General features: G+C 71.4%; 44 protein-coding genes (2 of these 44 cut by a window edge). 17 read left to right on the top strand and 27 right to left on the bottom strand.

Going from position 1 to position 57,671, the window contains the following annotated elements; all coding sequences use genetic code 11:
• Positions 1 to 1,093, top strand: the final stretch of a protein-coding gene (locus ACFZDL_RS16615) for a BTAD domain-containing putative transcriptional regulator (RefSeq protein WP_353593384.1). Its footprint begins 2,057 nt before the window's first position; only the last 1,093 of its 3,150 coding nucleotides appear in the window; the start codon falls outside the window, past its left edge; it ends in the stop codon at positions 1,091 to 1,093.
• Positions 1,094 to 1,318: 225 nt separating this feature from the next.
• Here the strand turns inward: ACFZDL_RS16615 and ACFZDL_RS16610 are convergent, their stop codons facing one another.
• From ACFZDL_RS16610 to ACFZDL_RS16570, 9 genes are all read right to left on the bottom strand, one after another.
• Entirely contained in the window at positions 1,319 to 2,788 is a 1,470-nt protein-coding gene (locus tag ACFZDL_RS16610; RefSeq protein ID WP_353593385.1) for a glycoside hydrolase family 16 protein, read from the bottom strand.
• A 122-nt stretch (positions 2,789 to 2,910) separates the two neighbouring features.
• Entirely contained in the window at positions 2,911 to 5,478 is a 2,568-nt protein-coding gene (gene glgB / locus ACFZDL_RS16605) for a 1,4-alpha-glucan branching enzyme (RefSeq protein WP_391191332.1), read from the bottom strand.
• A 33-nt stretch (positions 5,479 to 5,511) separates the two neighbouring features.
• Positions 5,512 to 7,071, bottom strand: a complete 1,560-nt coding sequence (locus ACFZDL_RS16600) for a maltokinase (RefSeq protein ID WP_353593386.1) — start codon at positions 7,069 to 7,071, stop codon at positions 5,512 to 5,514.
• 299 nt (positions 7,072 to 7,370) lie between these two features.
• Positions 7,371 to 9,107 carry a maltose alpha-D-glucosyltransferase gene (treS, locus tag ACFZDL_RS16595; RefSeq protein ID WP_353593387.1) on the bottom strand — a complete coding sequence of 579 codons (1,737 nt, stop codon included), beginning with the start codon at positions 9,105 to 9,107 and terminating at the stop codon, positions 7,371 to 7,373.
• On the bottom strand, positions 9,104 to 11,098 hold the full coding sequence (locus ACFZDL_RS16590) for an alpha-1,4-glucan--maltose-1-phosphate maltosyltransferase (protein ID WP_353593388.1): 1,995 nt from the start codon (positions 11,096 to 11,098) through the stop codon (positions 9,104 to 9,106). Before ACFZDL_RS16590 ends, treS begins: the two co-directional genes overlap by 4 nt.
• Positions 11,099 to 11,425: 327 nt before the next feature.
• The gene (locus ACFZDL_RS16585) at positions 11,426 to 12,370 is read right to left on the bottom strand and encodes a helix-turn-helix transcriptional regulator (RefSeq protein ID WP_353593389.1); all 945 of its coding nucleotides are present in this window, start codon (positions 12,368 to 12,370) and stop codon (positions 11,426 to 11,428) included.
• A 128-nt stretch (positions 12,371 to 12,498) separates the two neighbouring features.
• Positions 12,499 to 13,311, bottom strand: a complete 813-nt coding sequence (locus tag ACFZDL_RS16580) for a pectate lyase (RefSeq protein ID WP_353593390.1) — start codon at positions 13,309 to 13,311, stop codon at positions 12,499 to 12,501.
• A 93-nt stretch (positions 13,312 to 13,404) separates the two neighbouring features.
• Positions 13,405 to 15,321 (bottom strand): rhamnogalacturonan lyase, encoded by a 1,917-nt coding sequence (locus tag ACFZDL_RS16575; RefSeq protein WP_353593391.1) that lies wholly within the window; start codon positions 15,319 to 15,321, stop codon positions 13,405 to 13,407.
• A 192-nt stretch (positions 15,322 to 15,513) separates the two neighbouring features.
• Positions 15,514 to 17,160, bottom strand: a complete 1,647-nt coding sequence (locus ACFZDL_RS16570) for a histidine kinase (RefSeq protein WP_353593392.1) — start codon at positions 17,158 to 17,160, stop codon at positions 15,514 to 15,516.
• A gap of 129 nt (positions 17,161 to 17,289) precedes the next feature.
• Between ACFZDL_RS16570 and ACFZDL_RS16565 the strand changes: the two genes are divergently transcribed.
• Both ACFZDL_RS16565 and ACFZDL_RS16560 read left to right on the top strand, forming a co-directional pair.
• The gene (locus ACFZDL_RS16565) at positions 17,290 to 17,931 is read left to right on the top strand and encodes a LysE family translocator (protein ID WP_353593393.1); all 642 of its coding nucleotides are present in this window, start codon (positions 17,290 to 17,292) and stop codon (positions 17,929 to 17,931) included.
• Positions 17,932 to 17,974: 43 nt separating this feature from the next.
• The gene (locus ACFZDL_RS16560; protein WP_353593394.1) at positions 17,975 to 18,946 is read left to right on the top strand and encodes an aldo/keto reductase; all 972 of its coding nucleotides are present in this window, start codon (positions 17,975 to 17,977) and stop codon (positions 18,944 to 18,946) included.
• A gap of 95 nt (positions 18,947 to 19,041) precedes the next feature.
• Here the strand turns inward: ACFZDL_RS16560 and ACFZDL_RS16555 are convergent, their stop codons facing one another.
• Entirely contained in the window at positions 19,042 to 20,484 is a 1,443-nt protein-coding gene (locus tag ACFZDL_RS16555) for an FG-GAP-like repeat-containing protein (protein WP_353593395.1), read from the bottom strand.
• Positions 20,485 to 20,561: 77 nt separating this feature from the next.
• Positions 20,562 to 22,586, bottom strand: a complete 2,025-nt coding sequence (locus ACFZDL_RS16550; protein WP_353593396.1) for a transposase — start codon at positions 22,584 to 22,586, stop codon at positions 20,562 to 20,564.
• 276 nt (positions 22,587 to 22,862) lie between these two features.
• Here ACFZDL_RS16550 and ACFZDL_RS16545 point away from each other — a divergent pair, with 276 nt between their 5' ends.
• Entirely contained in the window at positions 22,863 to 23,540 is a 678-nt protein-coding gene (locus ACFZDL_RS16545; protein ID WP_353593397.1) for a transposase, read from the top strand.
• 58 nt (positions 23,541 to 23,598) lie between these two features.
• On the opposite strand, the gene ACFZDL_RS16540 is transcribed toward ACFZDL_RS16545, so the two are convergent.
• The 3 genes from ACFZDL_RS16540 to ACFZDL_RS16530 form a co-directional block, all read right to left on the bottom strand.
• A complete protein-coding gene (locus tag ACFZDL_RS16540) occupies positions 23,599 to 24,192 on the bottom strand; it encodes an SMI1/KNR4 family protein (protein WP_353593398.1) in 594 nt (197 codons plus the stop codon).
• A gap of 182 nt (positions 24,193 to 24,374) precedes the next feature.
• The gene (gene cyaB, locus ACFZDL_RS16535) at positions 24,375 to 24,935 is read right to left on the bottom strand and encodes a class IV adenylate cyclase (protein WP_353593399.1); all 561 of its coding nucleotides are present in this window, start codon (positions 24,933 to 24,935) and stop codon (positions 24,375 to 24,377) included.
• 15 nt (positions 24,936 to 24,950) lie between these two features.
• Complete coding sequence (locus tag ACFZDL_RS16530; protein ID WP_353593400.1) at positions 24,951 to 25,946, bottom strand: helix-turn-helix transcriptional regulator; 996 nt, start codon at positions 25,944 to 25,946, stop codon at positions 24,951 to 24,953.
• A gap of 349 nt (positions 25,947 to 26,295) precedes the next feature.
• On the opposite strand from ACFZDL_RS16530, the gene ACFZDL_RS16525 reads away from it, so the two are divergent.
• From ACFZDL_RS16525 to ACFZDL_RS16515, 3 genes are all read left to right on the top strand, one after another.
• Positions 26,296 to 26,664: a hypothetical protein gene (locus ACFZDL_RS16525; RefSeq protein ID WP_353593401.1), complete on the top strand. Its 369-nt coding sequence runs from the start codon at positions 26,296 to 26,298 to the stop codon at positions 26,662 to 26,664.
• Between the two features lie 336 nt (positions 26,665 to 27,000).
• On the top strand, positions 27,001 to 27,408 hold the full coding sequence (locus tag ACFZDL_RS16520) for a hypothetical protein (RefSeq protein ID WP_353593402.1): 408 nt from the start codon (positions 27,001 to 27,003) through the stop codon (positions 27,406 to 27,408).
• Between the two features lie 41 nt (positions 27,409 to 27,449).
• Positions 27,450 to 28,388 (top strand): MerR family transcriptional regulator, encoded by a 939-nt coding sequence (locus ACFZDL_RS16515; RefSeq protein ID WP_353593403.1) that lies wholly within the window; start codon positions 27,450 to 27,452, stop codon positions 28,386 to 28,388.
• Positions 28,389 to 28,466: 78 nt separating this feature from the next.
• Here the strand turns inward: ACFZDL_RS16515 and ACFZDL_RS16510 are convergent, their stop codons facing one another.
• The 3 genes from ACFZDL_RS16510 to ACFZDL_RS16500 form a co-directional block, all read right to left on the bottom strand.
• A complete protein-coding gene (locus ACFZDL_RS16510) occupies positions 28,467 to 30,158 on the bottom strand; it encodes a M4 family metallopeptidase (protein ID WP_353593404.1) in 1,692 nt (563 codons plus the stop codon).
• 132 nt (positions 30,159 to 30,290) lie between these two features.
• Positions 30,291 to 31,958 (bottom strand): M4 family metallopeptidase, encoded by a 1,668-nt coding sequence (locus tag ACFZDL_RS16505; protein ID WP_353593405.1) that lies wholly within the window; start codon positions 31,956 to 31,958, stop codon positions 30,291 to 30,293.
• 320 nt (positions 31,959 to 32,278) lie between these two features.
• Positions 32,279 to 34,513: a M4 family metallopeptidase gene (locus ACFZDL_RS16500; RefSeq protein ID WP_353593466.1), complete on the bottom strand. Its 2,235-nt coding sequence runs from the start codon at positions 34,511 to 34,513 to the stop codon at positions 32,279 to 32,281.
• Positions 34,514 to 34,905: 392 nt separating this feature from the next.
• Here ACFZDL_RS16500 and ACFZDL_RS16495 point away from each other — a divergent pair, with 392 nt between their 5' ends.
• On the top strand, positions 34,906 to 35,430 hold the full coding sequence (locus ACFZDL_RS16495) for a DinB family protein (protein ID WP_353593406.1): 525 nt from the start codon (positions 34,906 to 34,908) through the stop codon (positions 35,428 to 35,430).
• 21 nt (positions 35,431 to 35,451) lie between these two features.
• Here ACFZDL_RS16495 and ACFZDL_RS16490 read toward each other — a convergent pair whose 3' ends face one another.
• Positions 35,452 to 36,393 (bottom strand): LysR family transcriptional regulator, encoded by a 942-nt coding sequence (locus ACFZDL_RS16490; protein WP_353593407.1) that lies wholly within the window; start codon positions 36,391 to 36,393, stop codon positions 35,452 to 35,454.
• A gap of 94 nt (positions 36,394 to 36,487) precedes the next feature.
• Between ACFZDL_RS16490 and ACFZDL_RS16485 the strand changes: the two genes are divergently transcribed.
• Positions 36,488 to 37,867, top strand: coding sequence for an MFS transporter (locus ACFZDL_RS16485; RefSeq protein ID WP_353593408.1), 1,380 nt, complete (start codon positions 36,488 to 36,490; stop codon positions 37,865 to 37,867).
• Positions 37,868 to 38,005: 138 nt separating this feature from the next.
• Here ACFZDL_RS16485 and ACFZDL_RS16480 read toward each other — a convergent pair whose 3' ends face one another.
• The 3 genes from ACFZDL_RS16480 to glgX are packed head-to-tail and all read right to left on the bottom strand — an operon-like array spanning position 38,006 to position 44,186.
• Positions 38,006 to 39,925 carry an ABC transporter ATP-binding protein gene (locus tag ACFZDL_RS16480; RefSeq protein WP_353593409.1) on the bottom strand — a complete coding sequence of 640 codons (1,920 nt, stop codon included), beginning with the start codon at positions 39,923 to 39,925 and terminating at the stop codon, positions 38,006 to 38,008.
• Positions 39,922 to 41,799 carry an ABC transporter ATP-binding protein gene (locus tag ACFZDL_RS16475; RefSeq protein ID WP_353593410.1) on the bottom strand — a complete coding sequence of 626 codons (1,878 nt, stop codon included), beginning with the start codon at positions 41,797 to 41,799 and terminating at the stop codon, positions 39,922 to 39,924. Before ACFZDL_RS16475 ends, ACFZDL_RS16480 begins: the two co-directional genes overlap by 4 nt.
• A gap of 35 nt (positions 41,800 to 41,834) precedes the next feature.
• The gene (gene glgX / locus ACFZDL_RS16470) at positions 41,835 to 44,186 is read right to left on the bottom strand and encodes a glycogen debranching protein GlgX (protein WP_353593411.1); all 2,352 of its coding nucleotides are present in this window, start codon (positions 44,184 to 44,186) and stop codon (positions 41,835 to 41,837) included.
• 343 nt (positions 44,187 to 44,529) lie between these two features.
• Here glgX and ACFZDL_RS16465 point away from each other — a divergent pair, with 343 nt between their 5' ends.
• From ACFZDL_RS16465 to ACFZDL_RS16445, 5 genes are all read left to right on the top strand, one after another.
• Positions 44,530 to 45,774: an Ig-like domain-containing protein gene (locus tag ACFZDL_RS16465; protein ID WP_391191319.1), complete on the top strand. Its 1,245-nt coding sequence runs from the start codon at positions 44,530 to 44,532 to the stop codon at positions 45,772 to 45,774.
• A 105-nt stretch (positions 45,775 to 45,879) separates the two neighbouring features.
• On the top strand, positions 45,880 to 46,647 hold the full coding sequence (locus ACFZDL_RS16460; RefSeq protein ID WP_353593412.1) for an enoyl-CoA hydratase-related protein: 768 nt from the start codon (positions 45,880 to 45,882) through the stop codon (positions 46,645 to 46,647).
• Positions 46,648 to 47,012: 365 nt separating this feature from the next.
• Positions 47,013 to 47,516: an ATP-binding protein gene (locus ACFZDL_RS16455; RefSeq protein WP_353593413.1), complete on the top strand. Its 504-nt coding sequence runs from the start codon at positions 47,013 to 47,015 to the stop codon at positions 47,514 to 47,516.
• Positions 47,517 to 47,916: 400 nt separating this feature from the next.
• Complete coding sequence (locus ACFZDL_RS16450) at positions 47,917 to 48,537, top strand: peptidoglycan recognition family protein (RefSeq protein WP_353593414.1); 621 nt, start codon at positions 47,917 to 47,919, stop codon at positions 48,535 to 48,537.
• Positions 48,538 to 48,622: 85 nt separating this feature from the next.
• Positions 48,623 to 48,838 carry an EF-hand domain-containing protein gene (locus ACFZDL_RS16445; RefSeq protein WP_353593415.1) on the top strand — a complete coding sequence of 72 codons (216 nt, stop codon included), beginning with the start codon at positions 48,623 to 48,625 and terminating at the stop codon, positions 48,836 to 48,838.
• Between the two features lie 112 nt (positions 48,839 to 48,950).
• Here ACFZDL_RS16445 and ACFZDL_RS16440 read toward each other — a convergent pair whose 3' ends face one another.
• The 4 genes from ACFZDL_RS16440 to ACFZDL_RS16425 form a co-directional block, all read right to left on the bottom strand.
• Positions 48,951 to 49,259 (bottom strand): hypothetical protein, encoded by a 309-nt coding sequence (locus tag ACFZDL_RS16440; RefSeq protein ID WP_353593416.1) that lies wholly within the window; start codon positions 49,257 to 49,259, stop codon positions 48,951 to 48,953.
• Between the two features lie 93 nt (positions 49,260 to 49,352).
• Complete coding sequence (locus tag ACFZDL_RS16435) at positions 49,353 to 49,907, bottom strand: glycoside hydrolase family 25 protein (RefSeq protein ID WP_353593417.1); 555 nt, start codon at positions 49,905 to 49,907, stop codon at positions 49,353 to 49,355.
• 224 nt (positions 49,908 to 50,131) lie between these two features.
• Positions 50,132 to 50,830, bottom strand: a complete 699-nt coding sequence (locus tag ACFZDL_RS16430; RefSeq protein ID WP_353593418.1) for a response regulator transcription factor — start codon at positions 50,828 to 50,830, stop codon at positions 50,132 to 50,134.
• Positions 50,827 to 52,140 carry a histidine kinase gene (locus ACFZDL_RS16425; RefSeq protein ID WP_353593419.1) on the bottom strand — a complete coding sequence of 438 codons (1,314 nt, stop codon included), beginning with the start codon at positions 52,138 to 52,140 and terminating at the stop codon, positions 50,827 to 50,829. The genes ACFZDL_RS16430 and ACFZDL_RS16425 overlap by 4 nt, the downstream gene beginning before the upstream one ends.
• A 216-nt stretch (positions 52,141 to 52,356) precedes the next feature.
• Between ACFZDL_RS16425 and ACFZDL_RS16420 the strand changes: the two genes are divergently transcribed.
• Together ACFZDL_RS16420 and ACFZDL_RS16415 are read left to right on the top strand one after the other, a co-directional pair.
• On the top strand, positions 52,357 to 53,145 hold the full coding sequence (locus ACFZDL_RS16420; protein WP_353593420.1) for an ABC transporter ATP-binding protein: 789 nt from the start codon (positions 52,357 to 52,359) through the stop codon (positions 53,143 to 53,145).
• On the top strand, positions 53,142 to 55,490 hold the full coding sequence (locus ACFZDL_RS16415; protein ID WP_353593421.1) for an FtsX-like permease family protein: 2,349 nt from the start codon (positions 53,142 to 53,144) through the stop codon (positions 55,488 to 55,490). The genes ACFZDL_RS16420 and ACFZDL_RS16415 overlap by 4 nt, the downstream gene beginning before the upstream one ends.
• Before the next feature lie 27 nt (positions 55,491 to 55,517).
• Here ACFZDL_RS16415 and ACFZDL_RS16410 read toward each other — a convergent pair whose 3' ends face one another.
• Together ACFZDL_RS16410 and ACFZDL_RS16405 are read right to left on the bottom strand one after the other, a co-directional pair.
• Positions 55,518 to 56,450: a UbiA family prenyltransferase gene (locus ACFZDL_RS16410; RefSeq protein ID WP_353593422.1), complete on the bottom strand. Its 933-nt coding sequence runs from the start codon at positions 56,448 to 56,450 to the stop codon at positions 55,518 to 55,520.
• Between the two features lie 139 nt (positions 56,451 to 56,589).
• Entirely contained in the window at positions 56,590 to 56,841 is a 252-nt protein-coding gene (locus ACFZDL_RS16405; protein ID WP_353593423.1) for a hypothetical protein, read from the bottom strand.
• 164 nt (positions 56,842 to 57,005) lie between these two features.
• Between ACFZDL_RS16405 and ACFZDL_RS16400 the strand changes: the two genes are divergently transcribed.
• Positions 57,006 to 57,671: the 5' portion of a helix-turn-helix transcriptional regulator gene (locus ACFZDL_RS16400; RefSeq protein WP_353593424.1), read on the top strand. 162 nt of this gene lie beyond the right edge of the window; the window shows 666 of its 828 coding nt (coding positions 1-666); the start codon lies at positions 57,006 to 57,008; the stop codon falls past the right edge of the window.

Below are 57,671 nucleotides of genomic sequence, written 5' to 3'. Positions count from 1 at the left end.
GACCCGGGCCCATCTGCTCACCGAGCGCAGCCCGGGCCAGTACGCGCTGCACGACCTGCTGCGCGCCTACGCCACGGAGCTGGCCGAGGCGTACGACTCCGAGGACGACCGGCGCGCCGCGCTGCACCGCACCCTCGACCACTATCTGCACACCGCCGTCGCCGCCGGACGGGTGTTCACCCCGCAGCGCACGCCGCTGACGCTCCCCGCGGCGCAGCCCGGCGTCTGTACCGAGTCGTTCGCCGACTACGGCGAGGCGCTGACCTGGTTCACCGCCGAACACCATGTGCTGGTCGCCGCGCAGCAGCAGGCGGCGGAGAGCGGTTTCGAGACCCACGCCTGGCAGCTGGCCTGGTCGCTCGCCGAGTTCCTGGACCAGCTCGGACACTGGCACGACCAGGGCGTCGTCCACACCGTGGCGCTCGACGCGGCGCGGCGTACGGACTGCCTGGCCGGGCAGGCGCACGCCCACCACGGCCTCGGCCTCGCCGATCTGCGGATGGCCCAGTACGACCGGGCCCGCGACCACCTGATGTGCGCCCTGGACCTGCACGGCAAGACCGGCAACCCGGCCGGCCAGGCCCTCATCCACGTCGCGCTCAACCTGGCGGGCGAGCGGCAGGGCCGCCACGAGGAGGGGCTGTACCACGCGCAGCGCACCCTCGAGCTGTACCGCGAGGTCGGCCAGCGCAGCGGGGAGGCGTACGCGCTGAACAACGTCGGCTGGGCGTACGCCATGGTCGGCCAGTACCAGCAGACCCTGGTCCACTGCGAGAAGGCGCTGCGGATGCTGCAGCAGGCCCACGACGGGCGCGGCGCCTCCGCCGCCTGGGACAGCCTCGGCTACGCCCACCACCGCCTCGGCGACCACGAGCAGGCCATCGTCTGCTACCGCAACGCCGTGGAGCTGCGCCGCGAGCGCGGCGAGCGGGTCAGGGCGGCCGAGACCATGTACCGCCTGGGCAGCGCCCAGCTGGCCGCCGGCGACGTCCCCGGCGCCCGGGACACCTGGCGGCAGGCGCTGACCATGTTCGACGCCCTCGGCCACCCGGACGCCGGCCGGGTCCGCGAGGAACTCGACCGGCTCGGGTGACCTAGCAGCACCTGGAGACGGGGGCGGCGCTCGCCGTCGTCGCCGTGATGCCGGACGCGGTGACGAGACCGCACGCGATGAGCGCGATGGAGAGCGCCCGCAACAGCCGCTGTTTCATGTTGTCCTCCTGACTTCCGCCGTTGCTTGGCCGTATGGAAGCGAGTACAGCGGCGGTGCGATTGTTCGGCGACCCGTTCCACCGCGCGGAACAAAGACGAGCGGAACTCAGCCGAACGGGATGCGCACGTACGACTGGTTGCCCGTCCCCACCGTGCTGGTGCCGTTGCCGATGGCGTTCCAGACCTCGACCCGCACCTTCCCGTTGCTCAGGTTGCCGAGCGAGCCGGTGGCGGACTTCAGCCCGCGGGCCTGGGTGTAGTGCTCGTAGCCCGCGACGGGGTCGGTGGCGAAGTACTGGTAGGTCTCGGTGCGGTCCCAGCTGCCGTCGCCGGTCAGGTCGTAGGAGATACGGACCTGCTGGCCGTTGGCCACGGTGGTGCCCGCGTCCACGAACAGGTCGAACTGCGTGGCGCCGCCGCTGTAGGTGGCGTTCAGCCCGGAGGCGAGGAAGGTCTGCGGCTGGGAGGGCGTGCCGTCGTGGTTGGTGCCGCCCGCCGAGGCCAGGGTCGCGGTGGAGGCGGAGGAGGACGCGGCGCCGAGGGTGCCGCCGCTGCCCAGGTAGCGGGTGGCGGAGCCGGTGGGCGGGTCGGTGGGCGGGTCGGTGGTGCCGCCGCCGCGGGTCCAGACGGCGACGTAGTCGACGAGCATGGGGTGGCCGGGGTCGGTGGCCGCGGTGGGGGTGGCCGAGCCCTGGATCGCGTCGGGGAAGGCGCCGCCGATCGCGACGTTCAGGAGGAGGAAGTAGCCCGCGTGGTCGGTCATCTGCGACCAGGTGGCGGCGTCGACGTCGCTCTGGCTGACGCTGTGGAACTGCTGGCCGTCCACGTACCAGCGCAGCTGGTTGGGCGTGGTGGAGCGGTCCCATTCGAAGCGGTAGGTGTGGAAGGCGGACTGACAGCTCGCGCCGGGGCAGGCGCGGCTGGCGCCGATGCCGGTGGTCTCCCGGCAGGGCCCGCCGGGGTTGACGCCGCAGTGGAGGGTGCCCCAGACGGAGTTGATGCCGTTGACGTTCTCCATGAAGTCGAACTCGCCGATGCCGGGCCAGTTCTGGTAGTTGCCCCGGTACGGGTTGCCGAGCGCCCAGAAGGCGGGCCAGTAGCCGAGTGCGGCGTTCCCGGTGACGTTGGGCATCTGGATGCGGCCCTCGACCCGCAGCACGCCGCCGGCCGGGGCCTTGAAGTCGGCGCGCCGGGTCTCGATACGGGCCGAGGTCCAGTTGCCCGCGCCGTCGCGGAGCGGGGTGATGCGCAGGTTGCCGCTGCCGTCGAGGCTGAGGTTGCTGGTGGAGTTGGTGTAGTTCTGGATCTCTCCGGTGCCCCAGTTGCCGGGGCCGCCGGGGTAGGAGTGGCCGGTGTCTATCTGCCAGTTGGCGGAGGACGGCAGCGTGTTCGCGGAGCCCTTGAAGTCATCGCTCCACTGCAGGGTCCACCCGTCGGCGGGCGGCACGTCGCCGCGCGCGGGCGAGGTGCCGAAGAGCGTGGCGAGGGCCGCCAGCGCGAGCGCGGCGACGGCCAGCGCGGCTGTGAGGGGTGAGGTGAGAGGTGCCCTGGGTCTGGTGCTCGTGCGTGTGCTCACGGGGAACGACCTCCAGGAAGCGGTGTGTGGGGGTGTGAGAGCGCTCTCACGTTTATGTAGGTGCACACGGAGAGGCCGTCAATGGCTCGCGCACGTTCGTTTCTTGAAGCGTGTACGTGTCGTCAGGCCGGCCGCAGCCAGACCGTCGCCAGCGGCGGCAGCACCGGCAGGATGCTTGCGGGCCTCCCGTGCCAGGCGGTGGGTTCGGCCTTGAGTGGTTCCGGGCCCCGGACGCCGCTGCCGCCGTAGCGGCCGTCGTCCGTGTTCAGCACCTCGCGCCACAGGGGGAAGCGGTCCGGCACGCCGATGCGGTAGTCATGGCGTACGACGGGCGAGAAGTTGCTGATGGCCAGCAGTGGCGAGCCGTCCGCGGCGAAGCGCAGGAAGGCGAAGACGTTGTCCTCGCGCGCGTCGCCCTCGACCCAGGCGAACCCCTCCGGATCGGTGTCCCGCTGCCACAGCGCGGGCGTGGCCAGGTAGACCCGGTTCAGCTCGCGCACCAGGTCGCGTACGCCGCGGTGGTCCGGTTCGGCGGAGTACGAGGGATCGAGCAGCCACCAGTCCGGGCCGTGGCTCTCCGACCACTCCGCGCCCTGGGCGAACTCCTGGCCCATGAAGAGGAGTTGCTTGCCGGGGTGTGCCCACATGAAGCCCAGGTACGCGCGGTGGTCGGCCCGCCGCTGCCACCAGTCGCCGGGCATCTTCGACACCAGCGAGCGCTTGCCGTGGACCACCTCGTCATGGGAGATGGGCAGCACGTAGTTCTCGCTGTACGCGTACACCATCGAGAAGGTCATCTCGTGGTGGTGGTACTTGCGGTGCACCGGCTCATGGCCGACGTAGCCGAGCGAATCGTGCATCCACCCCATGTTCCACTTCAGCCCGAAGCCGAGGCCGCCGAAGCCGCTGGGGCCCACGTGGTGGGTGGCGCGGGTGACGCCGTCCCAGGCGGTGGACTCCTCGGCGATGGTCAGCGCGCCGGGGCAGCGGCGGTAGACGGTCGCGTTCATCTCCTGCAGGAACGCGACGGCGTCAAGGTTCTCCCGGCCGCCGTGGGCATTGGGCGTCCACTGGCCCGGCTCGCGGGAGTAGTCGAGGTAGAGCATGGAGGCCACGGCGTCCACCCGCAGGCCGTCCACATGGAACTCCTCGCACCAGTACACGGCGTTCGCCACCAGGAAGTTGCGCACCTCCGTGCGGCCGTAGTCGAACTCCAGCGTGCCCCAGTCCGGGTGCGCGGCCCGGGCCGGGTCGGCGGGTTCGTACAGGGGTCTGCCGTCGAACTCGGCGAGCGCCCAGTCGTCCCGGGGGAAGTGCGCGGGCACCCAGTCGACCAGTACGCCGATGCCCGCCCGGTGCAGGGCGTCGACCAGGTACTTGAAGTCGTCGGGGGTGCCGAGGCGGGCGGTGGGCGCGTAGAAGCCGGTGACCTGGTAGCCCCATGAGCCGCCGAAGGGGTGTTCGGCCACCGGCATCAGCTCGACATGGGTGAAGCCGAGGTCCTTGACGTACGCGGGAAGCTGCTCGGCCAGCTGGCGGTAGGTCAGGCCGGGGCGCCACGAGGGAAGATGCACCTCGTACACCGAGAACGGCGCCTCGTGGACGCGCTGCCCCGCCCGGCGGGCCATCCACTCCTCGTCGTGCCACTCGTGGTGGGAGGCGTGCACGATCGAGGCGGTGGCGGGCGGACACTCGGTGCGGCGCGCCATCGGGTCGGCGCGCAGGGTGTGGCTCCCGTCGGGGCGGGTGATGTCGAACTTGTACACCGCGCCCTCGCCCACGCCGGGCAGGAACAGCTCCCATACGCCGCTGCCGCCCAGCGAGCGCATCGGGAAGGCCGTACCGTCCCAGTAGTTGAAGTCCCCGGCCACACGCACACCGCGCGCGTTGGGCGCCCACACCGTGAACCGCGTGCCGGCCACGCCCTGGTGCGTCATCGGACGCGCGCCCAGCGCGCGCCACAGCTCCTCGTGGCGGCCCTCGCCGATCAGGTGCAGATCCAGCTCGCCGAGGGCGGGGAGGAAACGGTACGGGTCGTGCTGCGGGGCCTGGCCGCTCTCGTACTCGACCAGCAGCTGGTACTCGGGGATCTCCCGGAGCGGGAGCACCCCGGAGAACAGCCCGTCCCCCTCGGGGCGCAACTGGGCGCGCAGCCCGGTGGCGGTGACGGCCACGGACCGGGCGGACGGGCGCAGCGCGCGGAAGAGGATGCCGCCGCGCACGGGGTGGGCGCCGAGGAGGGCGTGCGGGTCGTGGTGGGAGCCGGAGAGCAGCCGCTGCCGGTCGGTGTCCCCGAGCGGCGCCGCGGCGCGCACGCCCCCGCCGCCGGGGGGCGCGGTCCCGGGGCGGGACGCGGCCTCGGGGCGGGGCGCGGCCTTGGCGTGCGGGGGATCGGCGGGGTCGAGGGCGGGGTCGGGGCTCGGCCGCGGCGCCCGCGGGCTGGGCGGGGCGGTGTACGAGGAGCGGGACATGGGGCCGTCTCCGGGGCCGTGCGCGGCGGCGCGGTGGGCGGCGGGCCGGGCGGGGTCCGGGCGGAAAGTGGCGGGGACGGACGGGGGCTGGTCGTGCGGGGACGAGTCGTACGGCGGGGGGCCGTAGGGCTGCGCGTCGTGCGGCGGGGCGTTGTGCGGGGGCGGATCGTGCGGCGGGGGGTCGTGCGGGGGCGGGTCGGACGGCGAACGTGCGGTCACGGGGGTGTCCTCCCAGGGGGCTGGGTGCTCGTATCAGGTGGGGGTGGCGGCCAGGCGGTGGATGGCGGACATCGGGACGGGCAGCCACTCGGGCCGGTGGCGGGCCTCGTAGACCACCTCGTACACCGCCTTGTCGGTCTCGTGGGCCCGCAGCAGCTCCGGCTCGTCGCGCGGGTCGGCCCCGGAAGCCTCCGCGTAGCCCGCGCAGTACGCGGCCCGGGCGCGGCCGGCCCAGTTCTGCGGGCCGTCGTGGCCGCTCACGGCCGCCGCGTAGTCGAACGAGCGGAGCATGCCCGCGATGTCGCGCACCGCCGGCTGGGGGCGGCGGCGTTCGTCGAGGGGGCGCGAGGGCTCGCCCTCGAAGTCGATGAGCGACCAGCGCTCCTCGCCCTCGACCGTCCGCCGCAGCACCTGGCCCAGGTGCAGATCGCCGTGGATGCGCTGGGCCGTCCAGGTGCGTCCGGCGCGGCCGAGCGCGGCCAGGTCCTCGTACGCGGAGTGCAGTGCGGCGCGGTACGGGTGGAGGGCGGGTACGGCCGCGGCGGCCGCGTCCAGGCGCTCGGACATGGCGGCCGCGAGGTGTTCGATCTGCGGGCGGCGCAGGACGGAGGTGGGCAGCGCGCGGGCCATCGCCAGGTGGACCTCGGCGGTGGCCTGCCCGAGGGCGTGGGCGGCGTCGGTGAAGTCGTCCCGGGCGGCGACCGCGTCGAGCGCGAGCTGCCAGCCGTCGGTGGAGCCCGCGAGATAGGGCTGCAGCACGCCGAGGGTGAAGGGGTCGGAGCGCGGGCCCGCTCCCGCTCCCGCGCCCTCGACGGGTGGGACGGCCTCGAACCAGGCGGCCGGGGCGGGCACCCGGGTGCAGCCCGTGCGGGCCAGGGCCAGGGGCAGTTCGAGGTCGGGGTTGGTGCCGGGGCTCACCCGGCGGAAGAGCTTGAGGATAAACGTATCTCCATAGATCACCGAGGAGTTGGACTGCTCGGCGGTCACCAGCCGGGGCGCCAGCGCCGAGGGGATGGCCGCGGACGGCTCGTTCAGGAAGCGCAGCGGCCCGAGGGTGCCGGGCATCCGCAGCCGTTCGAGGAGGAGCGTGGCGAGACGGGGGTCGAGCAGCGCTTCGTAGACGGTCCAGCCGTGCAGCGGTCCGCTGCTGGGGCGGCCAATGAGGGCGGGGGCGAGCCGGGGCGGGAGGGTGGAGCGCACGCCGAGGAGGATCTGGTAGCAGTCGCTGGCCGCCGCGCCGCGCCGGTGTCCGCAGCCGGAGCCGTGCCGGTGGCCGGGCGGCTCGGGCTGCTGGGCGCGGATGAGCAGATGGAGCAGGCCGGGCGTGGTGGAGCCGGTCGCGTACGGCAGCAGCTCGGTCGCGCAGACGAGGGCGAAGCCGGTGACCGGGCGGCCCTTGCCGGCGAACCAGCGCTGCCGGGGCAGCCATTCCGTGAGCAGGGGAGCGAGGGAGGCGAGCAGCCCGGCGGGGCCCGCGGCCGCGGTGGCACGAGTGCCATGGGTGGTCGCCGGCGGGGGGTCGGCCCGCGGTACAGCGGTCGGCGGGTGCTGTGCCCCTGGGGAGGCCCCCCGGGAGAATGAAGCTTCCGGCATGGCGTCGCGTCCTTTCCCCGGGCACACGACAGATCAGGGCAAAGTGTCCCGGATTGCGGCATTGACTGTGCGACGGTGCGGGACGTGTCGGGCGAGGATCGTCCGTACGGTGAGTACGGAGGAGTACGGAGTACGCGATCGGCTCCGCCCCTGCGGTAGTAGGGAGACTGCCCGGGATGTGGTGTCGAAAACGCCCGTACGCGCCCGAGATGGGCGCGTACGGACGAGATCGGCGCGAACCGCGAGAGCCGCGCGAACCGCGAAGGCGGCGAGAGCGGTGAGTGCGGTGGGAGCGCCGGTCAGTCGGTCCAGTGCCCCGCGGCGTCGCCCGCCCGCAGCCGGAACCAGTAGAAGCCATGGCCCGCGAGCGTCAGCAGATACGGGAGTTCCCCGATGGCGGGGAACCGCACGCCACCGATCAGCTCGACCGGGTGGCGGCCGGTGAAGGCCTGCAGATCGAGCTCGGTGGGCTGGGCGAAGCGCGAGAAGTTGTTCACGCACAGCACGAGGTCGTCCCCGCCCTCCTCGGTCGGCGGGGCCTCGCGCAGAAAGGCGAGGACGGCCGGGTTGGAGGAGGACAGCTCGGTGAAGGAGCCGAGACCGAAGGCCGGGTTCTGCTTGCGGATCTCGATCATCCGGCGGGTCCAGTGGAGCAGCGAGGAGGGGCTGCTCATGGACGCCTCGACGTTGGTGACCTGGTAGCCGTAGACCGGGTCCATGATCGTGGGCAGGAACAGCCGCCCGGGGTCGCAGGAGGAGAAGCCCGCGTTGCGGTCGGGGGTCCACTGCATGGGGGTGCGTACGGCGTCGCGGTCGCCGAGCCAGATGTTGTCGCCCATGCCGATCTCGTCGCCGTAGTAGAGGATCGGCGAGCCGGGCAGGGACAGCAGCAGCGCGGTGAACAGCTCGATCTGGTTGCGGTCGTTGTCCAGGAGGGGCGCCAGTCGTCTGCGGATGCCGATGTTGGCGCGCATTCTGGGATCCTTGGCGTACTCCGCGTACATGTAGTCGCGCTCTTCGTCGGTGACCATCTCCAGCGTCAGCTCGTCGTGGTTGCGCAGGAAGATGCCCCACTGGCAGCCGGAGGGGATGGCGGGGGTCTTGGCGAGGATTTCCGAGACCGGGTAGCGGGATTCGCGCCGGACGGCCATGAAGATGCGCGGCATGACCGGGAAGTGGAAGGCCATGTGGCACTCGTCGCCGCCCTTGCTGAAGTCGCCGAAGTAGTCGACGACATCCTCCGGCCACTGGTTGGCCTCGGCGAGCAGCACGGTGTCCGGGTAGTGGGCGTCGATCTCGGCGCGGACCCGCTTGAGCATCTCGTGGGTCCGGGGCAGGTTCTCGCAGTCCGTGCCCTCCTCCGCGTACAGATACGGTACGGCGTCCAGCCGGAAGCCGTCGATGCCGAGGTCCAGCCAGAAGCGCAGGGCGGCCAGTACCTCCTCCTGGACGGCGGGGTTCTCGAAGTTGAGGTCCGGCTGGTGCGAGAAGAAGCGGTGCCAGTAGTACTGCTTGCGTACCGGGTCAAAGGTCCAGTTGGACGTCTCGGTGTCGATGAAGATGATCCGGGCGTCCTGGTATTGCTTGTCGTCGTCGGCCCACACGTAGTAGTCGCCGTACGGCCCGTCCGGGTCGGTGCGGGACTCCTGGAACCAGGGGTGCTGGTCGCTGGTGTGGTTCATGACGAAGTCGATGATCACCCGCATGCCGCGCTGATGGGCGGCGTCCACGAACTCGACGAAGTCGGCGAGGTCCCCGAACTCCGGCAGCACGGCCGTGTAGTCGGACACGTCGTAGCCGCCGTCGCGCAGCGGGGAGGCGAAGAAGGGCGGCAGCCACAGGCAGTCCACGCCCAGCCACTGCAGATAGTCGAGTTTGGCGGTGAGGCCCTTGAGGTCGCCGACGCCGTCGCCGTTGCTGTCCTGGAAGGAGCGCACCAGCACCTCGTAGAAGACGGCGCGCTTGAACCAGTCGGGATCGCGGTCCTTGGCCGGAGTGTCCTCGAACTTGTCCGGGACGGGCTCATTTACGGTCATGAGGTGGGTGACCCTCCGATCGGTGAGGACGGTCGCAGGGACAGCACATGCGCGGGAGCCATCGGGCGGCCCGGCTCCAGGCGCACATAGTTGTCCTTGCCCCAGTGATAGGTCTCGCCGGTGAGCTCGTCGCGCACCGGGACGGACTCATGCCAGTCGAGGCCGAGTTCCGGCATGTCCAACGAGACCGTCGCCTCCTGGGTGTGGTGGGGGTCCAGGTTGACGACCGTGAGCACGCACGAGTCGCCCGTCCGCTTCGAGTAGGCGATGACAGAGTCGTTGTCGGCGTGGTGGAATCGCAGATTACGCAGTTGCCGCAGGGCGGGATGGCGGCGGCGCAGCCGGTTCAGACAGCTGATCAGCGGTGTGATGGTACGTCCCGCGCGCTCGGCGGCGTCCCAGTCGCGCGGCCGCAGCTGGTACTTCTCCGAGTCCAGGTACTCCTCGCTGCCGGGGCGCAGCGCGGTGTTCTCGCACAGCTCGTAGCCCGCGTAGACGCCCCAGGTGGGGGCCAGCGTGGCGGCCAGCACGGCCCGTGCCTCGAAGGCGGGGCGGCCGCCTTCCTGGAGGTAGGCGTGCAGGATGTCGGGGGTGTTCACGAACAGGTTGGGCCGCATGTATCCGGCCGCGTCCCCGGTCAGCTCGGTGAGGTAGTCGGTGAGCTCCTGTTTGGTGTTCCGCCAGGTGAAGTACGTGTACGACTGCTGGAAGCCGATGGCGGCGAGGGTGTGCATCATGGCCGGCCGGGTGAAGGCCTCGGCGAGGAAGATGACATCGGGGTCGGTCCGGTTGATGTCGCCGATCACCTTCTCCCAGAAGACCACGGGCTTGGTGTGCGGGTTGTCCACCCGGAAGATCCGCACCCCGCGGGACATCCAGAAGCGCAGCACCCGCTCGGTCTCGCGGACCAGCCCCGTGAAGTCGGTGTCGAACGCGATCGGGTAGATGTCCTGGTACTTCTTGGGCGGGTTCTCGGCGTGGGCGATCGTGCCGTCGGCGCGCCGGTGGAACCACTCGGGGTGCTTCTCCACCCAGGGGTGGTCGGGCGAGCACTGGAGGGCGAAGTCGAGCGCGACCTCCATGCGCAGTTCGCGGGCGCGCTCCACGAAGTGGTCGAAGTCCTCGAGGGTGCCGAGGTCGGGGTGGACCGCGTCGTGGCCGCCGTCCGCGGAGCCGATCGCCCAGGGGGAGCCGACGTCGTAAGGGCCTGCCGAGAGCGCGTTGTTGGGGCCCTTGCGGAACGAGGCGCCGATGGGGTGGATCGGCGGGAGGTAGACCACGTCGAAGCCCGCGGCCGCGACGGCGGGCAGCCGCTCGGCCGCGGTGCGCAGGGTGCCGCTCACCGGCCGCCGGTCCTCGGCGACCTCGGCCCCCTCCGAGCGCGGGAACAGCTCGTACCAGGACCCGAACAGCGCGCGCTCCCGCTCCACCAGCAGGGGCATCGGGCGGGAGGCGGTGACCAGTTCGCGCAGCGGGTGGCGGCCGAGGACGTCGGTGACGTCGGGGGCGAGGGCGGCGGCGAGCCGGTCGGCCACCGGGCGCCGCTCGTCGCGCAGTGCGTCGACGGCGTGCAACACCGCCTCCCGGCCGTCGTTCTTGGGGACGCCTGCCGCCGCTCTCTCGTGCAGCCGCGCGCCCTCCTCCAGGACCAGGTCGGTGTCGATCCCCGCGGGGATCTTGACGGTGGCGTGGTGGCGCCAGGTGGAGATCGGGTCGCTCCACGCCTCGACGGTGTACGACCAGCGGCCCTGTGCGCTCGGGGTGACCTCGGCGCCCCAGCGGTCGGTGCCGGGGGCGAGTTCGCGCATCGGAGTCCAGGGCCCCGAGCGGCCTGCCGGGTCGCGCAGGACCACATTGGCCCTGACCGCGTCGTGGCCCTCCCGGAAGACGGTGGCGCTCACTTGGAACGTCTCGCCCACCACCGCCTTCGCGGGGCGGCGGCCGCAGTCGATGAGCGGGCGGATGTCCAGGACGGGGATGCGACCGATCATAGGATCACCTGACGGCGTTGCGGGCGTATGGGTTTTGGCGGCTTTTGTCCTTTGTATCGGTTGTGCCGCCTTGCGGCGGGTTGCGGGCATGACAGCTCCTGTCCGCGTTCACTCTGGTGGGCGGATGGGGTCGGCCATGGGGGGCGTGTTCGGAAAGCCTTCCCATGCGGCGCGGGGGGACAATCCGGGTTCCCGTTAACTTCCTGTGCGTAACGCGCTCGGCCCCGCACGGTGTGTGAAACACGAACCGTGCGGGGCCGATGATTTCTCTGCGGTTGAATTCCGGCCGAACCTGGCGGAGTTGACGGGGCTGATGAGTCGGGGGCGTCAGGGTCGGCGGGCGGAGGAGGGGTTCGCCGATGCCGATGCCGATGCCGATGCCGACCCCGACCCCGAGGCCGGTGCCGCCGGCGTCGCCGCCACGCTTGCCGCCAGCAGGCGCAGGGCCGCCTCCGACGGGGAGCCCGGTTCCGCCCCGTACATCATCAGGCACTGGCCCGCGGAGTCCGGCAGCCGCGTCATCTCGAAGGTCAGCTCCATCGGCCCGACCAGAGGGTGGTGGAAGGACTTGACGCCGAAGGCGCATTTGCGCACCGGGTGGCGTGACCACAGCGTCGCGAACTCGCTGCTCTTCATGGTCAGCTCGCCGATCAGCTCCGCGAGCCGCCGGTCGTTCGGGTACTCGCCCGCCGCCAGCCGCAGCGCGGAGACCGCGCGCGGCGCCTCGTTCTCCCAGTCGGGGTAGAGCTCGCGGGTGTGCGGGTCCAGGAAGAGCAGCCGCTGGGTGTTGGGGCGGTCCGCGGGGCGCTGCGGGCCGTCGGCGGCCAGATGGCCTGCGATCAGCGCGTGTCCCAGCGGGTTCCACGCCAGTACGTCGAACCGGGCGGTCAGCACCAGGGCGGGCACCCCGGCCATGGCCTCGATCAGCAGCCGGGTGCTCGGCCTGGCGGTCTCGGTGCGCGGCGCCGGACGGCGCCCGGCCCGCGCCGGGCGGGCCAGATTGCGCAGATGCGCGTGTTCGTCGGGGCTCAGCCGCAGCGCCCGGGCGATCGCGTCGAGCACGCCGTCGGAGGCGCCCGTCGACTGGCCCTGCTCCAGCCGCGTGTAGTACGCGACGCTCACCCCGGCCAGCTGCGCCAGCTCCTCGCGGCGCAGCCCCGGCACCCGGCGGCGGGTCCCGTACGAGACCAGCCCGACGTCCTCGGGCCGCAGTCGGGCGCGGCGGGTGCGCAGAAAGTCCCCCAGCTCGGCAGGTGGTGTGTCTGTGTTCACGGGTCCCAGTGTCCGACAACCGGACCCGGCGTGCCTGTCCCTGTCGGGGTCAGGCACGCCGGGCCGGCCCGGTCACCTGCCGGTCCGGCCGGTCAGCTGCCGGTCAGCCCGTCACCTCGGTGCGCGGCTCACCGGTAGGTGATGTCCGAGCTGGAGTACTTGCAGTACGTGCCGTCGGGGCCGCTGCCGTTCTTCGTCGGTTCGGCGCCCGTGTTGTTCCCGATGTACTTCTGGCACGGGACGATCTTCTTGCTGCTGTCGCCGACGATGGTGATCGAGCGCAGCGTGAGGGAGTCGCCGTAGTTGGTGTTGATCCCGCCGATGACCTTGCCGGGCGCGGTGATCTCCGAGTTGCTCACGTTGATGGTGCGCTTGTACTGCGTCGAGCAGTTGCCGCAGGACCGGACGAAGGTGGAGAAGTCCTGGCCGGCGAAGTTGGAGATGTTCAGCGTGCCGCCGCCGTTGAACTGGAAGATCTTGTCCGCGGCCTTGCGCGCGCCGCCGCCGATGACGTTGAACGTCTTGCCGTTGCCCCGGAAGGTGGCGGCGTCCTCGCCGACGTCCTCCCACCAGACGTTCTGCAGGGTGCAGCTGCCCTCACAGTGGACGCCGTCGGCGGCCGGGGCGCCGAGGATGACGTTCTTGAGGGTGGCCCCGTCGGAGAGCTTGAAGAGCGGGTCCTGGTCCTCGTTCTGGCCGCCGGAGCCCAGGTCGCCGGAGCCGTAGTAGCGCTTCATGCCGCCGTCCATGGTCCCGCTGACCGGGATGGTCTTGGTGACCGCCTGGGGGGTGCCGCTGGGGGTGGGCCAGGTGGCGGCGGAGGCGGCGGGGAGGGTCAGACCGGTGGTGACGGCGCCCGTGGTGAGGGCGACGGCGCCCAGGAGGCCGGCCATCGCCCGCTTCCTGTTCAGATGCTTGGTGCGCGGTGCCGGTACTGCCATGTCACTCTCTCCTCGTTTCCGGTGATGCGTGGGGGTGCCGGATGGAACTGATCGAGCGAGTGGTGCCGGTGGAACTGTGCGGGGGACGGTCGTTCAGGGGGTGGCGATCTTCGGCCGCGGCGGGGTCGCCATCTTGTTCCCGAGGAAGAAACTGGGGTGCGGCGGCTGGTTGTACGCGGTGTTCTGCCAGGCCAGGGCCGTCCGGTACTGGCGGTCGTGCAGCAGCGTGGTGATCTTCCGGTCGGTCTCGTACGGCGTGGAGTAGATCCGCAGCGCCTTGTTGTCCGAGGTCGGCCAGATCACCTCCTCGCGCCAGTCGCCGAGGATGTCGCCGGACAGCGACGGGGTGGCCTTGGTGCCGTTGTTGGAGTGCACCCCGGAGCCGGTCAACAGCCGGGTGTCGGCGGAGGTGCCGTACTTGTCGATGTGCGTGCCGTCCAGCAGCTCGCGCACCGGATCGCCGTCCCACCACGACAGGAAGTTGATCGAGGACGGCTTGCGGCCCTTGGCGCCGCCGCCCTCGTCACGGATCTGGTCGTCCCTCGCGGACCACATCTCGGCGCCGTCGTTGCCCGCCCAGATGTCCCCGGCCACGCCGCGCCCGTTGTCGCCGCCGGACGCGGTGGACCACAGCACCTGGCCGGTCCTGGCGTCGGCGAAGTACGAGCCGGGCTTGGACGAGTCCTCGTCGACCTTGAAGTACTCCAGACCGGGCCGGGACGGGTCCAGGTCGCCGAGGTGGGCCGCGTCACCGTGGCCGTTCTTGTTCGTCCACAGGCCATTGCCGTTGTCGTCCACGGCCATCGAGCCGTAGACGATCTCGTCCCTGCCGTCGGAGTCCACATCCCCGATCGCCAGGGCGTGGTTGCCCTGCCCGTCGTAGCCCTTGCCGCTGTTGGTGGAGCTGTTGGTGTCGAACGTCCACTTGCGGGTGAGCTGCCCGCCGCTGTAGTTCCAGGCGCTGATCACCGTACGGGTGTAGTAGCCGCGCGCCTCGATCAGCGAGGGCTTCGAACCGTCGAGGTAGGCGGTGCCGGCCAGGAAGCGGTCCACGCGGTTGCCGTACGAGTCGCCCCACGAGGACACCGTGCCGCGCGGCGGGACGTAGTCGACGGTGGAGACCGCCGCGCCCGTCTGCCCGTTGAACATGGTCAGGAACTCGGGGCCGCTCAGCACATAGCCGCTGGAGTTGCGGTAGTCGGCGGAGGCGTTGCCGATGGTCCTGCCGGTGCCGTCGACCGTGCCGTCCGCGGTCTTCATCGCGACCTCGGCCTTGCCGTCGCCGTCGTAGTCGTACACCTGGAACTGGGTGTAGTGGGCGCCGGAGCGGATGTTGCGGCCCAGGTCGATCCGCCACAGCCGCTGCCCCTGCAGGGTGTAGCCGTCGACGATGGTGTTGCCGGTGACGCCTGACTGCGAGTTGTCCTTGGCGTTCGTGGGCTGCCACTTGAGCACGATGTCGAGGTCGCCGTCGCCGTCCAGATCGCCCACCGAGGCGTCGTTGGCCTCGTAGGTGTAGTCCGAGCCGCCGGACGGGGGCGAGATCGGCACGTCGTAGTAGCCGGCGCGGAACTGCATGGCGCTCGGCGAGGCGGGCTGCTCCGTGCCGCCCACGATCGCGCGGACGGTGTAGTCGGCGCTGTTGGGGGCGTCCTTGTGGAGGTAGTTGGTGGTGGTGATGGGCGAGGAGTTGACCTTGACGCTGCCCCGGTAGAGGTTGAACGTGACATCGTCCGGGTCGGTGGCCAGCCAGCGCCAGCTGACCAGGTTGTCGTTGCCGGTGTGCACGCTGACCAGCCCGCGGTCCAACTTCTCCAGCTGCGCCGCCTGGATGGCGGCCTTGGGGGTCGCCTCACCGGGATGCGCGCTGTGGGCGGGGGCGGCGGGGGCGGCGTGCGACAGGGCGGCCGGGCCGGTGATGAGCAGCGCGCCGACGGCGCCCAGGGCGAGCGCGACGCGTCTGGCCCGGCGTCGGGCGGAGGGGGCGGGCGAACCGTGCGGGGGTGCCACGGGACCTCCTGGGGGTGGGGGAGTACGCGGGGGTGTGGGGTGCGGGGGTGTCGGGGTGTGGTCGCCGCTCTGGCCGGAAAGGTTGCCGCCCCTTTCCGTGGAATTTCCGCGCCGGATTCCTCGACGGGGGACTCCGCGCCGCAAGCGCTCTCGCTGTCGCCCTCTCCTGCCGGCTGCTGCCCCCGGCCCCTATCACCGGCTGGTGACCACGTCCTTGGCGACCAGTCGCTCGTCCGCGAAGCACAGTCGATACGCGGAACGCCCGTCGTACCGGCGCACCCCGTAGTAAGCGCAATCCCAGCCGCGGGGCGGCGCGGCGATGCCGTCCGGGGGCCCGTCCATCGTGTACGGCGGCATCCGCGACTCGACGTCGGCGCGCGGCTCGCCGATCTCAAGACGGTCGTAGGTGCCCCGGTCGAGCACCGAGTGGTACTGCGTGTAGAAGGTGAACCCGCCCCACAGCACCGCCAGTCCGGCGGTCACGGCCAGCGGCACCGTGATCGACTCCACCAGCCTGCGCCGCACTCGCTCCCGGGCGCGGGCCAGCTCCCGCGCCGAGGTGGAGGGAGGGACCGAGGCCGGTTCGGCGACGAGCGCGACCCCGGCCGTGAGCGGCAGCCGCGCCGACACCGCGAACCCGCCGTCGGGCGCCGGGCCGTGGGTCAGCACCCCGCCGGCCAGCCGCACCCGTTCGTCCAGGCCCACCAGGCCGTTGCCGCCCGAGGCCAGATCCGGCGGGGAACCGTCCGCCGGGCGCGGGCCGTTGACGACGGACACCGCGATCTCGCCCGCCGCCGGGTCCCGGGCCAGCTGGACGCGGACCGCCGCGCCCGGGGCGTGCTTGGCGGCGTTGGTCAGCGCCTCCTGGACCACGCGGTAGACGGCCCGGTCGGCCATGGGCGGCAGGGAAGGGGCGCTCTCACGGTGTGCTTCGCCCGCGCTGCCGTCGTTTCCGCCCCCGGACCCGTACCCGGACTCGCCCCCGGGCCCGCCTCCGGCCCCGCACTCGGGGCCGTACTCCAGCGCGACTGCCAGCCCGGAGGCTTGCGCGCGCTCCACCAGCGCGCCGACGCCCTCGTCGGCGGGGGCCGTCGGGGCGGGGTCCTCCCCGGTCCGCAGCACACCGATGATGTCCCGCAGCTGGCTGGTGGCCGCCGCGGCCGCCTCCCGCAGTTCGGCGGCCGCCGCCCGGTGCCGGTCGCTCAGCTCCGGATCGACCTGCAGGGCGCCGGCGCGCAGCGCGATCAGGGCCAGGTCGTGGCCGAGCGAGTCATGCATGTCCCCGGCGATCCGGGACCGCTCGCGCAGCCGCGCGCGGTCGGCGACGGCCCGCTGCTCCCGCTCCATCCGGTCGGCGAGCTCCCAGCCGGCGTGGACCAGATGGTCGTACTGGCGGCGGTAGCGGCCCAGCAGCCACGGCACCACGACGTTGAGCAGCAGCGTGGTCAGCGCGGTGAACCAGGTCCAGACCCCGGCGTCCATCACCCAGGCGAGCAGCGCGCCCGCCAGGGAGCAGGCCGCGAAGAACCACAGCGCGGGCCGCGCGCCCGCCGTCCACCGCCCCGTGAGATAGCCCCACAGCGCCAGCGCCGCCCAGTACGAGGAGGTATACAGCTCCAGGTTGAGGCCCAGGCTCAGCCCCACCGCGACCGCCAGCCCCACCAGCGGCCGGGTCCGCCCCAGCGCGGCCGCGCCCGCCAGCAGCGGAAACCCGGCCAGCAGCAACCACAGCTCGCGCCCGCTCGCCGACGTGGCCTTCAGCAGGACGGGCGCGCAGGCCCCCGACCACAGGAGCAGGGCGCTTCGCGCGGCGCCACCGTGTCGTATCCACCGGATCATGCGCCCCAGCATCCCCCGCGGGGGGCCCGGCGCGCCCCTGACGAAAGTGATGCCTGGCCCGAGTGATGCCTGGCCCGCCCCCGGAAAAGGACTGCCGGGGCGGGGACCGGGCGTGCTTGGATGGCCCCCATGGTGTCCACCGACCGCCTCCTCGCCTTCGCGGCCATGTCCTTCCTGCTGATCGTGATTCCCGGCCCCAGCGTGCTGTTCGTGATCGGCCGGGCCCTGGCGCAGGGGCGCCGGGCCGCGCTGACCACCGTCATGGGGAACACCGTCGGCGCGTATGTGCTCGTGGTGGCCGTGGCGCTGGGGGTCGGCTCCGTCGTGGAGCGCTCGGTGCTCGTCTTCACGGCGCTGAAACTGGTGGGCGCCGCGTATCTGGTGTACCTGGGGGTCAAGGCGGTGCGGCAGCGGGGCTCGCTGCGGGCCGCGTTCAGCGGGGACGGCCCGGCTCAGCAGGGCACCCTGCGCACGTTCTGGGAGGGGTTCGCGGTCGGTGTGGCCAACCCCAAGACCATCGTCTTCTTCGCCGCCGTACTGCCCCAGTTCGTCGACCGCGACCAGGGGCATGTCGCCCTGCAGATGCTGCTGCTCGGCCTCGTCTTCAACATGATCGCCGTGACCTCCGACAGCCTCTGGGGCCTGGTCGCCGCCACCGCGCGCGGCTGGTTCGCCCGCTCACCGCAGCGGCTGTCCATGGTCGGCGGGGTCGGCGGGCTCGCCATGATCGGTCTCGGCGTCACCGTCGCCGCGACCGGCCGCAAGGACTAGGACCCCGAGCAGCAGGACCCCGACGGAAGGATTGAGGAAAAAGGTGCACTACCGCGAACTGGGCCGCAGTGAACTGACCGTGTCCGAGATCGGCTACGGCGCCTGGGGCATCGGAGAGTCCAACTGGGTGGGTTCCACCGAGGACGAGTCCGTACGCGCCCTGCACCGCGCCATCGACCTCGGTGTGAACTTCATCGACACCGCCCGGGGCTACGGCGAGAGCGAGCGGATCGTCGGCCGGGTCGTCCGCGAGCGGGCCGCCTCCGGCGACGAGGTGCTGGTCGCCACCAAGGTCCCCCCGAAGAACCGCGTCTGGCCGGCCCCCGACGGCCTGGACCCGGCCGACACCTTCCCCGGCGCGCACATCCGCGAAAGCCTGGAGACCAGCCTGCGCGTCAGCGGCCTGGACCACTTCGACGTCCTCCAGTTCCACGTCTGGAGCGACGAGTGGGTCGGCCGCGGCGACTGGCTGGAGACGATCACCGAGCTCAAGCGGGAGGGCAAGATCCGCCTGTTCGGCGTCTCCATCAACGACCACGAGCCCGACAACGCCCTCGCGCTCATCGAGAGCGGCGCCGTGGACAGCGTGCAGGTCATCTACAACATCTTCGACCAGTCGCCCGCCGAAGCGCTGCTGCCGGCCTGCGTGGAGCACGGCGTCGGTGTCATCGTGCGGGTGGCGCTCGACGAGGGCGGTCTCACCGGCCGCATCACCGCCGGCTCGACGTTCCCCGAGGGCGACTTCCGCAACCGCTACTTCCGCGACGACCGCCCGGCCCAGGTCGAACAGCGGGTGTCCGCGATCGTCTCCGACCTCGGCATCACCCCCGACGAGATGGCGGAGACCGCGCTGCGGTTCGTGCTCAGCTCCCCGGCGGTGTCCACCGTCATCCCCGGCATGCGCACCGTACGCAACGTCGAGCGCAACACCGCCCTGAGCGACGGCCGCACGCTGACCGCCGACCAGCTCGCCACCCTCGCCAACCACCGCTGGCAGCGCAACTTCTACAGCTGAGCCGCAGCCGAGCCGCCCGCCCGCCGTCACGGCCCGCCCCGCGATGCGGCGGTACGGTCGGGAGGGCGGGCGTCCTGCTGCCGCCGGGCGTCCTCCTACCGCGCGAGGCCGTCCCCGAACCGGGCCTCCTTCTCGGGCGCGCCCAGCACGCGGGGGCCGAAGGAGGCGATGTCGCCGGTGGTCAGGCCCGACCTCGAGCCGCGCAGGACCCACACGGCTCCCGAGTCGGCGTAGCGGCCGTCCTCGTAGGGGGTGGCCGTCGCCAGATCGGCGCGGTGGTCGGCGTTGACGTCGGCGAGGAGCACCGCCCGGCCGAAGTAGTCGCCCTCCTCGGAGACGCCGGGCACGCCCGACGTCGATTGGTGGAAGGCCTGCGCGCCCTTGCCGGTGAGGCCCGCCGCGCTGCCCCTGAGCAGGACGACGGCGCCCGTGTCGCGGACCGTGCCGATGTCCTCGCCGGGCACGCCCACGGCGATGTCCGGGTAGCCGTCGCCGGTGACGTCGCCGGCGGCCAGGGAGTAGCCGAACATGTCGCCGGAGTTGACGTCGTGGTCGCCCGCCTCGCTCGTGCCCGGGACGCCCGGCGTGTCCTGGGTGATCTTCGCCGTACGGGTGGCGGGACCGGACGCCGAGCCGTAGACGACCCGGAGCGTGCCGGCGTCGGAGTCGCGGTCCTCCGAGCCCTGGTCGACCTGCGGGGCGATGAGGTCGCCGTAGCCGTCCTTGTCCACGTCGGCGACGACCCCGCCCGTCGTGGAGTGGCCGGTGGTCCTGGAGGTGTGGCTGAGCCCGTCCTTCCCACCGGCCCAGAAGCGGGACTTGCCCGGCACGTCGTCGAAACTGTGCGTCGTGACGATGTCGTCCGCGCCGTCGCCCGTCATGTCGCCCACGGCGATGGCCTTGGGATGGTCCCCGTCCTCGAAGGGGAGCGTCTGGGTGGAGGCGGGCACTCCGGCGCGGGAGAAGGGGCCGTAGCGCAGCTCCAGGCCCTGGTCGTTCCTGGTCACGAGGTCGGCGTGGCCGTCGCCGTTGATGTCGCCCGCCGCCACGGTGGCGGCGGGCCCGGGGAGCGCGCTGCCCGTGCGCAGGCCCTTCGCGGAGCCCCAGAGCACCGCCGGGGCGGAGAAGTCGCCCACGACGAGGTCCGTGTAACCGTCGCCGTCGAGGTCATCGGCGGCCGTGGTGCGGCCGAAGGCGCCGTACGCCTCGACGCCCCCCGGCACGCCCTCGGTCGCCCGCGTGATCAGCTTCGGATGCGCGGTGTCCACACCGGCAGCGGAGCCGTACAGCACCGATATGTAGCCCGCCTCCGAGAAGCCGGAGACGGTGCCGCCGGGCGCGGAGACGGCGAGGTCCGCGTAGCCGTCACCGTTGAAGTCGACGGCGGGCCGCGCGCTCTTGGCGGCGGCCGGCGTGGCGAGGCCGCCGGACACCGCCAGGGAGGTGGTCAGCAGGACGGCGGCCACGGCGGCGGGCCGGCGGTGGGCGGGGCGGGACATCCAGGTCTTCTCCAGTACCTCGGTTCGCCCATCGGCCACAGCGCTACGGCACCGGCAGTTGGGCCTGTGTACGGCAGTCGTTCACCTTGACCGTCGAGCCCGGTGAAAAGTTGTGCCTAAGACTTATCCCGTATGTGTGTACGGGGGCGGCCGGTGTGCGGTCGTGTCGTTCCGGCGTGGGCCTTGGGCCGCTCGGTTGCGGGTCGGGTCTCATCCGGGGTTGCCACGGTGCAGGGTCCGGCGTTGCGCCGAGCAGAGGCCGTCCGCTGCCGGGGAAGGGTCTTCCCACGGGGATCGGCTGCCGCGCGGGTCCGGCCCGAGGGCGCGGACATCGGTGCGGTTGACTCGGTCAGGGCTTCTTGCAGCCCTGGGGTGAAGAGGATCTGGGCGGTGCGGGCGCGGGCGTGGTCGAGGCGGGCGGTGGTGGGGTCGTCGGGGTCGGTGAGGGTGGTGAAGGCCGCCAGGGCAGCGGAGACTAGGTCCCGGTCCCCGCGCAGCCCGCAGCCGCCGTCGGCCGGGTCGCAGTGATGGGTGCGCTGGTGCAGGGATTTGGGTGCGTGTCGGCCGCACAGGCAGTGCTGGGACAGGGCGGTGGTGAAGGTCGAGGCGCGCAGGAGGCGTCCGCCGGTGGCCGTGCACTCGGTGGCGAGTGCGGCGATCAGCTGTCCGGGGGTGGTGGCGGAGCAGGCACGTCCCCACAGGCGGAACCAGGTGCGGATGTCGCAGTCCTCGATGGTCAGGTTCGGGCCGTGGGAGGCGACCAGAGCAGCGGCGATCTTCTTCGCACGGTGGTGGGAGGCTTCGGCCGCGCTCGCGGCCGCGGCAGTGTGACGGGCCCGCAGATTCCGGTAGCCGGTGCTGAGCGTGTCGCGGTGGTAGGCCTGCCGGGGTTTTCCGGCCGTGGTGGTGCGCCGGGGTCCGGCGGGGATGGTGACGGCCTTCGGGGGCAGGCCTGCTGCCTGTCGGCGTTCGTCGCGGGCCTTCTGGCGCCGGGAGCGCTGGTACTGCTGGGGGTTGGTGGCGCGCCGGGAGCGGTCCAGTGCGCGCTGGCGTCCCCGGGCCTTCTTGCGCGCTGTGGCCCAGGCGTGTTGTTCCTGCTCGGTCAGGGTGATCCGGTCGGAGTTCACGCCGCCGTCATCGGAGTCGAGCGTGGTGGGGAGGGAGACGACGGCGAGGTTGGAGACGTTGCCGTCCACCCTGCCGACACGCTGGAGGGCGGCGGCCTGCCGGCGCCGGGCACGGGTGGCCGCGGAGACGTAACCGGGGGCCAGGACCATCAGGTGGGCCTCATAGGCCCAGCCGCCCGGGGCGGCCGGATCCCGCCGCCGCACCAGGTCGATCTTGTGCCACCGGCTCGGGTCGTTCAGGTAGTGCAGCAGGTAGGGCCAGCGTCCGGCGCCCTGCGCAAGCCGCACCGGCAGGACGATGTCACCGCGTCCGGCGGGCCCTGCGGCGAAGACGGCGGTCAGCGGTCCGGTGTGGTCGAACCAGGTCGCCGCTCTCGCGCGGGGGCGGCCTGCGGCGTCGAGGGTACCGGTGGGGATGCGGCCGGTGGGCCGGGCGGGGGTGGGCATGCGGCGCGGCTGGGCCAGCACCCGCATGCCCGGCGCGAGCCTGGCGGCCTGGGCGGTGGTGGTGATGTGGTCGGACAATGCGGGGTGCCGGAAGGTGTCCAGGTGTCCGGCGAGGGTGCCGTGCAGGCGGAAGGTCTCCCACTTGCGCTCGGTGGTGTGCGAGCGGGCCCGGCCCGGGATACGGGTGTACTCCCACCAAGCCCCGGTTCTCGGGCGCCCGGCCCGCCGCCCCGAGGCGTCCGGGTGCAGGTGCCGGGACACCCCGGCCCACACCTCGTCGGCCTGGTGCATCACCAGCGCCTTCGACACATGATCGCGCAACCAGCCTGATCGCTCCAGATGCCGATACGCGCGCCGCTCCAGCCCGGTGCGGGACAGACCCAGCTCGGCCCGCCACGCCTTCACGCCCCTCTCGCGCCGCACGTCCCCGGCCCAGTAGGCGTCGACCACATCCCGTGCGTCACGCTGCAGGGCGCGTTTGATCTGCCACATCGCCGAGAACAACTGCTCCACCCGGCGGCGGGCATCCGGATCGCTGACGACCAGCGGCAGCCGGATCACCGACACTGGCGCGTTCTTCGCCCGCCGCCACACCTCACCCCGGTTCGGCCCCCGAAACCGCCGGCCCGACCCAGAAGCAGGAGCAGGAGCAGGAGCAGGAGCAGCCGATGATCGACCCGCCATGCTCTCCCCCCTCTCCCGGACCAGCGTCAGGCATAACGTCATGAAGTCTGTTCGGGTTACGGTCAGTTGTATGGAATTTCGTCTCGCCACCTGCCGTTCAGCTCATTTGAAGGCGTGGACGGGGCTGTCCGGGCCGCAACTGCATGCCCTTATCACCGCTTGTGGCGGCGCCGCCCGGACAGCGGGTGCGGCCGAGCCTGGTCACTCGCCTTCGGCGACCGGGTGCTGCTGGTCGTCCTGGGTTACCGCACGAACCTCACCATGAAGCAGTTGGCCGCGCTGTTCGCCACCACGGACTCCACCGTGCACCGGGTCACCGCCGACCTCGCGCCGCACCGTGCCGCCCTGCTCGGCCCGCCGCCCGCCGACCGGCGGGAGCTGTGGCTGGTGGACGGCACCCTCATTCCGGTGCATGACCAGAAGAAGACGAAGAAGTCGAAGAACTACCGGCGCAGCGTGAACGTGCAGATCATCTGCCGGGCCCGTGACCGCCGTATCGTCGCGGTCGGCGACGCCTGGCCGGGCAACCGCAACGATGTGGTGGTCTTCCGGGAGACCGTCGGCAAGACCCTGCCCGATCACCCCCGCCCGTCAGGTGACGGTGGCTATCAAGGGATCGAGCGGATCCGCTCGCCCCGGCGCGGGCCTGACCGGAAGATCATCAAGGACCGGGCCCATCGGCGTTTCCGCAAGCGCCGCGCCGTCGCCGAGCACACCATCGCGCGCCTCAAAGACCACCGGATCCTCCGCCAGTGCCGCCGCAAAGGAGAAGGGATCAACCACACCGTCGCCGGAATTGCCGCCCTGCACAACCTGAAACTAGAGATGAACAGCTGACGACAACCGGCAACTGCCCAGAGCAAAGCGCGCCTGACCTTGCATTACGGGATATCTCTTAGTACCAGGGCCGCCCGGTGGCCGGGTTCAGATCCGCGTCGAGGCGGCGCTGCTGCTCGCGCCAGTTGACGAAGGACCCTTCCTCCGGCAGCGTCACGCTGATCGTCTCCTCCTGGAACTCGGCGTCGCCGAGGAGCCGCCGAAGGAACTCGGCCATACCGAACGGGTGCACCTGGAAGGACGGACTGGTGTGCCGCCCGCACACCAGCACCGGCCACTTGTCCGGGTCCTCGTCCGTGGTCAGCCAGCAGTAAATGTCCGCGCCCGTGGTGACGCCCCACGCCACGATGGACCCGGGGTCCACCTCGAAGTCGACATCGTCCCCGCACATCTCCCAGGTGAGGCGGGCGTTCTCGGTCTCGTCCCCCAGACCCGTCCCGTCCGTGTACGTGCCGGGCCGCGGCACCGGCAGCAGCATCACGATCTCCCCGCTGACCAGCCCCGCCCCATACACCTCCATGAAGCGGACGTAGTCCGAGGGAAACCGTCTCCCCCAGATCCCCTCGACCTCGCTCCAGTCGATCCTCTCGTCCACGCCGCCCGCCACCGGTATGAGCGGCGCCAGCGCCGCCACCGAGTCGTTTCCGCCCACTGACCTGCTCCGTCTTCTCACATGCCGCCCGTCGTGGCGGCCCCGCGCATGTGCGGTGAGTTTGAGACGGCGACACGCCGTCGCTTCGGCGTGTCGCCGTCTCAAACTCACCGCAAGCCCATGCCTCTCGGCTGCGCACCAGGGGCCGCTGATGGGCACCCAGGACACAGCACTTGGTAAAGTCAGGATGCGCGGTAAGCCGCAACAGCGTCAGTGTAGAGCTCTGTCGTGAGGTCACTTTCATGAATACCGAGCTCAGTCATGATCATACGGACGTCATTGAGCGCGGCCGGTAGTTCACCTTCCTCTCGAACGAGGGTCTCCACTTCCAGGAACGTACCTTCGATCTCCGGCACTTGAACAAGAGTGGCAAGCACGCGGCGACCATGGGCGCTGAAGTGGTAGTTTCGACAGCGCTTCTGAAATGCGGTAACGGGAGAGAATCCGAGTCCGCGAAGTATGGCGTCAACAGCTTCCGGGTCGTCCACTCGTGTTTCGTGTTCCGGCTTCGACCCGGATGCTTCGTCGATTCGAGGGCCCTTATAGGTGAGCACAGAGCGGGGCGAACCCTCCCCCTGAATTGTCCGAACCCTCAATTCTCGGTCCTGTGCCCCAAGATCGCCCGAGGGGACGTCGTAGTAGGTATCTCGATACAGCTCGGCGATTGCCTCTGCCCGCTGATCAAGCTGCATCATTACGGATTCGGGATCTCGCACTCGCGCTTTCAGCTCAGCCTCGATCAATTTTCACTCCTCCACTCATGCAACGCGAACTCCTTCTTTGAGCATGGCCTCGAACATTCGCTGGAACCCTCGATACAGTGGGCCCTGTGGCGCCTCCATGACTTTATATGTAGCTGACTCATGCCCCTCCCAATCGGCATCGAACGTCGAAACAAACATGGTGTCATCCACTCGAATTACGCGCCAGGTTGGGTGCATGTCGTAGCGATACACCTGAAGATCACAGACACCCGAAAGTTCACGGAGTCGCGTTTCGGAAAGTATGACCCCTGCCGCTAGCGATTCAGGCGATTCGCCAATCTCCGCTGCACGGACGGCCAGCGCTGGGGATTCGGGATCGAGTAGCAAAATGCGAACACGGGGGCCTTGCTGTTCTGCTGGTCGAGCGAGAGATGAACGAAGAAGAGAGTCTTTCAACCCGATGAGACCAAGACCGCGAACGGCCAGCACGTCCAATTCTTCGGCCGATGCCGCGAGCTGCTTGATGTCCTCCGAGGCGGCAGTCTGCTGGGCGTACACTTGTACGACCTCTGGAAAATCCGACAAGTCGAACGTCTTGCCGCCGTTTCGCGCGTCATGTGCCGCCGCAAGGCCCATCAAATGCCGAGCGCCATCCGGCATGTTCAGCCCGGCCGCGATGCGCTCGAAAACGTCCAGCCGAGTGACTTCTCTCCTGCCGTTGATAATCTCGTTCACCCGTGCCTGAGTCATGGCTACAGCCGTCGCAATCCTGGCCTGACTTACTCCGCCATATTGCTGGACGTGGCGAAACACCGCGCCCATGTCGCGCGCACGCAGAGCCTTGCGCGCTTCGGCCCGTTGCCAAGCCCACTCAGGCAGTTCGATCGCTGCGAGTGTTGTGGACATGATCCCCCCCAGTTCGCCGCGGGACGAGAAGTTATCCCACGGTGAGATTACCGCCCGGGTATCGATCCTGCGCCGCTCATCGCCGAATCCTGTCCTGATGAGAAAGACCCCCGCGACGTGGCTGCGTCCGGGGGCGTGGCCCACCAGCTTCAGAGGAGCTGATGAACATGAGCAACCCTACGGGGTGGTTCTTCGCATGGGCGAGTGCGCTTCTCGCCTTACGGCCGTCCGGCCGTCACCGGGCCGGGACGGTACCTCCCGCGCCGCGTACGGCCGTCTCACGGCCCGTCGTAGGGGACTCGGACTCTGCGACCGTCCATCTCCGTCCGGCCGCTCCGTCGTTGGACGGCAGGGCGCCTGCCCTGGTGCGTCCGTACTTCGTGGCGCACGAGCGGGAGGAACAGCGGTTGCGGGCGCGGCGGCGGGCGTTGTGGCTCGCGGTCCATGGCGTCGATTTCGGGCCTCGGGTGATCCATGGCGTGGAGGTGTCCGGATGAGCGCGATGACCGGTCTGCGCTTGCTGCCGTGGTCGGACCCGGACGGCAAGCCGTGTTATCTGGCGTCGGACGACGGGAACAGCCGTCTGAGCCGACGTGCGGACGAGATCGAGGCGCTGCAGGTGGCGATGGGGCGGGAACTTCTCGGTCATGCCCGTGTGCTGCTTGAGGGCCGTAAGGCCGATGTGAGGGAACTGCGGTTCCTGGCGGATCGGCTGTGTGAGTCGTTGCGCGACGTACTGCGGGTCGCCGAGAGCAGGGGCGGGCGTCTGCCCGCGCACGGGGAAGGCGGCGGCCCGGAGGAGCCGGAAGGCATTGCGGACGAGGGTCCAGCGTCTGGAAGTGCTGGGAGTCGTCGTGACTGACTGGCAGATCGGAGGGGCCACCGCTCGGTGAGCCGTCTCAAAGACCCCCGTCCCGGCTGGACCGGAGCCCTGGCAGGTCGAGCCCAGCCCGGAACGGGTGCACGTGCACGACGGCGTGGGGAGAGCCCCGCGCTGACAGCACAGAAGGGAATTGTCCCGATGCGCTTACGCGGATTCAAGGCCGTGCTCCGGCAGGACCCGGAGGACGACGGGCCGACCGAGGGCGGTCAGCAGGGCGGTTGTGGCGACGGTGACGGCTGCGGCCGTCAGTGACACGTAAGAGGTCGGGCAGTCCCCATCCACCTGGGGGCTGCCCCCGATCGGCGAGGGCACGGCATGCACCACCACGGCTACATCTGGCTCGGCTCCGGGCACGACCTGCTCAAGGACGGTCCCAGGCGCCCGCTGCACCCCGAGTTCACCTCAAGCAGGGTCGTCCCGTTGGAGCTGGCGCACTGGCTGCTCAAGCCGCCCTCCTTCATCCAGGGGACCTGGACCGAGCCGAAAGAGGCGGCCGAGTGGTTCGGGCAGCAGGCCCGTGCCCACGCCGCGTCGTTCGTCTCGGTGCACGATCGGGACGAGATGCGGCTCGCTGCCAGAGTGGCCCGCGCTGTCGAGTCGGCTGCGAGTGGGGAAGATGTCGCTGGGGGCTGGTATCTCGTGGGGCAGCGGTTTCTGTCCGTGTGCCTGATCGCATGCAGCCCGCACCGGGCGCGGCCGGAGATCCGGTGTCCGCAGCGGTAGGGGGTTGAGTCTCCCGTAGGGGGAGACGCGAAGGTGGGGGCATGGACGGCGGCGCGCTTTACTCGATCGGGCAGCTGGCCCGGCGGACCGGGCTCACGGTGAAGACCATTCGGTTCTACTCCGATCGCGGGATCGTGGCGCCGGCGGGCCGCAGTCCGGCCGGATACCGGCTGTACGGTGCCGAGGCCGTCGCGCGGCTTGAGCTGGTGCGGACGCTGCGGGAGCTGGGGCTGGACCTGGCGACGGTCCGGAAGGTCGTGGAGCGGGAGCTGTCGCTGGCGGAGGTCGCGGCGGCGCATGCGGAGGCGCTGGCGGTGCGGATCGAGACGTTGCGGCTGCGGCGGGCGGTGTTGACGGCGGTGGCGGAGCGCGGGGCGAGCCCGGAGGAGATGGAAGTCATGCATATGTTGGCCAGGCTGTCTGAGGGCGAGCGCCGGAGCCTGATCGGGGAGTTTCTGGACGCCGTCTTCGGTGGCCTGGACGGGAGCGCGGAGTTCGCGGCGGCGCGGCGCTCGATGACGCCCGAGCTGCCCGAGGACCCGGAAGCGGAGCAGGTACGGGCCTGGGTGGAGTTGGCTGAGCTGTCGCGGGACCCGGAGTTCCGGGCCGGGGTGCGACGGGTGGCTGAGGAGCACGGGGCGGAGCTGGCCCGAGGGGGCGCGCCTCGGCGCGATGTTGTCGCGGTGGTGCGGGAGCGGGTCGGGCCGGTGGTGGCGGCCGGGGTCGATCCGGCGTCGCGGCAGGCCGATCCGGTTGTCGACGAGCTCCTGGGGCAGTACGCGGGGATCGTCGGAGGTTCGGATGACGCCGCGCTCCGGCGCCGGCTGCTGGCCCGGCTGGAGAGCGTCAACGATCCGCGCCGGGAGCGGTACGTCCGGCTGCTCGCGCGGGTCAACGGCTGGCCGGCGCCCGAGAGCCTGGCGCCGGTGCTCGACTGGGCCGGGGCCGCCCTGCGGGCCCGGACGCCCGATGCTGCTTGATGGCGGGTGAGTCCCGGTGTGTGCCGACGGCCGGGCGGGCAGTGTGCCCGCCCGGCCGTTGGCGCAGGCCTCAGTGCGTCACCGCACGTTGATGCCGCCCCAGGCGTTGTTGACCGCCTTGTACTCGGCGCTGGTGCCGCCGTACAGGTCCTTCGCCGCCTTGAGCGTCGCGGTGCGCGCCTTGGCGTAGTTGGTGGTCGAGGTCATGTACGTGGTCAGCGCCTTGTACCAGATCTTCTCGGCCTTGGCGCGCCCGATGCCCGTGACGGTGCGGCCGTCCTTGGTCGGGCTGTCGTAGGTCACGCCGTTGATGACCTTGCGGCCGCTGCCCTCGGAGAGCAGGTAGAAGAAGTGGTTGGCGGGCCCGGAGGTGAAGTGCGGGTCGTCCTCGGCGATGCTGCTGGACCAGTAGTCGTAGGACAGGCCGTCCTTGCTGGGCTTGTCCATGTAGCGCAGCGGGGTGCCGTCCCCGTTGATGTCGATCTTCTCGCCCATGAGGTAGTCGCCGGGGTCGTTCGGGTTCTTGGCGTAGAACTCGACGGCCGTGCCGAAGATGTCGGAGGTGGCCTCGTTGAGGCCGCCCGCCTCACCGCTGTACTCGAGCTTCGCGGTCGCGGCGGTCAGGCCGTGGCTCATCTCGTGGCCGGCGACGTCGAGCTGGGTGAGCGGCTTCTTGTTGCCTTCGCCGTCGCCGTACGTCATGCAGAAGCAGTCGTCGTCCCAGAAGGCGTTGACGTACTCATTGCCGAAGTGGACGCGCGAGTAGGCGGCCTTGCCGTTGTTCTGGATGCCGTTGCGGCCCAGGACCTTCTTGTAGTAGTCCCAGGTCTTGGCCGCGCCGTAGTGGGCGTCGACGGCGGCGGTCTGCGCGATGGTCGGCTTGCCGTTGCCCCAGACGTCGTCGGCGTCCAGGAACTTCGACCCCTTGCCCTCCTCGGCGTGCTTGAGGTTGTAGGTCATGTGGCCGCCGCGCGCGGTGTCCTTGAGCAGGTACTGCGTGCCGCTCTTGGTGCTGCCGACGGTGACCTTGCCGTTGTGCTGGCCGTTGCCGGTGCCGTTCTGGACGGCCTGGAACTGGTACAGCTTCTTGCCGGTGTCGGCGTCGGTGATGACGTGCAGCTTGCTGGGGGTGCCGTCGTCCTGGAAGCCGCCGACGACGGTCTCGTACGCCAGGACGGGCTTGCCGTCGGCGGCCCAGATGACCTTGCGGGGGGTGGCGGAGGTGTCGGCCTTGTCGCCGGCCTCGGCCTTCGCGGCGCGTACGGCGGTGCGCTCGGCGCCGGAGGGGGCGATCGCGGCGTTGGTGTCGGCGACCTTGATCTTGGCGTCGGTGGCCTTGGTGACCTCCTCGACCGTGCCGCTCGGGGACTCGTGGACGACCAGGTCGCCGCCGAGGACGGGCAGTCCGTCGTAGGTGCGCTCGTAGCGGGTGTGGACGGTGCCGTCGGCGTCCTTGATGACGTCCCGGACGACCAGCTTCTCCTTGGCGCCGAGGCCGAGGGACCGGGCGGTGCCGGGCGTGGCGGCGGCGGCCTCGCGCAGCAGCTCGGCGCGGACGGACGGGGAGAGGGCGAGGGACTGGGCGCCCTTCACGCTCGGCGGGGGCGGCGGGGTGGCCGCGCCCGCGGTGCCGGCCGTGGCGCCGGCGGCGATGAGGGCTCCGGCGAGCGTTGCCGCCCCCGCGGCGGCGACGGCACGGGAGCGCTTGTGCGCGGTGGCGCGGGATATGCGGGAGGCGCCGGATCTGCCGGAGGTCGAGCCTTGCGTCACGTTGTCTCCTGTTGCTGTGGGGTGCCGGGTCGCCGAAGTGGCTACCCGGACGAACAAAGTGCGGAAACATGACGGTGCCCGGGAACGGGACCCGGGCACCGGCTATGTGGTGCTACTTCAGTTGATGCGTTTTTACGGCTTGACGTTCACTCCGGCCCACGCCGAGTTCACGCCTTTGTACTCGGCGCTGTCCGCCCCGTAGAGGTCGCTCGCGGCCTTCAGCGTCGCCTCGCGCGCGGCGTGGTAGTCGGTGGTGGAGGTGAAGTACGTGGTCAGCGCCTTGAACCAGATCTTCTCGGCCTTGTCGCGGCCGATGCCCTCGACCTTCGAGCCGTCGGCGGTCGGGCTGTCGTACTTGACGCCGCCGACCTCCTTGGCGCCGCTGCCCTCTGACAGCAGGTAGAAGAAGTGGTTGGCGACGCCGGAGGAGTGGTGCACGTCCAAGTCGCCCACGGAGTCGGACCAGTTGTCGGCGGAGTCGCCGTCCTTGCTGGGCTTGTCCATGTAGCGCAGCGGGGTGCCGTCGCCGTTGATGTCGATCTTCTCGCCGACCAGGTAGTCGCCGGGGTCGCTGTCGTTCTTCGCGCTGAACTCGACGGCGGCGGCGAAGATGTCCGAGGTGCCCTCGTTGAGGCCGCCCGACTCGCCGCTGTACTGCAGGTTGGCGGTGGCCGAGGTGACGCCGTGGGACATCTCGTGGGCCGCGACGTCGATCGAGGTGAGAGGGGCCTTGTCGCCCTGGCCGTCGCCGTACGTCATGCAGAAGCAGCTGTCGTCCCAGAAGGCGTTGACGTAGTCGTGGCCGTAGTGCACCCGGGAGTACGCGCCCTTGCCGTCGCCCGCGATGCCGTCGCGGCCGTGCACGTTCTTGTAGTAGTCCCAGGTCAGGGCCGCGCCGTAGTGGGCGTCGACGGCCGCGGTCTGCGCGTCGTCGGGCTTTCCGGTGCCCCACTTGTCGTCGTCGTCCGTGAACGCCGAACCCTCGCCGGACTCGCCGCCCTTGAGGTCGGTGGTCCGGTGGCCGCCGCGGTCGGCGTCGGTCAGGGTGTAGCCGCTGCCTTCCTTGGCGGTGCCGAGGTCCACCGAGCCGCTGTACTGGCTGGTGCCGCTACCTGTCTCGATGCCCTGGTACTGGAAGAGCTTGGCGCCGGTGTTCGCGTCGGTGATGACGTGCAGCTGGTTGGGGGTGCCGTCCTTCTGTATGCCGCCGACGACGGTCTCGAACGCGAGGACGGGGTTGCCGCCGGCGGCCCAGATCACCTTGCGCGGGGCGCCGTCGGCCGCGGCCCGCCGGGCGTCGTCCGCCTGGGCGCGCCGCACCGCGGTCCGCTCGGCGGAGGCCGGGGCCACCTTGGCGGTCGTGGAGGGGACCGTCACGGCGGCCTTGACGGCCTTGGTGACGCCCTTGACCGCGCCGCCCGCCGACTCGTGGACGACCAGGTCGCCGCCGAGGACGGGCAGTCCGTCGTAGGTGCGCTCGTAGCGGGTGTGGACGGTCCCGTCGGCGTCCTTCACCACGTCCTTGACGACCAGCTTCTCCTTGGCGCCCAGGCCCAGCGCCTCGGCGGTCGCGGCCTTGGTGGCGTTGGCGTCGCGCAGCAGCTCCGCGCGGGCCGAGGCGGTCAGGAGGGCGGGGCGCGCGCCCGCCTTGGTGTCGGTGTCCGTGGTGGCGGCGCCGGCCTGGCCCGTGGTGACGCCGGTGGCCAGCAGCGCAGCCGCCGCGACGGCGGCTCCGGTGGCGGTCGCCGTGCGGCGCTTCTTACGGGCAGGGGAAACGGGCGTGTTCGAGGTCTTGCTCACGCGAACTCCTCATTGCTGTGGGGGGTCAGGTCCGGGCGGCGGGGAAGAGCCGCCCGGACCTGAACAAGAGGTACGGTGCGATCGCGTTGGGCAGACTGTCATACAAGGCGCGTACATGTCACGAGCTGCAGGGCAGGTAGGCGGCAAAATGTTCGTTTAATGTTGATCGATTTTCGGAAATCGGAGGGGCCGCGCTCCGGAGCGGGCTTGGGTTCAGCCAGTCCACAAAAGAGGCGCCGCCAGGGGGAGTCGGAGTCACCCCTGGCGGCGCCTGTCCGCTGTCCGGAGGGCTCAGCGCCTCATCCGGATGTGCGCACTGTTCAGAACGTCAGCTTCCAGCTGTTGATGTAGCCGGTGTCCAGCGCGGCGACGTCCTGCACCTTCAGCTTCCAGGTGCCGACGGCCACCTCGGACGAGGCGTTCACGGTGTAGGTGGTCTTCACATCGTCCGCCGAGTCCGAGGAGCTGGAGTTCTTCAGCCGGTAGGCCGTACCGTCCGGCGCCACCAGGTCGATCACCAGGTCACCCCGCCAGGTGTGCACGATGTCCACGCCCACCTGGAGGTTGGACGGCGCGTTGCCGGCCCGGCTCACCGTGATCGGGGAGGTGACCGCGTCCCCCGCGTCCGGGATGGCGACGTCCGTGGTGTTCTCGAAGACGTTGCCGCCGGTGGTGTTGACGGTCCAGGTGAAGGAGGCGGTGGCCGACTTGCCGGCCGAGTCGGTCACGGTGACCGTCACGGTGCCGGGACCGAGCGTGGTCGGGGTGCCGGAGATCAGGCCGGTCGAGGTGTTGATCGACAGCCCGGCGGGCAGCCCGGTGGCGGAGTAGGTGAGCGCGCCCGGGTTGGAGCTGGTCGCCGCGATCTGCAGGCTGACGGCCTGGTCGACGATGCTGGTCTGGTCGCCGGGCGCGGTGATGGAGACTCCCTCGACGATCCGGGACCCGACGTTGACCGCGGCCCAGGTGTTGGCCACCGTGTTGTACTCGGGGCTGGCCTGGCCGAAGAGCTCGCTCGCCGCCCACAGCGTGGCGTCCCGCGCCCCCGCGTAGTTGGTGCTGGACGTCATGCGCTGGGTCAGCGCCTTGAACCAGATCTTCTCGGCGTTGGCCCGGCCGATGCCGGGGACCGGCAGGTTGTCGTAGGTCGGGCTGTTGTAGCTGACGCCGTTGATCACCTTGGCGCCGCTGCCCTCGGACAGCAGGTAGAAGAAGTGGTTGGCGACGCCGGAGGAGTAGTGCACATCGACGTTGCCGACACCCGAGTACCAGTTGTCCTTGGACGCGCCGTCCTTGCTGGGCTTGTCCATGTAGCGCAGCGGGGTGCCGTCGCCGTTGATGTCGATCTTCTCGCCGACCAGGTAGTCACCCGGGTCGCTCGCGTTGTTGGCGTTGAACTCCACCGCGGCGGCGAAGATGTCCGAGGTGGCCTCGTTGAGGCCGCCGGACTCACCGCTGTAGGTGAGGTTGGCGGTCGCGGCCGTGACGCCGTGGCTCATCTCGTGGGCCGCCACGTCGATGGAGGTCAGCGGCTTGGCGTTGCCGGAGCCGTCGCCGTACGTCATGCAGAAGCAGGAGTCCTGCCAGAACGCGTTGACGTAGTTGCTGCTGTAGTGCACCCGGGAGTACGCCCCGACGCCATCGCCCCTGATACCGGTGCGGCCGTGGACGTTCTTGTAGTAGTCCCAGGTCAGCGCGGCGCCATAGGCAGCGTCCACACCGGCGGTCGCGGCGTCGCCGGTCGTCCCGTTGCCCCAGACGTCGTCGGCGTCGGTGAAGAGCGTGCCCGTCCCCGAGGTGCCCCGGTTGAGGTTGTACGTCTTGTGGCCGCCGCGCCCGCCGTCGGTCAGGTTGTACGAACCCGAGCTGCCCGAGGTGCCGAGGGTGACCTGCCCGCTGTACTGGCTGTTGCCGGTGCCCTCCTTGACGCCCTGGAACTCGAAGAGCTTGGCGCCGGTGTTCGCGTCCGTGATGACGTGCAGCTCGTTCGGCGTGCCGTCCTCCTGGAGGCCGCCGACGACCGTCTCGTACGCGAGCGTGGGCGTGCCCTTCGCCGCCCAGATCACTTTGCGCGGCGCCCGCTCGGCCTCCGTCTTGCGCGAACCCTGCGCGTCCGCCGCCTTCACCGCCGCCTTTTGGGCCGTGGCGGGCGCGACGGCCGCGCTGGTGGAGGCGACCTTCACCTGCGCCTTGGTCGCCTTGGCGACCGACTTCACGGCGCCGCTCCCGGTCCCCTCGACGACCAGGTCGCCGCCGAGGACGGGCAGTCCGTCGTAGGTGCGCTCGTAGCGGGTGTGGAGGGTGCCGTCGGCGTCCTTGGTGACGTCCTTGACGACCAGCTTCTCCTTGGCGCCGAGGCCCAGCGCCGTGGCGGTGGCGGACTTCGAGGCGTCGGCCTCCCGGATCAGTCCGGCGCGCTTGGCGGGGGAGAGGGCCACGGGCAGGGCGTCGGGGTCCGGCTTGGCGAAGACGGTGCCGGCGGCCGGGGCGGAGGCGTTAAGGGAGGTGTCCGGGCGGGCGGCGGCGGGGCCGGTCTGCATCCCGACGGTGAGCATGGCCGCCGCGGCGACCAGGGCGCCGCTCGCGACGGCGCGGCGGCGGGAGGAGAGGGGTCTGTGGGGGCGTTGGGAGGTCGATCTCACACTGACTCCTTCTGCGCTGGCCGCGCGGTGGCGCGACCGGGTGCGACCGGACGGCCAGGTGAGGCCGCCCGGGCATGACGGGGCAGAGCGCGTGGGGGGAAGGTGCGAAAGTGCGCATGCGGGTGCCGAGGGTGTCGAGGCTCAGCCGCGAGCTGTGGGGGAGCTGTGCGCCGAACGAGGGAAGAGTGTCATCGGTGGACTAGTCCTGTCAGGAGCGCGACAAAAACTTGGCCGGAATGTGTTCGTTGACAAACGGCGGGCGTCCGCATTTCGGATGGGGCGCGGACCGTCCGTAGCATCGCTCCATGCCGACCCCCGTGAACCCCATCGACGAGCCGCGCCCTTCGCTCGCGGACACCCGCCAGATGCTCGACGCGTATCTCGACTACTACCGGAGCGTCGTGCTCCACAAGCTCGACGGGCTCAGCGAGACCGAGCTGCGCACCTCCCGACTGCCCTCCGGCTGGACCCCGTTGGAGCTGCTGCACCACCTCACCCACGTCGAACGGCGCTGGCTGCGCTGGGGGTTCCAGGGCGAGCAGGTGGAGTCGCCCTGGGGCGACCGGGGCCCCGACGACCGGTGGCACGTCCCCGAGGACATGACGCCGGCGGAGGTCCGGGCGCGGTTCGAGGAGCAGTGCGCCTGGTCGCGGCGGGCCGTGGCGGACGTGCCGCTCGACCGCCGGGCGCCCGTCGGCGGCCGTTTCGCCACGGAGGCCGAGGCCCCGACGCTCGGCTGGATCCTCTTCCACCTGCTGCAGGAGTACGCCCGGCACGCCGGCCAGCTCGACGTCGTACGCGAGCTGGCCGACGGCGCGGTCGGGGAGTGAGCCGGTCCGCGTCCCTGCCGCTCAGGACATCGTGTCCGGCGAGGCGGTTGGCGAGGGACCAGGCGGCGGTCCAGGCAGTGGGTCGGCGCGGCGGGCCAGGTCGAGGACGGCGCGCAGGGAGCGCTCGGCGGGGCCGGGGCGGGGGTGCCACTGGGCGACGATGCTGACCGGGCGGATGGGTTCGGTGAGTCGGAGCTCGACCAGTTCGCCCTGCTCCAGCTCCCGCGCGACCGCCAGCCGCGGCAGCAGCGAGACGCCGTGCCCGTGTCCGGTCAGCCGCAGCAGCGCGGACAGCGAGCCCTGGACCATGGTGAGCCGCGCCCCCGCGAGCAGGTCCCGCCCGAAGCGGTCCACCAGCATCTCCGCGGTGCAGCCCGGCTCGGCGACCAGGAAGTCGTAGCCGAGCAACTGCTCCGGCGCCACCCGCTCCTGCCCCGCGAGCGGGTGGCGGGGCGCGGCCACCAGTACCGTGCGGTCATGGCCCACCACCGCGTGCGGGCCGAGTACCCGGGCGCCGTTGTCGTACTGGAACGTCACATCGAACTCCCCGTCCCGGAAGGCGCGTTCGAGGCGCTGCCGGTTCAACACCGTGAGCTCGACATCGGCCTCCGACCCGGGACCCGCCGCGCCGTACTCCAGCGCCGCCAGCACCTCGGGCATCCACGCGTGCGCCAGCGACTCCTGGGCGCCGATCCGCAACCTGGGCCGGTCGCCGAGCGCGGCCCGGCGCATCCGCTCCGCCAGCTCCAGCGCCTCGCGCGCGTACGGCAGCAGTCGCTGCCCGGCCTCGGTGAGCGTGGCTCCCGTCCCGGCGCGCACCAGCACGGCCGTGCCCAGGTCCGCTTCCAGCCGCTTGAGCTGGGCGCTCACGCTGGACTGGGCGTAGCCCAGCTCCTTGGCGGCGGCGGAGATCCCGCCCCGGTCGGCGACGGCGACGAAGGCACGCAGATAGCGGGTGTCCACGCCGCCAGCATCGCATGCCCCCATCGGACTTTCCGATGGGGGCATCGGTATCGCGGCGTCGCCCGATGCGCGGGCTCCGAGCCACCTTTGCCCCGTGACCACCGAAAGCACCAACACCACCAACACCACACACGTACACTCGGCCGCCGTCCCTTCACCCCCGCGGTCCCGTCTCGCCTTCGCCGGGATCGCGGCCGGCAACCTGCTCGTTCTCCTCGACACCTCCATCCTCAACGTCGCCGTCCCCGACCTCCAGCGCTCCCTCCACCCCACCGCCGCCGAGCTGCCCTGGGCCGTCGACGCCTACACCGTCGTCTTCGCCGGTCTGCTGCTCGCCGCGGGGGTATTCGCCGACCGGTGGGGCGCGCGCTGGGTCTACCGCGCCGCGCTCGCCGCCTTCGCGGCGCTGTCCGCGCTCTGCGCCGCCGCGCCCGACGCGGGCACGCTCATCGCCGGCCGGGCCCTGCTCGGCGCGGCCGGCGCCGGGCTGGTGCCCGCTTCGCTCGCCCTGCTCATCCACCTCAACCCGGACCCCGCCCGGCGCACCCGCGCGATCGGCGCCTGGACCGCGCTGAGCGGTCTCGGCGCCGCGGCGGGGCCCGTTCTCGGCGGGGGCCTGGTCGAACTCGGCGGCTGGCGGCTGGTGTTCCTGGTCAACCCGCCCATCGCGCTCGCCGCCCTGCTGCTCGCCCGCCGCCTTCCGGCTCCCCGGCCGACCGCCGTACGGGCGCTGGACCGCCCCGGGCTGCTGCTGTCCACCGCCGCGCTCGGCGCGCTCACCTTCGGTCTGGTCGAGGCCGGCATCGAGGGCTGGAGCTCGCCGTACGCATGGGGTCCGGTCGCCGTCGCGCTGGGTGCCCTGGTCGCGCTGGCCATGGTGGAACGCCGCGTCGCCGCCCCCGTGCTGCCGCCCGCGCTGCTCGCCCTGGCGCGGGTGCGGGCCGCGATGGTGGCCGCGGCGGTGTCCTGCTTCGGCTACTTCGGCGGGATGTACATGCTCGCGCTCTGGCTGCAGCACACCTACGCCCTCTCCCCGTTCGAGGCCGGCCTGGCCTCGCTGCCCCTCACCTTCCCGGTGTGCGTGATGCCCTTCTTCACCGGCCGGCTGGTGGCCCGTTGCGGGGCCCGCCCGGTGCTCCTGGCCGGGATGTCCGCGACCGTGGTGGCCGGTGTGCTGCTGGCCTTCTGCGGCGGCGGCCACGTCCCGCTCGCCCTGCTCGTCGCGGCCGAGCTCGCGCTCGCTGCCACGGGCACCCTCTCGATCCCCGGCGCCGCCGCCGCGATGGCCCTCTCCGCGCCACCCGAGCTCGCCGCCACCGGCCAGGGCGCGCTCAACGGGGTCCGGCAGGCCGGTTCGGCGCTGGGCGTGGCGGTGCTCGGCACCCTGGGCACGCTGCCGGGCGCGGGGGCCGTGCTCATCGCCGTGGGGCTGGCGGCGGTGCTGCTGGTCTTCCGCGCGGATGGCGGCCGCTGACGTGGTGCCTGTACGGGGCTGCCGCTGCCTCAGTTCTGAGCTCGTCGCAGTACTTCGTCGTGGCGGCGCAGCCGGACACTGACCGTGAGCCCCGCACCCCGGATGCGCTCACGCGACTGGATCCCGGATCCACGGAGCTCACACCAGACTCTCCCGCCACGCCTGGTGCAGCGCCGCGAACCGGCCCTCGCCCGCGATCAGCCGCTCCGGCGTGCCGTCCTCGACGATCCGGCCGTCCGCCATCACCAGCACCCGGTCGGCGATCTCCACCGTCGACAGGCGGTGCGCGATGACGACGGCGGTGCGGCCGTGCAGCACCGTGTGCATGGCGCGCTGCACCGCGCGCTCGCCCGGGATGTCGAGCGAGGACGTGGCCTCGTCCAGGATCAGCACGGACGGGTCGGCGAGCAGCGCCCGGGCGAACGCCACGAGCTGCCGCTGGCCCGCGGAGATCCGCCCGCCGCGCTTGCGCACATCCGTGTCGTAGCCGTCGGGCAGGGCGGCGATGAAGTCGTGCGCGCCGATGGCCTTGGCGGCGTGCTCGATCTCGGCGCGGGTGGCGTCCGGGCGGCCGAGGGCGATGTTGTCGGCGACCGTGCCGGAGAAGAGGAACGCCTCCTGGGTGACCATCACCACACCGCGGCGCAGCTCCGGCGTGGCCAGCTCGCGCAGGTCCACTCCGTCGAGCAGGACCCGGCCGGCGGTGGGGTCGTAGAAGCGGGCGAGCAGCTTGGCGAGGGTGGACTTGCCCGCGCCGGTCGCGCCCACCACGGCCACCGTCTGCCCGGCCGGCAGCGTGAGGTCGAAGCGGGGCAGCACCTCCCCGCCCGTACGGTAGGCGAAGCGCACACCGTCGAAGACCACCTCGCGGCCGGGTAGTTCGGACGAGCGCGGGGGCAGCGGCCTGGGGTCGGTGGGCTCGGCCACGGAGGGCCGCTGGGCGAGCAGGCCCGCGATCTTCTCCAGCGAGGCGGCGGCCGACTGGTACGAGTTCAGGAACATCCCCAGGCGGTCGATGGGGTCGTAGAGCCTGCGCAGATAGAGCGCGGCCGCGGCCAGCACGCCCAGCGCCAGGTCTTCCGAGGCCACCCGGTAGGCGCCCCACAGGACGATCGCGGCCACCGCCGCGTTGGCCACCAGCCGGGAGCCGACCACATAGCGGGCCATCTCCAGGATCGCGTCCCCGTTCACCCGCTCATGGTGGTGGTTGAGCTCGTGGAAGTGCGCGTCGTTGACCCGCTCGCGGCGGAACGCCTGCACCGGCCGGATGCCGTTCATGGTCTCGGTGAACTTGACGATGACCGCGGCGATGGCCGTGGACCGCTTGCGGTAGACGAGCATGGAGCGGCGCTGGAAGCGGCGGACGAGCAGATACAGCGGCCAGAAGGAGAGCACGGCCGCGCCGCCCAGACCCCAGTCCAGATACAGCAGCGTCACGGAGATGTAGACGCCGGAGAGCGCGACGCCCAGCAGCTCCTCCAGCCCCTCGTTGAGCAGTTCGCGCAGCGACTCGACGTCCGTGGTGGCGCGCGAGATCAGCCGGCCGGAGGTGTAGCGCTCGTGGAAGTCCACGCTGAGCGCCTGTGCGTGGCGGAAGATCCTGCCCCGCAGATCGAGCAGCACGTCCTGGCTGATCCGGGCCGAGGTGCGGATGAAGGCGTACTGCAGCGCGCCGGAGGCGAGCGCGCAGCCTAGGTAGCCGACGGCGACGGCGATGAGGGGGCCGTGGCCGCCGTCGCGGAAGGCGGGCACGGCGGTGTCGATGGCGTACGCGACGAGCAGCGGGCCGGCCTGCACCGCGGCCTGCTGCAGGAGGAGCAGTACGGCCGCCACCCAGACCCGGCCGCGGCGCGGGGAGAGCAGTGAGCGCAGCAGCGCGAGGGAGGCGCCCTTGGGGGTGGGCAGCACATCGTGGTCGAAGGGGTCGCCGTCCGGCGCCGCCCCGGGCTCGGCCGCGGTTCCGCCCTTGCTGTTCTTGCCGTCCTTGCCGCCCTTGCCGTCCTTGCCGTTCTTGCCGTCCTTGGTGCCGGTGCCGGCACCGGTAGCGGTCTGGGTCATCGGGCCTCCTCCCGCTCGTCACCGGACATCAGCGACCGGTACTCCGCGCTGTCGCCCAGCAGTTGGTGATGGGTGCCGACCGCGGCGATACGCCCGCCGGAGAGCAGCGCGACCCGGTCGGCGAGCAGCACGGTGGACGGGCGGTGGGCGACCACCAGCGCCGTCGTCGTCGCCAGCACCTGCCGCAGCGCGGCCTCCACCAGGGCCTCGGTGTGCACGTCCAGCGCGGACAGCGGATCGTCGAGGATGAGGAACCGGGGCTGTCCGACGACGGCGCGCGCCAGGGCGAGGCGCTGGCGCTGACCGCCCGACAGGCTCAGCCCCTGCTCGCCGACCTGTGTGCCGGTGCCCTGCGGCAGGGCGTGTACGAAGTCGGCCTGAGCCACCTCGAGCGCCCGCAACAGATCGGCCTCGGCCGCCCCGGCCGCGCCCATCAGCACGTTCTCCCCCGCCGTCGCGGAGAACAGCGTGGGCTCCTCGAACGCGACGGCGACCAGCTCGCGCAGCTCGTCCCGGGGGAGGGCGGTGATGTCCCGCCCGTCGAGGGTGATCCGGCCGCGCGTCGGCTCGTGGAGGCGCGGCACCAGGGCGGTGAGCGTGGTCTTGCCCGAGCCGGTCGCTCCGACCAGGGCCATCGTCTCGCCGGAGCGGATGTGCAGATCCACCCCGGCCAGCACGGGCGGGGCGTCCGGCGGCGCGTCCGCGTACCGGAACTCCAGACCCTCGAAGCGCAGCCCGTCCTGGGATGTGGCCCCTGCCGCCGTGGACCGCTGCTCCGCCGTCGGCGGTGCCGCCTTCGACGGTGCCGCCTTCGACCGCTGCTCCTCCGCGGGCTGCCACGCCGTGGACCGCTGCTCCGCCGTGGGCTCGTCCATCACCTCGAAGAACCGGTCCGTCGCGGTCGCCGCGTCCTGGCTCATCGCCAGCAGGAAGCCCAGCGACTCCACCGGCCAGCGCAGCGTCAGCGCCGTGGAGAGGAAGGCGACGAGCGTGCCGGCCGACAGCTCGCCGTCGGCGACCTGCATCGTTCCGAGAACCAGGGCCGTGCCGATCGCCAGCTCGGGCAGCGTCATGATCAGCGCCCAGATCGTCGCCAGCAGGCCCGCCTTGCGCAGCTCCGTCGAGCGGACCCGCTCCGTCAGCGCCCGGAAGGCGCGCGCCTGGCTGCGGTGGCGTCCGAAGCCCTTGACGATGCGGATGCCGAGGACCCCCTCCTCGACGACCGTGGTCAGATCGCCCGTCTGGTCCTGGACGGTGCGGGCGACGACCGCGTACCGCGTCTCGAAGACGGAGCAGAGGATCACCAGCGGCACGGCCGGGAGGAGCAGGACCAGCCCCAGCGTCCACTCCTGCGCGAGCAGGATGGCGAAGCCGACGAGGACCGTGACCCCGTTGACCACCAGGAAGGTGAGCGGGAAGGCGAGGAACATCCGCAGCAGCATCAGGTCGGTCGTCGCGCGCGAGAGCAGCTGCCCGGACGCCCAGCGGTCGTGGAAGGAGACCGGCAGCCGCTGCAGATGCCGGTACAGGTCGGTGCGCATCGAGGCCTCCACGGCGGCCAGCGGCCGGGCCACCAGCCAGCGCCGCAGCCCGAAGAGCCCCGCCTCCGCGACGCCGAGCCCCAGCAGCAGGGCGCCGCCCAGCCACACCCCGCCCGGGTCCCGGCCGGCCACCGGCCCGTCCACCAGCCACTTGAGCACCAGCGGGATGACCAGGCCCAGACAGGAGGCCACGACCGCGACCCCGGCCGCCGTTGAGAAGCGCGCCTTCACGGGCCGCAGATAAGGCCACAGGCGCGACAACGAGCGCGTGGCCGAGCGTCTGATTCTCGGTTCCTTCTCCGGTTCCCTGAGTCGTTCACTTGTCGCAGCCATCACCTGCCGAGGTTACGGTCCGGCACTGACAGCGCTCACTCGGTTTTCCGGTCCTCCTCCATGGCCGTGACGGCGCGTAGGAGCAGCACCGAGCGCTCGGGCAGCCCGATCCGTGAACCGGCGCGATGCCGGGCGCCCGGGGGCGCGTCCTGGTCCTCCCGGGAGGTGTCGACGAGGAGTTCGTACCCGGCGGCCCACGGCGGGCCGGGGAGGGTGAACTCCACCGGCGCCGGGCCCGAGTGCAGCAGCACCAGGAAGCTGTCGTCGGTGACCGGGGCGCCTCGCGCGTCGCGCCGCGCGGTGTCGTGGCCGGACAGATACAGGCCGAGGGCGGCCGTCGGCGCGTACCAGTCCCGCTCGGTCATCTCCGTGCCCGCCGCGGTGAACCAGGCCAGGTCGCGCAGCCCGCCGGGGCCCTGCGCGCGGCCGGAGAAGAAGGCCGGGCGGCGCAGTACGGGGTGGTCGCGGCGCAGGCGGACCAGGCGGGCGGTGAGGTCGGTGAGCGACCGCCAGCCCGGGTCCTCCAGCAGCGTCCAGTCCACCCAGCCGGTCTCGTTGTCCTGGCAGTACGCGTTGTTGTTGCCGCCCTGGGTGCGGCCCATCTCGTCGCCGGCGACCAGCATCGGCACACCGGCGGACAGCAGCAGCGTGCCGAGCAGGTTGCGCAGCTGGCGGCGGCGCAGCGCCCGGACGGCCGGGTCCTCGGTCTCGCCCTCGGCGCCGCAGTTCCAGGAGCGGTTGTCGCCCGTGCCGTCGCGGTTGTCCTCGCCGTTGGCCTCGTTGTGCTTGCGGTCGTAGCTGACCAGGTCGCGGAGGGTGAAGCCGTCGTGGGCGGTGACGAAGTTGACCGAGGCGTACGGCCCGCGCCCGCTCCACCCGTACAGATCGCTGGAGCCGGACAGCCGGGTGCCGAGGTCGCGTACGTCGGGCAGGGCGCCGCGCCAGAAGTCGCGCACCGCGTCGCGGTAGCGGTCGTTCCACTCCGACCAGAGCGGGGGGAACGCGCCGACCTGGTAACCGCCGCCGCCCACGTCCCACGGCTCGGCGATCAGCTTGACGCGGCGCAGCACCGGGTCCTGGGCGATCACGGACAGGAAGGGGGCGAGCATGTCCACGTCGCTCGCGGTGCGGGCGAGGGTGGCGGCGAGGTCGAAGCGGAAGCCGTCCACGCCCATCTCGGTCACCCAGTAGCGCAGCGAGTCCGTGATCAGCCGCAGCACCTGGGGGCGCAGTACGTGCAGGGTGTTGCCGCAGCCCGTGTAGTCGGCGTAGCGGCGCGGGTCCTGCTGGAGGCGGTAGTAGGCGCGGTTGTCGATCCCGCGCAGCGAGAGCGTGGGCCCCAGCTCGCCGCTCTCCGCGGTGTGGTTGTAGACCACGTCGAGGATCACCTCGATGCCCGCGGCGTGCAGCGCGCGCACCATCCGCCGGAACTCGCCGACCTGCGCGCCGCGGGTTCCGGTCGCCGCGTACGCGCCGTGCGGCGCGAAGTAGCCGATGGAGTTGTAGCCCCAGTAGTTGCGCAGGCCGCGCCGGAGCAGATGGTCCTCGTGCGCGAACTGGTGCACCGGCAGCAGCTCCACGGCCGTCACCCCGAGCCGGGTGAGGTGCTCGATCGCGGCCGGGTGCGCGAGCCCGGCGTAGGTGCCGCGCAGTTCGGGCGGGACGCCGGGGTGGCGCTTGGTGAAGCCGCGCACATGGAGTTCGTAGAGGACGGTGTCGGCCCAGGGGGTTTTCGGGCGCCGGTCGTCGAGCCATTCGTCGGGCGGGCCGCCCGGATCGTCGTCGCCGACGACCACGCCCTTGGGGACGTACGGGGCGGAGTCGCGGTCGTCGCGCACGGTGTCGGCGATGTGCTGCTGCGGCCAGTCCCGCACATGGCCGTAGACCTCCGGCGGCAGCGCCCCGTGCCACTCGCGCGGGATCACCCCCGCGCCCCCGAAGTCGCCGTCCACGGCGCGGGCGTACGGGTCGAGCAGCAGCTTGGCCGGGTTCCAGCGGGCGCCGGTCCACGGGTCCCAGCGGCCGTGCACCCGGTATCCGTACCGCCGCCCGGGGAGCACGCCGGGCACGAAGCCGTGCCAGACCTCGTGGGTCCGCTCGGTGAGGGGACAGCGGGTCTCGGCCCCGTCGTCGTCGAACAGACACACCTCCACCCCCTCCGCGCCCTGCGCCCACAGCGCGAAGTTGGTGCCGGCCACCCCGCCGGGCCCGGTGCGCACCCGCGCCCCGAGCGGCTGCGCGCTGCCCGGCCACACCGGGGCGCCCCCGGGCTCGGCCCGTATGCCGCCTGGCTCGGCCAGGAGGCCGCCGGGTTCGACGGGGGCCGCGCCCGCGCGTGGCCTCGGCAGCCCGTTGTGCGCTTTCCTCTGCTCGGCTGTGTACGACATGTGGCGCCCTCCGGCGTTCGCGGCTCCGACCGTGGGGCTCAAGGCCGCGCGGCGTCCCGTGCCGCGGGGAGCGGTGCCGCCCTCTCAGCAGTTCTGCCCGCGATGGGGTCAACCCTCACGTTTCGCCCGGCGTATCCGGGGCCAGGGCCCCTCGCCTGGGACTGAACCGTGACCTGGGCCGGGAGCCCGCTGTCAGTGGCGTGTGATTACCTGTGGCATACGCGCCCGCGCGCGGCCGAACTCCCCGCTGTTCCGGTGGGTATGAGTTCCTGCCGAGCGCGCGGGTGCGCGTGACACAGCGGGGGTGCCGCGGGGAGCGGTGCGGGCGGAGGGGAGAGCCGTAGTGGAAGTGCAGCCGATGGCGGGGGCGCTGACGGCGCGGGGCCGTAGGGGGCTTCTCGCGCTGCTGGTCGGGGGGATTCTGGCGTTTGTGACCGCCTGTGGCGGGGGCGGCGGGTCGGACGACGGGAAGAAGAGCGAGGGCGGTGACAAGGGCGGGGGCGCCCGGAAGACCTCGCGCGCCGTCGTGGCGATCACGCCCAAGGACGGGGCGAAGGGCGTCAACACCCATGGGGCGCTCAAGGTGACCTCGGACAACGGCACGCTCACGTCCGTCAAGGTCAAGGACCCCAAGGGCCACGAGATCGACGGGAAGATCACCGAGGACGGCAGCAGTTGGCGGCCCTCCCGCCATCTGAGCTCCGCGACCACCTACACGGTCGACGCCGTCGCCAAGGACTCCCAGGGGCTGACCGCCTCCCGGCGCTCCTCCTTCACCACCCTCCGCCCCGAGAAGACCTTCCTCGGGGTCTTCACTCCGGAGGACGGCTCGACGGTCGGCGTCGGCATGCCGGTCTCGATCCGCTTCACCCGGGGCATCACCGACCCGGGGGCCGTCGAGCAGGGGATCAAGGTCTCGGCCTCCCCGTCGGTGCCCATCGAGGGCCACTGGTTCGGCAACGACCGGCTGGACTTTCGCCCGGAGAAGTACTGGGCGCCGGGCACCAAGGTCACCCTCAGCATGGACCTCGACGGCGTCGAGGGGCGTCCGGGGGTGTACGGCGAGCAGAAGAAGACCGTGAAGTTCACCATCGGCCGCAGCCAGATCTCCGTGGTCGACGCCAAGAGCAAGAAGATGGTGATCAAGCGGGACGGCAAGACCATCAAGACCCTCCCCATCACCTCCGGCGCGCCCGGCTACGAGACGTACAACGGCAAGATGGTCATCAGCGAGCGGCTCGCGGTGACCCGGATGAACGGCGCCACGGTCGGCTACGACGGCCAGTACGACATCAAGGACGTGCCCCACGCGATGCGGCTGTCCACCTCGGGCACCTTCATCCACGGCAACTACTGGGCGGGCAAGCCGACCTTCGGCTCGGCGAACGTCAGCCACGGCTGCGTCGGCCTCTTCGACCAGCGGGGCGGCGGCGACAGGTCGACCCCGGCGGCCTGGTTCTTCCGTAACTCGATCATCGGTGACGTGGTCGTGGTGAAGAACTCGCACGACGACACCATCCAGCCGGACAACGGGCTCAACGGCTGGAACATGTCGTGGGCGAAGTGGAAGGCCGGCCAGAAGGGATGACGCGGAGGGCCGGGAGAGGCGGGGCGCAGAGGCAGGCGCAGAGGCGGGGCGCAGGAGGCCCGGGGAGGCTGTGGGCGGCGTGCTAACGGACGCTAACCTGCGCTCATGACTGTGAACCTCGAGGTCGCCGAGGGCGTCGGCACCATCCGGCTGGACCGTCCGCCCATGAACGCGCTGGACATCGCCACGCAGGACCGGCTGCGGGAGCTCGCCGAGGAGGTGACCGGGCGCGACGACGTACGGGCCGTGGTGATCTGGGGCGGCGAGAAGGTGTTCGCGGCCGGCGCGGACATCAAGGAGATGCGGGACATGGACCACGCCGGAATGGTGGCCAGGTCCCGCGCCCTCCAGGACTCGTTCACCGCCGTCGCCCGAATCCCCAAGCCCGTCGTCGCCGCCGTCACCGGCTACGCGCTCGGCGGCGGCTGCGAGCTGGCGCTGTGCGCCGACTACCGGATCGCCGCCGAGAACGCCAAGCTCGGCCAGCCGGAGATCCTGCTCGGCCTGATCCCGGGCGCGGGCGGCACCCAGCGGCTGGCCCGGCTGATCGGCCCGTCCCGCGCCAAGGACCTCATCTTCACGGGCCGTCAGGTGAAGGCCGACGAGGCGCTGGCGCTCGGGCTCGTGGACCGCGTCGTACCGGCGGAGGAGGTCCACGAACAGGCGCACGCGTGGGCGGCCCGGCTGGCGCGCGGTCCGGCGATCGCGCTGCGCGCGGCGAAGGAGGCGGTGGACGCGGGCCTCGAGACCGATCTGGAGACCGGTCTCGCCATCGAACGCAGCTGGTTCGCGGGGCTGTTCGCCACCGAGGACCGCGAGATCGGGATGCGGAGCTTTGTCGAGGAGGGGCCGGGCAAGGCCAAGTTCCGGTGAGCGGCGGGCCGGGCGGCGCCGTCCGCCGCCCGGGTCTCCGGCGGGGTCTCCGGCGGGCTTTCCGGAGGGGTTTCCGGCAGGAATCCCGGCAGGCTTCGGGCGGGATTTCGGTCGCGGTGTCAGCCGGATGGGTGATGCCCCGTGCGAGCGAATTTGTTTCGCCACCCGCGAGTCCCCGGACGACCGGCTCCGGTACGCTGGGTGATCGCGCATACGCGCCGTGAGATCGCTGGTCAGGCGGGGTATTTGGGATATCTGGCTGCCGCTGGCATATGTTGGAGCCGGTTTGTGGGGCCTGCGGCCCGGGTGTTCGTAATCCCACGGTTCGGCCCCGGACGGCCTGGCGGGCGGCCATGATGGGGGGCATGGCGGGCTTGGAGGGTATGGAGCAGCCGCAGCGGCGCACCGGTACGGCCGCGCCTCGGCGGGCGCCGTCCGTCGACGACGAGTCGGTCGCCAAAGCGGTCGACCTGTTCGGGAACCCCGCGGTCGACGAGGTGCGGCTGCCCTCCCGCCCGGAGTCGGCCGGCACCGCCCGCCGGCTGGCCGAATGCGTCGTCCTGCGTGACTGGGGCCTGACCCCCCAACTGGCCGAACACACCGTGCTGCTGGTCTCGGAGCTGGTGGGCAACGCCGTCCGGCACACCGGCGCCCGCACCTTCGGGCTGCGGATGCTGCGGCGGCGTGGCTGGATCCGGGTGGAGGTGCGGGACCCGTCGCGCGGGCTGCCGTGTCTGATGCCGGTGGCCGAGCTCGATACGAGCGGGCGGGGGCTGATGCTGGTGGATCAGCTCTCCCAGCGGTGGGGGGCGGATCTGCTGCCGCGCGGCAAGACGACGTGGTTCGAAATGCGGGTGACGGAACCCTGAGCTTTTGTATGCCGAAGAGGCTCCCGCCGTCGGTTCGCGACGGCGCGGAGCCTCTTTCGTATCCGCCGCGGATGGTGAAAGGGGTGTCATCCGTGGCAGAGGGGTGAACGACCGGCCCGGGTCGAGGGGGGTCGCGTGCCTCACTATCGCAGAGGCCAGGACAGGCGACCAACCCAATCCAAGGTGAGGTATGACACGCGCCTTGTTAATGGTGGGTAGTGGCGGTGAGTTTCCTTTATAGCGTCTTTCCGGCCGCTGAATTTCCAGTGGTCCATACCGAGACGCGAATTCTTTCATTACCTCTCAATCCTTGGCATGGCCCTGCCGAGACCTCACCATGGAACCGCGCTACGCGCGTCACACCCCCACCGTCACGGCTATGGATTCCGGGAGACCCCCCATGGATACGCACGGCCGCACCCCGTCCCGCCGTACCCTGCTGCGTTCGGCTGCCTATATCGGCACCGCCGCCGCGGGACTCACAACCGCCGCCACGACCCCCGCACGGGCCGACGCCAGACGCGATCGAGCCGCCGTCGCCTACCCACCCACCCACTGGATTCCGGCCAGCACCTCCAACTACCGGGTCTCCAGCCGCCCCACCTCGTATCCGATCGACTTCGTCGTCATCCATGTGACGCAGGAGACGTTCCCGGACGCGATGAAGATCTTCCAGGACCCGGCCAAGCAGGTCTCCGCGCACTACATGGTCGCCTCGGCCGACGGCTACATCGGGCAGTTCGTGCGCGAGAAGGACGTCGCCTGGCACGCGGGGAACCGGGACTACAACAACCGCAGCATCGGCATCGAGCACGAGGGCTGGGTGGACAAGCCGGAGTACTTCACGGACGAGCTGTACGCCTCCTCCGCGGCTCTGACCGCCGCCGTCTGTGACCGCTACGGCATCCCCAAGACCCGGGCCCACATCATCGGCCACAACGAGGTCCCGAACGCCGACCACACCGACCCCGGCAAGTACTGGGACTGGGACCGCTACATCGACCTGGTCAAGGCGGCCTGACGCGACGCGGTGCGGGCCCCGGACGCACCCTGACGGGGCCCGCTAATCTGTGCGGGTCAGACAAACGCACAGAAGGGGCGGTCACGTGGCGGATATCGAGGCGGCGCGGAAGGCGTTCGAGCGGTACGACCTCAACGGGGACGGACTGATCAGCGCGGCCGAGTACAAGAGCGTGATGGCTCAGCTGGGGGACCCGTACGTCACGGAGCCGGTCGCCCAGGCCGTGATCAACTCTCACGACTCCAACGGCGACGGACTGCTCTCCTTCGAGGAGTTCTGGGACGCCCAGAACGGCCGCTGAACGGCGGCCGGGAAAGCGGCCAGGAAAGGCAGCCGAACGGCGGCCGGGAACGGCAGCCTACCGGCGGCCGGGAAGGCAGCCGAACGACCGCATGCGCGGCGCGGCCGGCGGATCACCGCCCGCCGCGCCGCTGTGCGCTCGCCCGCCGGCGGCGGTCGTTGCACAGCAGACAGCGGCCGTATCCCGGCGGCAGCGGATCCTCCTTGTCCCCGTACAGCGGGTCGACGGCGCCGCGCGGATGCTCCGGGCAGCCCGTCGCACCGTGCTCCGCCCCCAGCGCGCCGGCCGCCGCGAGCGCCCGGCGCAGCGCGTCGGTCAGCTGCTCGGTCTCCTGGCCGGAGGGTGCGGCGTCCAGGGAGAAGGCGATGTCCGACGCGGTGGTGAGCGCGCTGCGGAGTTCGCGCAGGTCTGCGTAGCTCATACCGGAAGGGTAGGCCCAGCCACCGACAGCGGCCCTGCCCGCCCCGGCCGGCGCACGGCTCGGGGCCGCTGCTCGCGGGCTACTCCTTCCGGGCTACTCCTTCCGGGCCCAGGCGCGCAGGTCGGCCTTGCTGTCGAAGCGCGCCACGTCCTTGTCCAGCGGGTGGTCGGTGTACTGGTGGATCCGCCATGTCGCCTTGATCCGCGGCTTGCCCGCCTCCACGTAGTCGGCGATCCACAGCCCGTCCCCGGCGTACGACGTGGTGTCGATGTTCAGCCAGAAGGTGCGGTTGCAGTAGAGCAGCACCCGGTGCCCGGGGCGGAGCTTTTTGACCTCCCGTATGAACCGGTCCTTCTCGCCGTTGCTCGCATGGGTGCCCTCGGATGTGGTCTCCCAGTCCACGGCGAGCAGATCATGCGACTGGGAGGCGCACTTCTCCACGAAATACTCGGCCTGCGCCGCGATGTTGCCGGGCCACAGGAAGTGGTAGAAGCCGACCACGCACCCCGCCTTGCGGGCGCGGGCCGCCTGTGCGGACTGGTGTGGGTTGATGTACGAGCGGCCCTCGGTCGCCTTGACGAAGACGAAGGCGAGCCCGTCCGGGTCGAAAGTGCTCTGGTGTGAACTGACATCGATGCCGCGCAGCATGCTGCCTGCCTTGGGGAGAGAGAAGGAGCCGAGGGGGAAGGGTGGGGTGGGGGGTGGGGTGGGGGAGGCAGGGGAGACCCTGTTCTTGTCATGCCCGGTGCACCAGCCCGTACGCTCCTTCGGCCGATGGGCCCTGCCGACTGCGCACGCTAATGACGCGTCAGGCGCGCCTCAACCGGTTTGAGAGCTTTGCCCGATGCCCTCGCGCCGGCCTCGCTCGTCTGCTATGGCTGGGCAGCCCCGCGCTCGCCGACGCTGATGAGCCCTGTCTCGTAGGCGACGATGACGGCCTGGACACGATCACGGAGTCCGAGCTTGGCGAGGATGCGGGCGACGTGGGTTTTGACGGTCGTCTCGGCCAGGTAGAGGCGGGCGGCGAGTTCGGCGTTGCTGAGCCCTCGGGCCAGCAGACCGAGGACCTCCAGTTCACGTGGGGTGAGCGAGGCGAGGTCGCGGTGGAGGGCGGCGGTGTCGTCGCCGTGCTGGGCACCGGATCGGGCAAAACGCTGCACGAGGCGGCGGGTGATGGCGGGCGCGAGGAGAGCGTCGCCGGTGCGGACCGTGCGGACGGCCGAGGCCAGGTGCTCGGGGGTGACGTCCTTGAGGAGGAAGCCGCTGGCCCCGGCGGCCAGGGCCGCGTAGACATACCGGTCGAGGTCGAAGGTGGTCAGGATGATGACGCGGGGTTCGCCGGGGGCGCCGGAGAGGATGCGGCGGGTGGCCTCCAGGCCGTCCATCTCCGGCATCCGGATGTCCATCAGGACCACGTCGGGACGGGTGCGGCGGACCGCTTCGACCGCTTCGGCTCCGTTGGTCGCCTCGGCGACGACATCGATGCCGTCGGCGCTGAGGATCATCCGGAATCCGGTGCGGACCAGGGTCTGGTCGTCGGCCAGGAGCACGCGCAGCGGCTGCTCGGTCACGGTGCCTCCAGGGGGATCAGCGCTTCCACACGGTAGCCGCCGGTCAGGCGCCGGCCGGTGGTCAGGGTTCCGTCGTAGACGGCGAGGCGCTCGCGCAGGCCGATCAGGCCCCGGCCGTTTCCGGTGGCCGCGCCCGCGCCCGGGTGTCCACCGGTGTCGGTGACTTCCACCCGGAGCTGTTCCGCTCCGTACTCGACGGTCACGGAGGCGGTGGCGCCGGACGCGTGCTTCACGGTGTTGGTCAGGGCTTCCTGGACCACGCGGTAGACGGCGAGCTCGATGCCGGACGGGATCTCACGCGGCGGCGGGCCGGTTACGGTCAGGTCGACCGGCAGTCCGGCGTCCCGTACTCGTCCGACGAGTGCGTCAAGCCGGCCCAGGCCGGGCTGCGGGGCCAGCTCCGCGCCCGGGTCGGCCAGGTCCTCGGCCCCGCCCGTCGGCTCGTCCTCACTGGCCATGGTGAGCAGGCCCATGACGTGCCGCAGTTCGGTCATGGCTGCCCGACCGCCCGCCTCGACGGCGAGCAGGGCCTCGCCGGCCTGGTCGGGGGCGGTCTTCATGATCTTGCGGGCGGCGCCCGCCTGAATGACCATCACGCTGACGTTGTGCGTGACGACGTCGTGCAGTTCGCGAGCGATTCTCGCGCGCTCGTGCTCGACCGCCCGGTGGAGTGCCTCGGCCTGCTCGCGTTCCAGAGTGGAGAGCCGGGTCCGGCCTTCGTCGGTCCGGAGTTTCCAGGTGCGCAGCCCGAGGGCGGATCCTGCCATCGGGACCAGGATCAGCAGGACGACGTACTGGTTGGGGACGACCGGTGTGACCGAGTCCCCCGAGGTGCCGACCAGGACGACCGACACCGGCAGCGCCGCCAGGGTCGCCACCCGGTACGGGCTGTGCACCGCGGCGCTGTAGACGGCGATGACGAACGCGTAGAACGTCAGCCGCAGGACGCTCTGGGGTGTCGCCAGGGTCGCGGCCGTCACGACGCACAGCACGGCCAGCGGGTAGCGGCGGCGCAGCGCCAGAGCGCTCGAGGCGATGACCGCGAGGGTCACCATCAAGGCCATGCCGCCGGGGCCGGAGGGGCGCGGCACGACGTGCTCCACGCCGGGTGCGATCTCACGCACCACGACGTTGTTCGCGTTGTCGATGCCGTAATAGACAGTGGTGACGCCGAGCGCCAGCGCCATCACCACGTCCAACTGCCAGGCGCGACGGCTGAGCCGCGGCGGCGGGCCGGTCGGGACTCCGGCCTCGCGGACCGCCTCGCGGGCCAGAGCCCGCAGCCGCTCCAGCGCCGTACGCACGTTCATCACCGGTTCATTGTCGCCACCGCCTGAACTCTCGGAGTCCGCCTCAGCGGTCGGTTCCCGGCGCCTCGCATACCTCGGGCGCCTACATCGCAAGGATGACGTTCCGGCAGACCATCCCGATGCGGTACGGCAAGGGGTTCGGGCGGCCGACGCGCGGAGGCCGCGCGCGCTCCTAGCGTCCAAGGGGTCTGATACCCGCGTCGAAGGAGCCCTTTCATGACCATGCCGGTGATCGAACTGCGCGAGGTGAGCCGCCGGTACGGCGGCGGCCCGCCCGCTCTGCACGAGGCGTCGCTGACCGTGCGGCCCGGCGAGGCCGTCGCGATCCTCGGCCCTTCCGGCAGTGGCAAGTCCACGCTGCTCAACCTGATCGCGGGCCTGGACCGGCCGGATACGGGGACCGTCACCGTGGACGGGGTGCGAGTGGACCGGCTGGGCGAGGCCGGAGCGGCGCTCTACCGGCGGTCGAAGATCGGCATGGTCTTCCAGTTCTTCAACCTGCTCGACGATCTGACCGTCGCCGACAATGTCGTCCTGCCCGCGCGGCTCGCGGGTACGGCGCGTGCCGAGGCTGACCGCCGGGCGGCGGAACTCCTGGAGACCCTCGGCATCGACCGGCACGCCCGCGCCTACCCGGGGCGGCTGTCCGGCGGCGAGCGGCAGCGCGTCGCGGTGGCCCGGGCGCTCATGAACCGGCCGCCACTGCTCCTGGCCGACGAGCCGACCGGGGCCCTGGACACGGCCGCCGGACAGGACGTCAGCAGGCTGCTCACCGACCTCAACGCCGAGGGCCAGACCATCGTCGTGGTCACCCACGACCTGGCCCTGGCCCGGTCCTGCACGAACCGTACGGTCCGGATCGCCGACGGCCGGATCACCGAAGACGTCCGGATCACCGAAGACGTCCGGACCGCCGAAGACGTCCGGTCGCAGGCCGTCGCCTCGCAGGCCGTCGCCTCGCAGACCGTCGCCTCGGAGGCCGTCGCCTGGGAGGCCGGCCGATGAGCGCGCTCGGCAAGGTGGTGCGCTCGGGGGTGGGACGGCGCCGGGTGCAGACGCTGGTGATCGGGCTCGCCACGATGATGGCGGTGGCCGCCTCCGTCCTCGGCGGATCGCTGCTGGTGGTCTCCGGCGCGCCCTTCGAGGACGCCTTCGCCAAGCAGCACGGCGCCCATCTGTCCGTCGAGTTCGACGCGGGCAAGGTGAGTGCCGGGCAGCTGTCGAAGTCCAGGGACGCCGAAGGGGTGAGCGACGCGGCCGGGCCGTTCCGTACGGCGACGGTCACCCCGCGGTCGGACGGGGCGCCCCCCGGGTGGCCGATGACCGTGGTCGGCCGGGGCGATCCCGGCCGGGACGTGGACGAGGTGACGCTGCTCGACGGGCGGTGGCCCACGCGCTCCGGCGAGATCGTGCTGTCCGCCAACTCCTCGCTCTTCCCGACCATGGGCATGAAAGTCGCCTTCCCCGATCTGCCCGGCGGTCCGACGCTGACGGTGGTCGGTGTGGCCCGCTCGGTCACGCAGACCGCTGACGCCTGGGTGGTTCCGTCCCAGATGCCGGCGCTCACCGCGCCCGGCAGCGGCGGCTACCAGATGCTCTACCGCTTCACCGACGCGGGCACCGCCGCGCAGATCACCGCGGGCGGCAAGGCCGTGACGGAATCCCTGCCACCGGGAGCGGCCGTCGGCCGGCAGTCATGGCTCACCGTCAAGGAGAACGCCGAGCGCGACACCGCCGTCTACGTCCCGTTCCTCATGGCGTTCGGCACCCTGGGCCTGGTCATGTCGGTGCTCATCGTCGGCAACATCGTCGCGGCGGCCGTCGGCACGGGAACACGCCGCATCGGCATCCTCAAGGCCGTCGGTTTCACCCCGGCCCAGGTCGTGCGGGCCTACGTGGGCCAGGCGCTGATCCCGGCAGCCGTCGGCGCGGCCCTCGGTGTTCTCGCCGGCCACCTGCTCGCCGTCCCTGTGCTGGCCGAGACCGAGGAGGTCTACGGCACCTCCTCCCTGACCATCGCCCCCTGGGTCGACCTGGCGGTGACCGCCGGGGTGCTCGGCCTGGTGGCGGCGACCGCGTGGGCAAGTGCCTGGCGGGCCGGGCGGTTGCGTACGGTCGACGCGCTTGCCGTCGGGCGCGGCGCTTCGTCGGGACGCGGCCGGTGGGCGGCCCGCCTGGCCGGACGGCTGCCGTTGCCGCAGCCGGTCGCCCTGGGCCTGACCAGGCCCTTCGCGCGGCCCGCCCGCGCGCTGGCCATGGGCGCGGCGGTTCTGTTCGGCGCCATCGCCGTCACGTTCACCGTGGGGATGGGTGCCTCGCTCGGCCAGGTGATGAAGGCCAAGGCCCACGATGCCGCCGATGTCACCGTGCCCGCGCCCTTGCCGGACTTCGGACCCCCGGGCCCTCGCCCCGAGAAGCGGCCCAAGGCCGATCCCGCCGCGGTCGCCGCGGCCATCAAGGCCACCGCCGGAACGGGGAAGTACTACAGCGCCGCGACGGTACGGGCGACCGTGTCCGGCCTGACCGGCACCGTCGACGTGATCGCCTTCACCGGCGACGCCTCCTGGGGCGGCTACACGATGGTCTCGGGCCGCTGGATCGACAAGCCCGGCGAGGCCGTGGTCCCGACCCCCTTCCTGACCGCCACCGGCACCCGCATCGGCGACACCGTCACCCTGAACGGCCTGGCCGAGCCGGTCACGGTCCGGATCGTCGGCGAGGTCCTCGACCCCCGCAACGACGGCATGCAGGTCTTCACCGACGCCTCGACCCTCACGGCCGCACATCCCGACCTGACCGAGACGAGCCATCACATCGCGGTCACCTCAGGCACCGAAGTCTCCGGCTACGTCGACGCGCTGAACAAGGATCTGGCACCGCTCGGGGCCACCGCTCAGGCCGGCGGGCTCAACGCCGGCGGCGACATGGTCGTCACGCTCAACGCGCTGTCCGCGATCCTCACGCTGATGCTCGTCGCCGTCGCCGCGCTCGGCGTGCTCAACGGCGTCCTGCTCGACACCCGCGAGCGCGTCCGGGAGCTCGCTGTCCACAAGGCGCTCGGCATGACCCCCCGGCAGACCATCGCGATGGTCATCACCTCGGTCGTCGTGACCGGACTGGTCGCGGGCGGTCTGGGCGTGCAGCTCGGCGTAGCCCTGCACGGCTGGGTCATCCCCGCGATGGGCGACAGCGTGGGGCTCCGCCTCCCCGATACCGTCCTCGCCGTCTACCACGCGGCCGAACTCCTCCCGCTCGCACTCGGCGGCCTGCTCATCGCCACCCTGGGCGCGCTCCTGCCCGCCGGCTGGGCCGCCAGGGCCCGAACCGCCACGGCCCTGCGCACCGAATAGGAACAGGCGGGGTGGACCGATGGTGGTTCAGGTGAGGAGGAGGACGGCCGCGAACGCCAGATGGGTGGCGTACTGGCAGACCATGAAGGCGCGGTAGGGAGCGCGCTCCCTACCGGTGGCGGGATGCCCGCACAGCCAGGAGATCCAGCAGGCACCGCACAGCAGCACCACGGCGGCGGCCAGCAGCGGCGGGTCGTACACCACAGCGCCCACGGCGAACGCCAGGGCCACCCCCGGGGCGCAGACCGCCGTGACCGTACGGGCCGCCTTCTCACCGCGCACCACCGCGAGCGTACGCCGCCCGCCCTCCCGGTCCCCGGGGATGTCGCCCAGATCCTTCGCGAACGCCCCGACCAGCCCCATCCACGCCGACATCGCGGCGGCGAACAGCCACAGCCCAGGCCGCAGATCACCCCCCGCGGCCTGCGCTCCGGCCCCATAGGCGGCGAATCCCATGGTGATCACCGTCAACGAGGTGGACCAACTGCGCCGCTTGGCGCCGAGCGGAGGCGCGGAATAGGCCCAGCCGAGGAACAGCAATCCGGCCACACAAAGAAAAAGCCCCAGGTCGAAGACGCTGAGGAGGAGAGCGGCCACGGCGAGGACGGCAATGGCCCAGTGGGCGGCGCGGGCCGGCAGCGCACCGGAGGCCAATGGCCGCCGCGAGCCGTTGGCCCGGTCCTCCGGCAGATCCATCACGCCGTTGAACAGATAGGCCGAGGCGGCGGCACAGAACCAGGCCAGCGCCCCTGCGGCGACCCGCACCACGGATAAGTGCTCGCCCGGCCGGGCCCCGAGGACCCCCACGGCGAAGCGGGCCAAGAAGACCACCTGCACCACGGGGCGGGCCTCGCGAAGACACAGCCAGACCACCCGCGCGGCGGCGGTGGCGTGCGGCGGCAGTCGCCGGGGTGACGAAGAGCCGGGGGCGGCTGGTGGGGCCTGGGAGGCTCGTGGCATGGGCAAAAACTAGTGGTTCGACTAGTGACTCGAACAGCACTGGATGCGTCAAGCTCCGCGTCGGCATCAGCGCCTCGCTGGTGCGCCCTCCCGGTCCGGCGTACGCGTCGTACCGGGAGAGTTCGTTGCGGTCGTGGTCCTAGGGGGTCGTGTCCGTCACGAGGCATGACCGGGATGTGGTCTCCGGGGGGAAGAGGAGGGTGGCGGCATCGGCCGTCCACTCGACGCCGCCCCGGGCGGGGCGCAGGAAGGCGGTGAGGCGTCCGGTCATCTTGTGGTCGAAGAGCAGTTCCGTGGTCGGGTGAATCGCCTGGACCACGCCTGTGCGGTCGCTGATCGGGTCGTACGCCTCCTGGCCTGGGGCGGGGGTGCGGGGGGATTCGTTGTTCATTCGGTCGCCTGTTCGGTGAACACCGCTTTGGGTGGACTTTTCTGACTTGGATGTGCCTTGCGGGCTTTAATGACTGTGTGTACTCCCAGCGTTGCGTTGCGGGGCGGCAAGCAACAGGGGTGGCGGCACACCAAGTCGGCCTGGGGTGAGGGGAGATCGACGGGATGAGTAAGACGACGACCGAGGAGCAGGAGCAGCTCAGCGGACCCGCGTTTTTCGGCAAGGAGGTACGGGCCTGGCGGATGCGGGCGGGGATGAGCCAGCGGGAGCTGGGCGTGCGAGCCAACTACGGCCAGCAGTACGTGGCGAAGGTGGAGGCGGGGGAGAGGTTGGCCAGCCGGTCGTTCGCCAAGGTTTGCGACGAGGTCTTCGGCACGCCGGGCACGTTTGCGCGGCTCCGGGAGTGGGCCAGCCTGCATGGCTATCCGGCGTGGTTCGTGCCGTACGTGCAGTTGGAGCGGCAGGCGACGGGAATCCTGGACTACTCCGCGTCTCTCGTCATGGGCATGTTTCAGACGGCCGACTATGCGCGTGCCGTCTTCCAGGCTGTCCAACCACGAGCGTCTGCGGCCAAGATCGATGTGTTGGTTGATGGGCGGCTGCGGAGGCGGGAGGTGATGGAGAAGGAGGCTCCTCCGCTGCTGTGGTGCGTCCTGAACGAGGCATGTCTACGCACAGTCGTGGGCGGGCCCGAGGTCATGAGCGAACAGTTGGCCCACCTGTTGACCGAAGCCGAGTCCCCACACATCACCCTTCAGGTACTACCGTTCGAGGTGGGGGCACCCCCAGCAGGCGACAGCTTCACTCTTCTGGCGTTCGACGAAGGGCCG

Origin of the sequence: Streptomyces sp. NPDC007917 (assembly GCF_042959105.1) — a bacterium.
In the GTDB taxonomy this organism is placed as follows: domain Bacteria; phylum Actinomycetota; class Actinomycetes; order Streptomycetales; family Streptomycetaceae; genus Streptomyces.
The sequence above is the reverse complement of the archived record's forward strand: the minus strand, read 5'-3'. Positions and strand labels throughout refer to the sequence as shown.

Bases quoted from the DNA above. Each gene is read 5' to 3' on its own strand.
- ACFZDL_RS16600 (WP_353593386.1), bottom strand. From the start codon at position 7,071: ATGCCGGAAGCTTCATTCTCCCGGGGGGCCTCCCCAGGGGCACAGCAC.
- treS (WP_353593387.1), bottom strand. From the start codon at position 9,107: ATGACCGTAAATGAGCCCGTCCCGGACAAGTTCGAGGACACTCCGGCC.
- ACFZDL_RS16590 (WP_353593388.1), bottom strand. From the start codon at position 11,098: ATGATCGGTCGCATCCCCGTCCTGGACATCCGCCCGCTCATCGACTGC.
- ACFZDL_RS16580 (WP_353593390.1), bottom strand. From the start codon at position 13,311: ATGGCAGTACCGGCACCGCGCACCAAGCATCTGAACAGGAAGCGGGCG.
- ACFZDL_RS16570 (WP_353593392.1), bottom strand. From the start codon at position 17,160: ATGATCCGGTGGATACGACACGGTGGCGCCGCGCGAAGCGCCCTGCTC.
- ACFZDL_RS16565 (WP_353593393.1), top strand. From the start codon at position 17,290: ATGGTGTCCACCGACCGCCTCCTCGCCTTCGCGGCCATGTCCTTCCTG.
- ACFZDL_RS16525 (WP_353593401.1), top strand. From the start codon at position 26,296: ATGAGCGCGATGACCGGTCTGCGCTTGCTGCCGTGGTCGGACCCGGAC.
- ACFZDL_RS16520 (WP_353593402.1), top strand. From the start codon at position 27,001: ATGCACCACCACGGCTACATCTGGCTCGGCTCCGGGCACGACCTGCTC.
- ACFZDL_RS16515 (WP_353593403.1), top strand. From the start codon at position 27,450: ATGGACGGCGGCGCGCTTTACTCGATCGGGCAGCTGGCCCGGCGGACC.
- ACFZDL_RS16500 (WP_353593466.1), bottom strand. From the start codon at position 34,513: ATGCTCACCGTCGGGATGCAGACCGGCCCCGCCGCCGCCCGCCCGGAC.
- ACFZDL_RS16495 (WP_353593406.1), top strand. From the start codon at position 34,906: ATGCCGACCCCCGTGAACCCCATCGACGAGCCGCGCCCTTCGCTCGCG.
- ACFZDL_RS16480 (WP_353593409.1), bottom strand. From the start codon at position 39,925: ATGACCCAGACCGCTACCGGTGCCGGCACCGGCACCAAGGACGGCAAG.
- ACFZDL_RS16475 (WP_353593410.1), bottom strand. From the start codon at position 41,799: ATGGCTGCGACAAGTGAACGACTCAGGGAACCGGAGAAGGAACCGAGA.
- glgX (WP_353593411.1), bottom strand. From the start codon at position 44,186: ATGTCGTACACAGCCGAGCAGAGGAAAGCGCACAACGGGCTGCCGAGG.
- ACFZDL_RS16460 (WP_353593412.1), top strand. From the start codon at position 45,880: ATGACTGTGAACCTCGAGGTCGCCGAGGGCGTCGGCACCATCCGGCTG.
- ACFZDL_RS16455 (WP_353593413.1), top strand. From the start codon at position 47,013: ATGGCGGGCTTGGAGGGTATGGAGCAGCCGCAGCGGCGCACCGGTACG.
- ACFZDL_RS16450 (WP_353593414.1), top strand. From the start codon at position 47,917: ATGGATACGCACGGCCGCACCCCGTCCCGCCGTACCCTGCTGCGTTCG.
- ACFZDL_RS16440 (WP_353593416.1), bottom strand. From the start codon at position 49,259: ATGAGCTACGCAGACCTGCGCGAACTCCGCAGCGCGCTCACCACCGCG.
- ACFZDL_RS16435 (WP_353593417.1), bottom strand. From the start codon at position 49,907: ATGCTGCGCGGCATCGATGTCAGTTCACACCAGAGCACTTTCGACCCG.
- ACFZDL_RS16425 (WP_353593419.1), bottom strand. From the start codon at position 52,140: ATGAACGTGCGTACGGCGCTGGAGCGGCTGCGGGCTCTGGCCCGCGAG.
- ACFZDL_RS16420 (WP_353593420.1), top strand. From the start codon at position 52,357: ATGACCATGCCGGTGATCGAACTGCGCGAGGTGAGCCGCCGGTACGGC.
- ACFZDL_RS16415 (WP_353593421.1), top strand. From the start codon at position 53,142: ATGAGCGCGCTCGGCAAGGTGGTGCGCTCGGGGGTGGGACGGCGCCGG.
- ACFZDL_RS16410 (WP_353593422.1), bottom strand. From the start codon at position 56,450: ATGCCACGAGCCTCCCAGGCCCCACCAGCCGCCCCCGGCTCTTCGTCA.
- ACFZDL_RS16405 (WP_353593423.1), bottom strand. From the start codon at position 56,841: ATGAACAACGAATCCCCCCGCACCCCCGCCCCAGGCCAGGAGGCGTAC.